Genomic DNA, 57,671 nt, shown 5'->3' on the forward strand with positions numbered 1-57,671 from the left:
ATTCATATACATCGGAAGGAACCGATGGTGAGAGGTCGTTGAGTAGGTATGCCGGCTCTGCCATACTCTACCCATCGGCAAATTTCCTAATCTTTATAACAAATTGTGCGGTTTCTACCAGAATGTTTTGCCTGATATAGGGCTTTGTCGGCCCTTTCAATTAGATCTTTATTGTTTCTATCGGTGGTTCGAAAGCTGGATACTCCCACAGACAAAGTCACCTTAAGGTCAGTTCCATCATTGGGATTTTTGACAACCATGGATTCGACAGCCTTTCGGATCTCTTCCCCTTTCACCATTGCCTCTTCTTCCGTAGCTCCCGGCATCACAAGGCAAAACTCTTCTCCACCGTATCTTGCAGGAATGTGATGGCGCTGGGCCGCATTGATCACTTGTTTTGCGACTTCAATCAGAACCACGTCCCCTGCTTGGTGGCCATAGGTATCATTAAAACTTTTGAAATGATCCACGTCAGTAAAAAGCAAACAAAGTTTGGTTCCTTTTTTACGACAACGATCCATTTCTTCTTTGAGTTTGGTTTGGAAGTAGTGATGGATCTTAAGCCCTGTCATCATATCCACTGTGGCCAACTCATACAAACGAGCGTTATCCACAGCAATCCCTGCAAGGTTCGCAAGGGTGGTCATAAATTCTTTTTCATCTTCCAAAAACTCTTCGGAAGTCATTTTGTCACCGAGGACAAGGAGACCATTCACTTTACCTTTAGCATTCAGTGGGACAAGGATCTCTGCCCCCATCTTACGAAGATAAGTAATATCAGAAATAGACTTCAAAGAATCCATCTGCAGGATTTGATCCATGGTGATGGCTTTGGGTTTTTCTTCAAAATAATGAATGAGGGGACTATCGATTTTGATTTCGTAGTTCTGTTCCTCCGAACTTAACTCAAATCCTTTGATGGACTGGGGTTCTAATTTGAACAACCCTAAGTCGATCTCTGGTTCTAAGTACATAGCTGCGTGGAGAGTCTGCAACTGCGCCAAACAAATATTTAGAATGGCATCAATTAAATATTTATAGTCTAGCGTGGAATTCAGGGCACGAGAGATTTCCAGTAGTTGTTTTTGGTCGTAAATTTTTTTTTCGTAATGCTCAAAAACGATATCAGTGTTTTCTTTAAAAGACAAAACGCACCGCCAGAATTCTGTATAAGATAGGAATCATTCGTCTTTTTTGACTACTGTAAAGTAAGATTTTGGCGGAAATCGATAAATTTCCATTCAGGAGAAAATAGAGAAGTTTTCATAATGTTTACGTTGACAATTTACCAATCTTTAAAACAATGGTTTTATACCGCGCGGTGGAGCAGCTGGTAGCTCGTTGGGCTCATAACCCAAAGGCCACAGGTTCGAATCCTGTCCGCGCAACCGTTATTATCCTTTCCCTAATTCCTTACTTCTCTCCGTCGCTCTTTTGATTGCATCTCTGACGGCGGTTGAGAATCCTCCCCTTTCCAAAGCATCCAGTCCATGAATGGTAGTTCCTCCAGGAGAAGTTACCCAATTTCTCACTTCCATAGGATGCAGGTTATTATCTTCCTTTCTTAGCGTTTTAAAATACACTAAAGTTCCTTCGATGGTCTCCATTGCTAAGGATAAAGATTCTTCATAACTCAAACCTTCTTGCAGTCCCCCTTCCGCCAGTGCCTGTAAAAAAGTTAAAACATAAGCCGGCCCGGACCCGGAAAGCCCAGTCACTGCATCCATTAACGATTCTTTTGCCACTCGAATGGTGGTGCCCATTCCATAAAACAATCGTTCTACGCTCAGTGCTGCCCCATCTTCACAAAAGTACGCGAGGGCCCCTCGTTCAGAAACCAGTGGTAGGTTTGGCATCACTCGAACAACTTGAGATCCCTGGGGAACGGCTACCGAAATTTGCGAAAAAGAAATTCCGGCCGCAATCGAAACAAAGGTAGATGGTTTTGAAAATTCTTTTAGAACGGAAACAACAAGATTTGGTTTTACCGCAATCACGATCACTTCCGCTTCTTTACTAAGGACCTCGAGTGTATTCACAATTGTAACCCCACCAACAGGAGACTCCTTTAGGTTCGGATCAAATCCCACCACCTTGGTTCCTTTTTTTACAAGAGCTGCCGCAATCGCCGCTCCCATCTTTCCCAGTCCCACAATTCCTACAGTTTCAAATGGATTCCTTTGCATAATTCCTTTCTCCAAAAATCTTTGATCCGATCCGCAAATAGTCGGATCCTAACTCGGCTGCGAGTTCATAATCACCACTCATTCCCATAGAAAGTTTTTTATCGGGAAAGTAAGTATCTCGTAATTCTGCGAGGAGTGAAAACACTTCTCTTGTTTGGGCCCAATCGCCCGTAGAGGGACCCATACCCATAAACCCTTCCCAAATACAAAATTCATTTTGGTAACTTTGCAAAGTTTCTTTCATGGAACGTAGGGTTTCAAATCCCATCCCATGTTTTGTGTTTTCTTCAGTGAGATTGGTTTGAATCAAATAACGAATGATTGTTTTTTCTTTTTCGGCACGTTTGAGAAGTTCCTTTAAGGTAGAGATACTACCCACGCCATGTGTATGAGAAAAAATGCCGAATAACTTCCGCAAGGTTCCTGATTGGACAGGACCAATATGGTGAACATGGACCGTACTTGCCGATTCGGGAAACTCTTCCTTTAGTTTTGTGAATTTAGTGATAGCTTCGGGGATATAATTTTCACCGAACTCACGGATACCTTGTAAATAGGCCTCCCGCACCACTTCATAGGGTTTGGTTTTGGAAACAGCAATGACTTGGGGAGATCTCTTCGGATACAAATCCTTTAGAGAGTTTTGGATGGAGAAATACAAAGAACCGTAATCGGACACGATTACTTGGCTAACGCTTTTTCTAAAGACTCAATGCGACGTTCGATCTCAACAAATCGTTTTTCATTTCGATCGTTTTGCGTAGAAAGTTTTTGTTCCACGGTGCGCATCCGAACTTCCATGGTGGAAGATCCTGTTTCCTCATAATGGTTCTTTTGCGACTTTTGGGAATAAGATGATTTTTTTGATTTGGTTCCTTGTCTCTTTTCGGTTGCAGAACTGTATTTTTTTGTACGATTTTGTTGTGATAAAGCCTTAGAAGGTTTAGAAACTTTAGAGTCTACTTTTTTAGAAAGTTTTACAGAATCTTGTGTATCGACTTTTGGTTGTTTGGTGGAAGAAGTGGATTCCGTTCCTTCAGGAATCTGTTCTTCTTTTGGAGAAGATTTCTTTGTTTTTTTAGTTTCTTCTGTGGGAGAAAATGACTCTTCCACTTGGTCTAACTTTTCCTGCAAACGTGAGGATGGATCTGTTTTGTCTTTTGATTTGGTAGATGCTGCTACGGAAACAGAACGAGGACGTTCCGTTTCCGGTTCCATATCATCTAAACTAGGCAATTCGGGAAGTTTAGAACGATCCCCGACTGAATCTTTGCCATCATTTTTGACTAAGTCTTCTTTAGGTGCAGGGATTCCTGTTGGTTCTCTTTCAATTTCCCGATCCACCATCTCCGCATCTCTGTTTTTTCCGATGGTTTGGAGCTTTTGGTAAATTTCGTTTCTATAGATAAATGCAAAAATGAACGATGAAAGAAGTAGGACCACTAGAATGGCAGTTGTGAGTATTTTCAAATTGTCGCGGCGGCCCATGACGTGCGGATTCCTTTCCTTTGATAAGAATAGAGTACACGTTTTTGGTCTTTCGAAAAGTGAGAAATCATGAAAACTACAAAAAAAATCACATTCTCTTTGGGTTTCCTCCTCATGATTTCCGGTCTTTTGTCTCTTCCGAGGCCCCATGACCCGGATGAAGCCGGCCGAGTCCAAATTTTAAAATCTGCACTTACCATTGATTCGAGTTACCTTCTCTTCCTTGTGGAAGACTTTGAAGGAGAAAGGCCCTGGGATTTTTACCGAGTGGATTCTTTTTTGGCCGTCACTCAATTTGCCGCCTCCGTCCCTAAATCCGAAGCATTTTTACAAGAGGCAACGATTCTCAAAGAAGCGGGTTATACAAACCTGCAAAACCAGACGAGTTTTCTTTTGCAAAGTTACGTGGAAAATCCAAGACTTGACCATTGGGAAGTGAGACCCAAAGAACCCATCCTTCTCCCACTGGGAATGCCCATCCAGGGAATCCTTTGGGTGTATTCAGAAGGCCACCACATCAATTTGAGTATGGGGCTTTCTCAAAAAAAATCCAAGGATTTGTATTTTGATTTGGGAACTTTGAATTTTGTGGGATGGAGGCGACTGGAATTTAAAATCAACTTACCAAAAGAAAACACAAGGCTCATCCAATCCATGTCTTTCCCGATTTCTTTTGCTTGCTTTCGATTGAAAAGCCTAACTTCACAAAAGAAAGGAGAGTTCCATTTATACTTTGACAATTTGAGTTTTGTCATAGATAAAAGATCTTTCATCTACCCTGGATCGGAAGTAAACGACACATGGGGTAACAAACGCTAAATGGTATATTTTTTTTACAACATCCTAGTCCATACTCTTTATTTAGTTTTAAAACTTCTTTCCTTATTCTTAAAACCAGTCCGCATAGAATTAGAAAAAAGAGACCATTCTCTTAACCAAATTTTTTCGAAAACGCCTGCGGATAAATTTGTAGTTTGGCTTCATGCAGCAAGTGTCGGAGAACTGGACCAAGCACGCGCGCTAACGGAAACCATTCGCAAAAAACATAAAAATGTTTATATCATCCAATCTGTTTTTTCCTCTTCCGTAAAAGAGACTTCCTTTAGCGATCCGCTGGCAGATTTATATTTTTATCTTCCTCTTGATCGCTCCCATGTTTACGACCGAATCTTTACTCATTTTAAGCCCCAAGTTCTCCTAGTGATGGCTTGGGATACTTGGCCCAATCTCCTCAAAACGGCCTCTCAGATGGGAACCAAGTCTTATCTTTGTTGTGCGAGTTTGTCCTCTCAGTCTTCTAGAAAAAATCCACTTGTCAGATCTTTAACCAAGGCATCCTTTCGTTTCCTTTCAGGAATTTATCCGAGCCACGAACTGATGGCAAAGGAATTCGAAGGTCTTATCGCAGAAAACACCGACTTTCAAGTATTAGGAGATACTAGGTTTGAATCCGTTCTTGGAAAGTTAGAAACAAAATCCCCAAACCCAGTGTTTACTCAGTTTGTTTCTGACCAACAAGAATTCTTAAACAAAAACAAACCCATCATCCTCGGTTCGACTTATGGGGTTTGTGAAGAACGATTTACTGGATATTTGAAAACAAATACCGATGATGCTTATTATTGGATTTTCCCGCATAAATGGGATACAAATCGTATGGGGGCCTGGATTCCTACTTTAAAACAATATGGAACCGTGGGAGTATTTTCCAAACTAACCAAAGGGGAAGTTTTGCCCAAATTCTTACTGTTTGATCTGATGGGAATCCTTGCCTTTGCTTACCAATATGGGAGTTTTGCTTATGTGGGAGGGGCATTTACGCACCGTGTCCACAATACCATTGAACCGGCTGCCTTAGGCCTTCCTGTAATCACCGGACCTAAAATTTCGAATGCACCGGAAGCCATCGTTATGCAAGAATTAGGTGGACTGTTGGAAGCAGATACAGAGGCAGATTTTATCCAAAAATTTAAGCTTTTAGTCAATGACAAAATACTTAGAGAAAAGATGGGAAAAGGAAATCGAAACTTTGTTGTAGAAAACAGAGGTGCGTCGGATAAGATTTATAACCGAGTTTTCTCTAATGCCAAAAATTAAAATTGCCGCCGTTACACTGAATACAACTCCCCTAGACTTTCTTGGGAACTATGAATCAATCTCTAAGGCAATTGGCAGCCCAGAAGCAAAAAATGCTGACTGTATCGTCTTTCCTGAACTTTCTATTTCTGGGTATGGATGTGAAGACAGCTTTTACAATCCCTTCGTTTGGACTCGTTCCGAAGAAATCATCGAACAACTAAAAACACGCGCACCCAACCAGATTGTTATGGTTGGCCTCCCTGTTTTTGTAGATTCGTTTTTATACAATTGTATGGCGGTGCTTTACGGTGGTAAGGTGGTTGCCCTTGTTCCTAAATTAAACTTAGCAAACACAGGCGTACACTATGAACGACGATGGTTTCATTCTGAGTCAGAATTCCTAAACAAAACCATAACTTTTGGTGGCAAACAAGTTCCCTTTGGACACTTTATTTTCCAAACTCAAAATTGGAATTTTGGAGTGGAAATTTGTGAAGACAGTTGGTCTGTAAATAAGCCAGCCACCTCTTATAGCCTTTATGGAATCGATGTTTTATTTTCTCCAGGGGCATCTCATTTTGCGATGGGAAAACAAAAGACCCGAAAGCAGATTTTTACAGAATCGAGCAGAAACCAGTGCAACCTACAAGTCTTTACTAATCTTACGGGAAATGAATCAGGTAGAGTTATCTTTGAGGGAGGAGCCATTTTTGCCTCCCTTGGTAACTTAGTCAAAGAAGGGCCACGACTTGCCTTCTCCCCCTTCCAAGTGACCACCTACTCTTTCGATCCCATGGAGATTCGTGCAGCGAAAGCTCGCTCGTTTCGAGATCCGAAACCAAAAATTTCCATGGAGGAAATTGCAAAAATCCAGATCGATACTGTTATAAATACAAATGGAAAAGAAACCTTCGGATTTTCTGTCCTAGACAAACGAACAGAAAAAGAAGAGAGTTCCGAGTCTCTCCCCCTTTCACTCTATGAAGAATTTACAAGGGCCGTATGCCTCGGACTCTTTGATTATTTACGGAAATCCAAAACAAAAGGATTTACCCTCTCCCTTTCAGGAGGTGCGGATAGTGCCACTTGTGCCCTTCTAGTCACGGCCATGAAAGAAATTGCCAAAAGAGAAAATGGGGATTCCATTTTTTCTTCGCTAGGAATTGAGGAAAAAAACCTACTCGTTACCATTTACCAAAAAACAAAGAACAATTCCTCTTTAACGGAAGAGATTGCGAAGGCCTTGGCCGACGAACTGGGTTGTCAATTTTATTCTATTGCCATCGACCGTGCTGTGGAAACCTCTGTGGAACTAATCGAATCGGTTCTAGGTAAAACACTGAACTGGAAAGAACACGATTTGCCTTTACAAAATATCCAAGCAAGAGTTCGTTCTCCCCTCGTTTGGTTACTGGCCAATCTAAATGAACATTTACTTTTATCTACGGGGAACCGGAGTGAGGCCGCTGTGGGTTATACGACCATGGACGGAGATTCGTCAGGATCGATTGCTCCACTAGCAGGCGTTAGCAAGGAATTTTTACTGGACTGGCTGGATGATATCCAAAATGGAAATAACCTTTTCATTACACCAAAAGATTCCATTCGGACTTTACGAAATACCAAACCCACAGCGGAATTAAAACCTTTGTCCGAACACCAAGAAGATGAAAAAGACCTTATGCCTTATCCGATCTTACAAGCCATCGAGAGGAAACTTGTGTTTTTAGCACAAACTGAGGAAGATTGTTTGGAAAGTTTAAAACAAGAATTTCCTTGGGAAACCGGGGACAGTCTTTTCAGATACATAAAGAAATTTAAGAAATTATTTATGACCGCGCAATGGAAACGAGAGAGGCTTCCCCCCTCGTTCCATTTGGACGAGTATGGCCTGGATCCAAAATCCAGTTACCGATATCCCATCCTATCCAAAGAAACTTAATTGGGTGGAGGTAGCCCCGCTTTTGTAAAGGCATTAGCAGCTTCCTTTTCCACTTGTTCGTTTTGGTATTGGATATTTTTTAAAATCTCTTGGAACTTTTTATCCATCTCCGGATCGTCTCCCCCTTGGGATTCAATCAAGTAGTTGATAATCTCCAATCGGTCTTTTCCTTGTTTACGCACATGGTTATAGTACAAGGAAATATCTGTTGCATTAGGCGATCCACCAAACACAGAGTTTGTGGCTCTAGATAATTTTTGGTTGAACTCCGATTGTTTCTTTTTGTCTTCGGGAGTCAAACGCTTCGGAATCAAATCGTTATCTGGAAATTGTTCCCTAAGTTCATCAAAGGCCTGCATGGCTTCCGGAGGATAGGGTTTTCCTGTTTGTGGATTGATAGGCATCTCACCTGCCTCGGAACCGGCGAGATTGCCATCTTCTTCATAACGCATCCCACCCGCGTTGTAATAGTCGGAATCGAAGATGGAGCCTGCATCTTCGCCGCGGACTCCTAACCGATTGGTTCCTTTGGGATTGTTCGATCCTCCCCCAAATAGGGCAAGAGCCTGCGAACTTCTTTCTTTTTTGCGACGAGCTTCTTCCTCATCTTCCCCACCCATAACGAGTAAGATCAGAAAAAAAAGCCCAATGAGTGAAATGGAGACAAAGAGTAATTTTTTTTGGATTCCCATAGATTGAATTCCTGAAAACTTGGAAGGGAAACGAGAAATAGAATGCGTTTTCCCTCTTTACATCCACTTTACTTTGTCTGCATATCTTTTCTCTCTTTTTTTAGGTGCGGAATCAATACAGATACGCCTGTAGCTCCTTTTGTGTTTCTGGTTCCCCCGAGTGTGCCTCAGATCCTTTCGGTCGTGGCTGTGAATAGCAATATCACGAACGATTTTCAAACGGATGTTTTCAATTACAATCTAGACCCAAGGCCTGAGTTTATCCTTCGGTATTTTGTCACCAACAGAGAACCGCAATTTTTGGGTTATAATCTTTATGTGACCACCGCCTTTCCTGGAATCATCCAAACCATCCAAGGGGAATGGCTGGAAGATGGGGTCCAACCGAGTTTTCCTCATCTTCCTTACGAGGCCTCCACTTCTTCTTCCCAGGTGGTGACAAAAAGGATTCGTTTTGCCGTTCCTCCTCCAGGGGCCGAATTCTTTCAAAAATGCCAAATCTATAATTTTACCTTGCGCTCGATGCTGACGGGAGGACTGATATCCAACCCATCCACACCCACGAGCACCTGCGCCATTCCCAATAAAGTAAACGATATTCAAACTCTCTGTGCGAGCGGGGTAGGCTGTAATACTACTTTTTGCGCGAATGCCGCGTGTGGAACGCCCAGCTCCTGTGCCCTAGGCACGGCTTGTAATCCTTGCACCAAAGGAAATAATGACCTGGGCTGTACTTGTCCTGCAGGCCAATCTCCCCCAGGATGCCAATACGTTGGCCCATAGACGCGAACCTGGCTCCCTTTATGTTGTGGCCACTCCCATTGGAAATTTGGGAGACATCACCCTCCGCGCACTCGAAATCTTTAAGGAAGTGGATTTAATTCTATGTGAGTCCGCCAAAGAAACTCGTTCTCTTTTATCTCGATTAGAAATCGTAACCCCCGTTCTTGCACTTTACAAAGACAGTTCGGAATCTCCTTACTCCAATGTCCTCGAACAGCTCTTCAATGGAAAATCGATGGCCTTAGTTTCCGATGCCGGGACGCCGGGTGTTTCCGATCCAGGAAGCCAGATGGTTCGCCACGCACGAGAAAAAGGAATTCGAATTGTTCCGGTTCCCGGTGCTTCAGCCCTAACTGCCCTCCTCTCTGTTTCTGGTTTTCAGGTCAATCCCACGTATTTTTTGGGGTTCCTCTCTGAAAAACCGAGTAAAAAACGCCGAGAATTAGAAAGGGCCTCCGAAATTGATGGGCTCGTGGTTTTCTACGAATCAGTCCACAAACTCCCAAGGCTTTATCCTATGCTTGTCGAGCTCTTTCCAGAAACGGAAGTGCTTGTGGGAAGGGAGTTGACAAAGTCCTTTGAAGAGGTAGTTTACTACGCAAATCCTAGGGATCTGCTAGCAAAACCGCCCAACGCCAAAGGCGAGTTTGTTTTTCTCTTAAATCATCGAAAAAAAACACTTAAGGGAAATTCAGATTCCACCGATATGTGATGTAGGAAGAGGACTAAATATATGAACGTCGACAAAGTAGGACGAGTTGGTGGTTACGGATACGAGCCGAAAAAACCACAAGGGCCAAGGGAAACGGAAGCACAAGCTCCGGTAGATACTATTTCCATCTCTGATGCTGCCAAAAAAATTGCATCGGAAGCGAAGCTTCAAGCGGAAGTAAAACAAATCGCAAAACAAATTGTACAAGCTCCTCCAGAAGAAGATCGTACAGAAAAAATCAAAGCGATCAAAGAAAGATTGAAAAACGGCGACTATGACAACCTCTCCACAGAGATGTTGGATAAAATCTCCGACCAAATCGCGTCAACTTTCCTCGGACAACAGTAAAAAGGACGGGTGGTGAGGGATCCTTTTTTATTGTCCTCTCCGAGGATTTCTCTTACTCCGTTTATTCATAATTAGGGGATCGTATGCCAGTCCTCCCCGAATGGATTAATTTTCAATTTCCTCCTAAAATTCACTTCGAAATCGATTGTGGATACAAACTCGGATCTTTTGTAAAAAACATTGGGTCTAGAGTGGTTCTTATCACCACACAGAAAGAACTAGAAAACGCAGAAGAACTTTCCATCATCAAAACCAGTCTCGAAAAACACGCTGAAGGTGTGATCATCTATGATGATATTGTAGACCGAGTTCACTTTAAAGATTTAGATTCCTGTGCCCACTTCCTTAGAATTTCCAATGCCGATTGTGTTGTAGCTTATGGTTCCTTTGAATCAGTAAATGCAGGTAAGGCGGCTTCCTTACTCGCAACCAATGATTTGTTTGCAGAGGAATTACTCATTGGGAAAAAACAACCCAAAAGAAAAGGCCTTCCTTTAATTGTTGTTCCCACAAAACCCTTACTCGGTAACGAATGTTCTCCTTTCTTTTCGATTGTGGATGATAAAGATAAAAACAGAAAGTATTTTGCACATGAATGGGCATTCCCTGAACTCATTGTTTCTGATCCCAAAATTGGAGCAGGTATGTCTAGCTCCGAAACAGCAAAAACGGGAATTTCGATTTTATCTGCAGCTGTTGACAGCATCCTTTCCAAATATGCTAATGAAATCACATCTTCCACAGCACTTCGAGCCATTGAACTCATTTCCAAAAACATTGTACCTGCCATTCGGGAACCAAGAAACTTAGGACCGAAAAACTCCATTTATGCGGCAAGTTTACTTGCAGGAATTGCCCAATCCACAAGTAGCCTTGGACTTTGTTATGCTTTGTCACTAGCAGTAACGACTGTTACAAATCTTGATATCTTTCAAAGTATGTCGATCCTACTTCCCCACGTAATGGAATACAATCTCACCTCCTCTGCTGGTAAGTATGTAATGATTGCAAGAGCCCTAGATGAAGATGTAACCAATATTTCCGTCATTGAAGCTGCGATCAAAGCGGTGGAAGGAATTCGTAAAATCTATTTAGAACTAAGAATTCCACAAAGGTTGTCCGAATACGAAGTGAAAAAAATCGACCTCCCTGGGATCGCAACACTTGCGGCAACCTACTCGTTTCTTGATTGTCTTCCTAGAGAACTTCCCAAAAATGAAATCGAAACCATCCTTGTGGCTGCGTTTTAGGTTCCCTTGATCCAACTGACGGAATTCGAAAAAAAACTATTAGAAACATTCACTTTAAGTGACCGCGATGCCAGACGATTACAAAGAGTGATCCAAGACCTATCGATTGTTGTGGGGATGGAACACGAAGAGATCTATGACTTCATGCGATTTGGTGTCGAAAATGAGTTGGAAATTTTAAAATCTGATTATAATTGGGAACACTTTAGAATCAGAATTCAGAAAAAACTGAAAAAATCTCCCCCCCTTTGATATACAGACAAGGAAACAATTATCATTTTTTCTTAAGCACTGCGGACTCCGTTGCCAGATTCCAAACCTCCATTCAACCCTTTTATCCGATTGCAAAAAGTAGAATCCTTGAACTTCCTTCAGTCACCACAGACCCCATCCTCATTCCTCAGTTTCTTTATTCTTTACAGTACAATAGACAATCGTTTGAAACAAAACCTGCCATAACGCCAACTTACCTAGGTAGTACGAAGTCTCCAAAAGATTCGGAAACGAGACCAAAGCCGGGATTTGGAACCTTCACCACTGAAATTGGTGGAATGAAAAATTTCCCCTCTCCACTTTTTCGTTCCAAACGAGACAAGTTTCAATCGGCAAAATACCTTTCCCTTAGAGACATTATCAATCCTGATCTTTCAGAAATCTTAGTTCGTGAAAAAATTGAAAGTCTATACTTCGATGCCAAAAGTAAGACCTATCTCTTTCGATTGGTATCCATTCTTTTTTCTGGAACTCCTCGGGAAGAAGAAACCATTGTTTCTAATTTATTTCGTTATGAACCAGAATTTGCTAAATTCTTAAACAAACAGATGTTTACTGTGGAAATGATTCCTTTAATTCACGGCCCTTTTTTACAAGAAATCTTACGAAACCACGACGAAAGGTACATCAAATCTATTTTACCAAAACTTTCCAAACCAGTAATGAATGTGATTCGGTCTTCTATCTCCAAAAACAAAATGAAACATATTTTAGAAGGCCCCTCAAAAAAACCACCGGAAGGTGAGGATTTGGTTACAGTGATTGAAACGGAAACGTTTAAGCGGTTTGCAAGAAATATTTACTATGAAGAGGGTTCGATCTTTACCTATAGAGAAAAAGGGGAATTGGAATTTAAAGAAGAGATCCCTTTTACGAACTCAGAGAAAATCAATTTTTTTGCTTATGGTAGTTCACTTAGTTTTTACGGGAAAACAGCTACGAAGTTATTTTTTAAAACCAATGATTGGATCGATGTCCTACGATTTGATTTCTTTTTATCCAGAAAAGAAATCGAAACTTCTGAGTTTCATAGACTTCCTCCCGATTTACTCATTGAGATCCCTTATTATGCAACCGGGATCTTCCTTGTTGGTGCTGGAATCACAAAAGAAAGGAAGCCTTTAGAATTTTCCCTTCTTTGGTTTGATTACTAAAGATGGTTTCAAAAAAATCCTTTTTTCACTAGACTTAGCTTTCATTTTCCTTAATCTATAAACATGGAAAAAACAAAAAGTAAGAACTCTCTTGGAAAGGGATTTCCGTTTTTAATCTCTAGTTTGTTATTTGCCACTTACTTTGTGCTTTTGTATTTAGTTTCATCTCCCCCAAATGACACTGCTCATTTACATACTTGGATTACAGAATGGAAAACTTATATACAAATTGCTGATGAGATTTTAATTTTTGCCACTCTCTCTTTACTTCCCTCTATTTATACTTTGGCAAATGTGAATCAAAAAAACGAATCTCCCGCTACTTTATTTGCCTCTGGTTTATTTTTTTTACTCGTTATTCCGATGTTTGTTCTTGTGGATTTGCTTTGGGGTCGACTCGTTTATCCTGTGAATGTTTATCCTCTCGCAGTCGATACGGTTGTATTTATCTTAAGTTTGATCGCAGGAACCATGCATATGATCTCTCTTGTTTTGGCCTTAGCGATTCTATTATTTAGTATCTCTTTTAGGAAAAAAACTTGGGGAGGTTTGATTTTAGTATCTGGAATCCTAGGGTTTGGATTCCAGATCATCGCAAGTTATCCCTGGCTACTTACGCCAGGGATCCTACTTTTTTGCCAATTGAGTTTTCCGATTTGGTTACTCTTTTGGGGATTTTATCATATAAAAATCGAAAACATAATTCCCAAAAAGAACCAAACCGAACTCAGCTAACAGTCACTAAACTAATTTGTTTGTTTAGTTTCCTGTTTTGACTCGAGTGATGGCCCAGTTCCATTTATCAATTTCTTCTTTTCTCTCACTTTCTTTCATCTTAGGAACAAACTGAGTGGTTTTCGTTTCTTCTTTTCTAAGACTTGCTACCGATTTAAAAAATCCTCGCTCAAGACCTGCAAGGTAAGCCGCACCAAGAACCGTAGTGTCTACATTTTGTGGACGGATCACTTTTGTCCCGAGAATGTCTGCTTGGAATTGCATAAGCCAAGCATTGGAAGTGGCTCCTCCATCGACTCGTAAGAATTTTAAAGGTTTTCCGGTTTCCTTTTCCATCGCATTGGCAAGTTCATAAGATTGTAAAGCGATGGCTTTGAGAGCCGCTCTTGTGATTTGGGCAGCTGTTGTGTCACGAGAAAGTCCAAAGATAGCACCTCGCGCTTCTTGGTCCCAATGAGGGGCTCCAAGGCCCGCAAAAGCAGGAACAAAAACCAAATCATCTTTTGTTTTGATGGCTTTGACTAATTTTTCAGAATCTTTAGAGTATTTAAAAAATTCTAAATTATCCCGGAGGAACTGAACGACTGCTCCCCCAATAAAAACGGATCCTTCTAAACAATAGACTGTTTTGCCTTCGGGACCGAGGGCTAGTGTTGTGATGAGTCCTTGGTTTGAAATTCTGAATTCATCTCCCACATTAAAAAGTAAAAAACAACCTGTTCCATAGGTGTTTTTTGCTTCGCCGGGTTCTGTACAAAGTTGACCAAAAAGAGCTCCTTGTTGGTCTCCCACAAGAGAGGAAATCGGAATTCCATCGGGAAGTGATTTTACACTAGAAGTAAATCCAAAGAGATTTTTGGAATTGTATGCCTTGGGTAACATTGACATAGGCACTCGTAAAATATCACAAAGTTCTTCATCCCATTCTTTGGTTTGGATATTAAATAGAAGAGTTCTTGAAGCATTGGTATGGTCTGTTTTGTGTTCTTTGTGACCGGTGAGTTTGTACAAAAGCCAAGTGTCTATGGTCCCAAATAACAATTCGCCCTTCTCCGCTTTGGCCCTTGCCCCTTTGACGTTGTCCAAAATCCATTGGATTTTGGTTCCTGAAAAATAGGCATCCAAAACAAGGCCTGTTTTGTTTCGGAAATTAGAATCTAAGCTTTGTTTTTTTAATTCCTTACAAATATCAGAAGTTCTTCGGCATTGCCATACAATAGCGTTGTACACTGGTTTGCCGGTCTTTTTATCCCAAACAACGGAGGTTTCCCTTTGGTTTGTAATCCCAATTGCAACCGCATCTTTAGGATTTAGTTTTCCATTTTTTATAGCGGCGACAATTAGTTTCTGTGTTTTTTCCCAAATCTCTTCTGGGTCATGTTCTACCCAACCAGGTTTGGGATAGTATTGTTTGAATTCTTGGTAAGCAGAAGAAATTACTTTTCCTTTGTCATTAAAACAAAAGGTTCGAATTCCTGTAGTACCTGCATCAATCCCAATGATATAACCTTTTTTTGCCATCTTAAACCTCTATTTCCAAACCTTCATAAGCCATAATAATTTCTAATTTTCCATGGGGATCAAACATCTCTTTGTATTTAAGAGCACGTAAATATACCAAATCCAACTTTTCATCATCGTAGGATGGGTCGTGATGAAACATCACAAGTTTTTTTACTTTAGCACGAAGTGCAATGTCTGTGGCAATGGATGCAGAACTATGACCCCAATCAATTTTTTGCAAAGAATCTTCGAACGTGTATTGTGTATCAAAAACAAGTACATCGGCTTCCCGGAAATAATCGATATAGGTATCAATATTTTCCATCTCTTCTAAATTGAATTCCGCATCAGATGCAAAGATGATAGCCTTACCTTCTTCCATAAACCGATAAGAAAAACTTCCTCCCGGATGACGCACCGATTTACTAAAAGCCTGGATATGAGGTCCGAGTGAGATGGTCTCCCCTTCTTCTAAGTACTGGAAGGTTTTTTTTGCAGCATAATGATCAAAGGAAACCGGAAAATGTGTGAATACAAATTGGTGTTCCAATCTTTTTTCTGCATCGTTCATACAAGAAATAAATTCGAAATGATTGCCTGGCAAAAAAAGAGGAACAAAAAACGGAATTCCTTGGATATGATCCCAATGTGTATGAGTCAAAATCCAATAAGCATGGCCAGCTCCCTTTCCAAAATCGGAGGCCATCATTTGGTTGCCGAGTTCTCGAAGGCCTGTTCCACCATCGATAATGATTAGGTTTTCGTCTTTGTCACGAATTTCCACACAGGTCGTATTACCACCGTAAGTTGATGAAGAGGAAAAACTCAAAGAATCTAGAAAACTATGAATACTCTGCTCGTTTTGAATGTCTGTAGGACTTGCCAAAGAAAGAATTTTTTCGATTTTATGTTTAACACTTTCAGGCCGAATGGGTGAACCTATGGAACCGCGGACACCCCAAAACTTGATTTTCATTGCTCTTTTTCTAGAGTCCTTTTTTGAAAAATCAAACGTTTTTTGATTGTATTTGACTCTTTCAGATGTTGTCTTAACTGAAGTTATGTTTCAGTATGAAATTAAACGAGAAAATGAAAAGGCCATTGTCCTTTTGAATGGATCCTTGTCCCTTCGGGACAGTCCCCAATTTCGCACGGACTTAAAGGCACTGATAGAAACTCCAGAAATCCAAGAACTGGTCTTAGACTTTAAAAATTTAAGTTATTTAGATTCTTCTGGAATCGGAATCTTACTGCATTCGTATAGTTGGACAAAGGAAAAAAAGAAAGAGGTTCGCATCATCCATCTCTCTGCAGAAGTACGAACCATATTTACCGTAGCTAATTTACTGGATATTTTCCAATTGAAAAAAGAAACCTAAACTCTATAGTCCTGAATGGTTTGTATGAGAAAGGAAACAATCCCAGAAAAAACATAAAAACCCACAGCACCATACATTACATAAGGCCAACGATAAAATCCAATCGCAAGTAACAAAAGACCAAGACCTACAATACTAATCCCTAATTTTTTCCAAGAGAAAAGTCCTCGGATGGCTACTTGGGGTTTGCTGTATCTTAAAGTAGAAACCATAAGAAGGGCAGTGATCACAAAAAACAAAACTGCCGTCCAAACTGGAACCTGAGATACAGAAAATACCAAAGGAAAAATTCCAATCACAACTCCAGCCACAGGCGAAGGAAGTCCGTTAAAGGACTTTGGGTCATGGGCTACATTAAACCGAGCAAGCCTATAAGCGGCACAGATCGGATACAAAGCGGCAATAAACATCCCTAAGGGAAAGTAGTCCGGCTTGTCAAAGATATCTAATTTGATATCGTAAAAGAACATTTTGTAGGACAAAAATCCAGGGGCAATTCCAAAGGTTGTCAGGTCGGCTAAACTGTCTAAGTCAGCCCCTAGTTCGCTTGTACAGTTGAGTGCCCGAGCCGCCATTCCATCGAATCCATCGAATAACGCAGCTAAGATGATGAATACACCTGCTAGTGTATAAAGTTCATGCGAATTTGTATGGGATGGGTTCGTTTCTGCCACAAGGAGCATGGAGACAAACCCTAAGGTTAAGTTTCCCAGTGTGAGGGTGTTTGGAATCCAGGTAAGTTTTAGTTTCATAATGTTTGTTCAAAGTTTCGCTTGGGGCTAACCTTAAAGTCGAGCCCCACAAAAGATTTTTGTTTCCAAAGTTGGTATCCAAGACATGCCACCATCGCTCCGTTATCTGTGCAGTAAATTTTTTTTTGCGGATAAAATAGGTTAAACTTAGACCTTTGTTTTTCGGTTTCCAAACTCTCCCTAAGGGTCTCGTTGGCGAGCACCCCACCCGCAGCGACCACTGTGCGAATTCCGGTTTTGGTGATGGCTTTGCGGATATTGCGAGTGACGAGTTCAAAAGCAGTCTTTTGAAAGAAGTAGGAAATTTTTTCCACTGGAGGGGTCTCGGAGTTTGCCCTCAAGTAGTAAAGAACTGCCGTCTTAAGCCCACTATAAGAAAATCGAATTTTCTCTTCCCCGTCTTCTTTTAAAAGTTTCGGGAAAGGGTTCCCTTCCCCCTTTTTCATTTGGTAAGCCTTGGCCTTTGCTTCCAAGTAGGGGCCACCGGGATAAGGAAGATTTAGAACTGCACTCACTTTATCGAAAGCTTCCCCAAGCGAATCGTCCTGTGTGTCTGCAAGGATTTCCAAATCACCGAATCCTTTGTACATATAGATGGAAGAATTTCCACCAGAAAGTAGGACTCCAAGCCAAGGAAATGCTGGAAATTCCCTTTCCAAACCAATCACAGCTAAATGAGCTTCTAGATGGTTCACCGCTACAATCGGGATTCCATACACAAGAGAAATACAACGAGCCAATTGTGCCCCAATCATAAGAGAACCAACTAACCCGGGATAACTGGTAACTGCCACATAATCTAAATCAGAATAGTTGATTCCTGCCTCTTCCATGGAAACGGCAAGAAGAGAGTTGATTTTTTCTAAATGGGCACGGGAGGCAATCTCAGGCACCACACCACGATAGGGGGAATGGGAATCAATTTGGCTATAGACTTTTAGGGAAAGTAGATCCTTGCCATCGCGAACAATGGCAACGGATGTTTCATCGCAACTGGATTCGATTCCTAACCCGTAGGCCATCACTTCAAAACACGAATAGCTTCAGTGAGTTGGGTATCTAAATCCAAACGAGGTTTTGCACTGGAAGAACCGGCTCTCATTTCGTTAAATAAAAAGATACGGGTCACTGATTCCGAAATCGTTAGATTTTCTTTTTTGAGTAGAGCTGAAAAATCTGCTAGAGCCAGGTCGTTGTATTCTGCGTGAGTTTCTAAAAAGGGACGGATCAAATTCTTTTTAAAGAGTTTTTCTAAGGCATACTTTTCATCTTCACTGGCAGCAATCGGGTTTACTATAAAATCAGGTGTGATTCCTTTTCCATGAATGGAAACGCCAGACGGTGTGTAGTATTTTTGAATGGTGATGGCAACACCAGTTCCTCCCGAAAGAGGAAAAATAGACTGCACACTACCCTTTCCAAAACTTTGGGTACCGACCACGACAGCACGTTTGTTATCTTTTAAAGCACCAGCCAAAATCTCAGATGCACTCGCAGATCCCCCGTTCACTAAAATGGCAATAGGAATGTCTAAAAACTTTTTCTCTTTTTTATCCGCTTTATAACTTTTCACAAGAACCCCACCCCGTCCTTTTACTGAAACAATCTCTGCCTCTGGTGGTAAAAATAAATCGGCAAGGTCAATGGCTAAATCCAAAAGTCCACCAGGATTCATCCGTAAATCAATCACTAGTTTTTTGGCACCCGCTACTTTCATGGCAGCCACAGCGCTCGCAAATTCTTTGGTAGTGGTTTCTTTTCCCATAAACTGAACTAGTTTGATATAACCTGTTTCTGTTTCTGGAAGGTAATGCGATCTTACATAACGAATTTGAATGAGTTCCCGAACTAAATTAACCACAAAAGGATCTTTGATTCCTTTTCTTTCTATCTTCATAGAAATGGAAGATCCCACATCACCACGCATCATTCCAATGGATTCAGATAACGAAACTGATTTTGTACTTTTGCCGTTGATTTCAGTGATTTTGTCTTGGGGTTGCAGACCCGCCTTCCAAGCAGGAGTTCCTTCAATAGGAGCCACAATGATAAAGGCATTTTCTTGGAAGCTGATCTCGACTCCGATCCCACCAAAACTTCCTTTGGTTTCATTTTGTAATTCACCAAATTCATCCGTGTCTAAAAATCGAGTATGCGGGTCACCTAAGCTCTGCAATGCTCCAAGAATGGCACCAGTATAGATTTTTTTTTCCTCTTGTGGGTCTACATAATCGTTTTCAATATAAGAAACCACTTCGTGTAGAATCTGTAGATACTTTTCCCCGTCAGCGGAGATTGCCTTCACTTTCTCCGTGTTACCAATAAAAACAACTAACACCAAACAGAAGGTAATGCTTCCCCAAATCAGACGTTCCGATATTTTGATTTTATTCATTTCCATAAATTGACTCGTATAGGGCTTTGTTTTCTTTTTTTAACATTTCTTTGGCTTCAGGGATGGACAACCTGTAGACTTCACATGCTTCTTCAAAAAGAGCAATGTCAGTTGGTGTGGGTCTTTTGGTATCTGCCATAAGACCAGTTTGTATCCGATTTTGTGCGAACCGTTCCAAAACACGTTTTAAGTCATAGGCGTCGATTTCTTGTTTTTTAGGAGCGCAAGAGAGGAGAAGGGAAAGGATAAGAAATGTTGGGAAAGAGAAGAGATGTTTCGACATCCCTTCTAAACTCAACCCCAACCAAGGTTTGGTCAATCAGTAAATGCGATATAACCCGATTAGTTTCCCAATTATCGTAGCCTTTTTGGTACGAATGGGTTTTAGTTTCACGTTTCTTGGTTCTAAACGAATCATGTCCGGTTCTTTATAAAAGACTTTTAAGGTAGCTTCGTTTTCGATCATAGCGACAACAATTTCCCCATTCCTTGCTGTGTCTTTTTTTTGGATGATCGCAATGTCACCGTCACTAATCCCAGCATCCACCATGGAATCTCCCTTCACTCGTAAGGCGAAGGTTCCAGGTTTTGTAGCCAAGTCTTCTGGGACAGCAATGTACTCTTCGATGTTTTCTTCGGCAAGGATGGGGGAACCCGCTGCCACTTGGCCAAGGAGAGGAATCCCAGACGCTCGAACGAGAAGTGCCTCGTCCCCATTTCCTTTCAAAAGCTCGATGGCCCGGCTTTGGTTTTTGGAAGTCCGAATATAACCTTTTTTTTCAATCGCCTTTAAGTGGTCGTAAGCCCCTTTGGCGGTGATTCCGAACTGGTCCCCAATCTCACGGATAGTGGGGGGAAAACCTTTCTCGCGGACCGTGTCCGAAATGTATTGTAGGACAAATTCTTGTTTTTCCGTGAGGTCTTTCATACTAAACAGATAACTAGGAAATGGGCGTTATGTCAACAAAAAACTAGGAGTTATAACTTTAAATACTCACTTTTCAAAACAAAACTTCCTTCTTCTACAATGGCTTCCCCTGATTCCACACCACTTGTGATCTCTACCCAATTGTCATAGATTTTGCCCACTCCAATTTTTTTAGCAGAAAAAGATCCGTCGGTGTTTCGAACAAAGATATAATTTTCCCCTTCAATTTTATGAATACAATCGGACGGGATCACCTTTGCTTTGTTTACCGAAGATTCTACCATAGCACCGACAACTGTTGCGGTGACACTTTGTCCTGGACGAAGTCTTCCTTTCGAATTTCTCACTTCCAAACGAATCTCCGCCGTTTTTTTGATTGGATCAATCACATCCCCCACATGGGACACCACGGCTTTTAAGGATTCATCTTTCGAGCCAATGGGAATGACTTTCGCTTCGTTACCCATACGGATGGAGGCCAAATCTTTTTCATATACTTCTAAATTAATCCAAAGTACACTCAAATCGGCAACGGTAAATAAATTATCACGAGCATTCACCGCCTGACCAATGATAGCTTCCCTTACCGTTACAGTTCCAGAAATGGGAGTTCGGATGTATAAGTTTTTAGAATTATATTTTCCACCTTCCAGATTTGTAATTTCTGCATCATTTAGGCCTAAATTTTCCAAAGCATTCCTGGATGTTTCCATTTCTGCTTTTACCGATTTGTAATCCATTAAAGACATTTCATATTCTTTGGCAGAGGTCACTTTCCTTTCATACAAATCTTTGGCTCTGTCGGCTTGGACTTTTAAGGCCTCAAGTCTTGCTCTCGCTTTTAAATAATTGGCTTCGGTTGTCCCAAGTTCTACTGATTGGATGGAAGCAAGAGCTGTACTTTTTTTTACATGTTCCCCTTCCTTTACAAATACCTGTACAATTCGTCCGCTGACACGCGAACCGACTTTGGCCACACTATTCATATCATAAGAAACAGTTCCCGGAAGTTGGAGTTCCTCTTCAAGAGCTTTTTCTGCCAAATAAACCACCGAAAACGGATGGTTTTTTTGGATTTCTTGAGAGATCATGAACTTCGATTTGTCATCAGTCAGTGCTTCTGTTTTTTTACCTGCACCAAAAAACTTGGTATATCCGAAGTATGCTAAACTTCCTACAAGCACTAGTATACTCAAAGACCTAATATTCTTAAAATTGAATTCTGTTTTCATATAAATTTAAAACTCCGAGCTATCCATCTTTCCGATAGAAGCTTTGTATCCTTCCAAAGCATTGTAATAGAGGTAAATAATCTCATAATAACTCCTTAGGACACTGAGATAGTTTTTCTCAGCCTCCAAAAAGGTTACTAAGTTAGATGCACCTCGAATGTAAGCAAGTCTTGACTTTTCCTGCACTTCTTTGTTTTTTTCGAGAAGTCCCATCTTTTGGTAATCGAGTAATTGAGATTCCCTTGCTTGTAATTCTTTGATCGCGGCAGAAATTTCCGAAACGATTTCATTTCGTTTGGCATCGACATCGAATCCTAGTTTTTTATAAGACTCTTCTGACTTTAAAATTTCCCCTTGTTTTCGATCAAACAAAGGTAGAGGAGTTGCTGCATACACACCAGTCACATTTTCGTTTCCTTTGTTTAAAAACTCGATACCAAGAGTGAGCGGAGGAATGATTTCTCGTTTTTTTAGTTCGATATTCATTCGCTCCTTTTGTTGGCGAATTTTTAAGGCAACTAAGTCCGGCCTTTCCTCAATATCAAAATCATTTAAATCGATACCGAATTCACGCGTGGAGATAAATTCAAGCCTTCCTTTGATACTCAAAGGAGAATTCATATCCGAAATTCCAATAAGGATTCTCAAGTTTTTAACCACTTGTGCCCTCAAAATCCGTGCGTTCCGGTATTCCCGTTCAATTTGTACGCGCTCCAATGCCAAACGATCATATTCCAAAAAGGAAATATCGCCCTTCTCTGCCCTAAGTTTCGTTAAATCCAAAAGGTCTTGGTAGTTTTCCAAAAATTCTTTTTGGTAATTGATCTGCTCAGTTACATAAAGATAAGTCCAAAAATTTTGTCTCAGACGTAAACGAAACAAACGATCAAAGTCACGAAAACTAGCAATAGTTCCCAAAAACTCTTGTTTGGCGACTTTTTCCCTTTGAGGAATCACCCCACTCATATCAAAGGGTTGGTTATAAATAAAGGAAGTTTCTGGTCTTCCTGTTGCTGCGTTTGCCGAGGCTCCCATAAACTGCTGTTGCATGTTCATTATAGGGTTATAATACAAACTAGCGGTAATGATATCCCCCCGAGCCATACCAATGTTTTGTTTTTCGCGAAGGTAGAGAGGATTACTTGTCACAGCAAAATTCTCTAATTCATCTAAGTTCCATTTTTCTTTTGAATCTTGGGCTCTAGAATCTTCACCAAGGAAAAACAATTCATCTTTAGAGTGGAGTTCATACACTGCTTTTTCTTTTGGGAAAACAGCAATGGAATGAATTCCCAGAAGGGATAGGATCAAAAACTTCCTGATTTGTTTCATACAGTTACAAATTTCTTTATATAATCTTCGATTCCAAACTGGATGACTTTGATTGCTTCTTGCCTATCATAAACTTCAGTAATTTCTACAGTACCGGTAGAAGGAGAATTAGGATCCAATTTATAAGTTAAAAAGTAATGGTGGAGTTTGTTGATTAATGCTTTCGGAACCTCAGAAATATCCTTGATTTGACCGAACACTTCGTCCCCTTTGAGTACAGCCACAATTTTGTCGTCGGCCTCTCCTTTATCAATCATTCTTAGCCCGCCAATAGGAATCACAGTTAGGATCATGTTACCATGAGTGATTGGATTCACACTAAGGACACATATGTCGATAGGATCTCCATCCCCAATGATGTCTGGTCTTCCCACTACATCCGAACAATGTTTTCCAGAAGCCTCTCCTGAAAATGTTCTTGGAATAAAACCATAGAGAGTCGGAGAACGATTACTATACTTTTGAGGTCTGTCCACACGAATGAAGCCGGATGCTTTATCAATCTCATATTTTACTGTGTCTTGTGGTGTGAGTTCGATAAATACATCTAATTCATCAGGGGCTTTTGGCCCAAGTTCCAATCCATGCCAAGGGTGTGCTACGTAATAATTCGGTTTCATTTAAGTCCTCTTTCTTTTAGATTTCTGATTTTGTTTGTTTGTTTTGGAATCATCTTCGTTTTGCGACGAATATTCCTCCACTTCCCTGTAATGATGAGAATGTCCGTGTGTTTCGTGGAGTTCTGTTGCTTTGTATTTTTTCATCTCTTCTACAAAGTAATCATTCATCTTTCGTTCCCTTTCCATTTGCCTGATTTCTTGTCTTTGTGCTAGTTTCACTAAAAACTCAAAAGCAATCGGAAGAAGGAAACGAGATAGGATGGTCGCCACAAGTACCCCACCCATGACCACCGTTGCTAGTGGTCTTTGCACCTCGGCACCGGCACTGGAAGCGATGGCCATTGGTAAAAATCCAATGATGGCCACAAGTTCTGTGGTGGCAACTGCTCGTAATGTATACACCGCAGCTTCCACTACTGCAATGGAAGGATCTCTTGTGACTTTGAGTTGGTCTTTTAAAGCGGAGGCATAGACAACCCCATTTAACACCGATATACCGGCTGCAGCGATAAACCCAACCCCAGCTGGGATCGAAAATGGTAGACCCCGAAGGACTAACGATAAAATTCCCCCCGAAAGGGACAAGGGCACTAGGATAAAAACTCCCAAGGCATAATAAACACTTCCAAAAGCAATAAAGAGCATCGCAAAAATAATGGCTCCGGCAATGGGGATTACAATGGCCAATCGGTTTTTTGCACGTGTAAAGTTCTCAAACTGTCCACCCCAATCCACATAATACCCCTGGGGAAGTCCGGATTCGATGGATTGTGTGGCAGCTTGCACATCATTTACAAATCCAATCATATCTCGGCCTCGAACGTTTACCTCAACAAGAATCCTACGTTTGAGACCTTCGTGATAAAGAGCAGCCGGCCCTTCTGTCATCATAATGTCCGTTACTTGTCCAAGTGGGACTGTCCCACCTAATTCTGTCATGACGGGAACGTTTTCAATGACTTCAATATCGGTGACATCGGCATCCAAACGAACGATTAGATCAAATCGTTTGTATCCTTCGTAAACTTTTCCTGCATTAGCACCTACACGAAGTGTTTCAATAGTAGTAAGTACTTCTTCCGCACGAACCCCATACCGAGCCATATTTCCACGGTTCATTTTAATTTCCAACAAAGGAAGACCAAGAAGTTTTTGAACCCGTAAATCGGCAGCCCCTTGAATCTTTTTGATTTTGGAAGCATAATTGTCTGCAATGGACTTTAACGTTTTTAAATCATCGCCATAAATCTTAATAACAATATCTGCCTTCGAACCAGATAACAAGGCATTGACTCGGTTTTCAATAGGTTGCGACAAACTGATGTAAGACGAAGGAACATTTTTGTTCACAGAGTTTTTCATAAGCTCCATAAGCTCTTCTCGGTCGTGTGCAGAAACCCATTCTTTGCGGGGTTTGAGTTTGACCATCATCTCACCTTCTTCCGAACCAATCGGTTCTGCGGCAGACTCACCACGTCCTTGCCTCGACACAACGCTGACAGCCTCAGGAAACTTTAGGATGACCTTCTCCATTTCCAAGTTCAAATCACGTGAATGATTGATGGCAGTAGAAGGAAGGCGTTTGATATCAATCGCGATCTCCCCTTCATCAATTCTTGGTAAAAATTCTGATCCCAGAGTGGACGCCAAAGCAAAAGACAAAAATACAACCCCAATTCCGGCATAAGTAAACTGGCGTTTGAACTTCATCCCATAAGTGAGGACTTCTGCATATTTCAACTGGAACTTATGCCAAAACGCTGACTCATGTAAGATCGGTTTTTTATAAATATACGACATGAGTGCCGGAAATGTGGTAATCGAATACAAAAGTGCAGCACCTAACGCAAATGCGACGGTAATTGCCATCGGTCGGAACATCCGCCCTTCCACACCTTCCAGAGTCATCAGGGGTAAATACACGAGTAAAATAATTCCCACGCTAAAAGCAGAAGCCCGCACCACTTTGATACAAGACTCCATGATCACTTCTTCCATCCCATCTTCCATGTCCTGGGCGGATGTCTTCGATAGGAGAAAACTTTTACGAAGTAAAAATCCATGGAGTGTAGACTCTAACATCACAATGGAACCATCCACAAGAAGACCGAAGTCAAGAGCTCCGAGTGACATCAAGTTTCCCACAATACCAAAAGCATTCATAAGAATGGTGGCAATCATCATGGAAACCGGAATTGCGAGTGCCACCGCAAAGGCTCCTTTCACTGTTCCTAATGTTAAAATAAGGCAAACGAGTACAATGATTGCCGCTTCGACCAAATTTGTAAATACGGTAGTAAGAGTTCGGCCAATGAATTCAGATCGATCGTAATACACTTGAATTTTCATCCCTTGCGGAAGACGGGATTCAATTTCTTTCATTTTTTCTTTTACTCGGCTTACGACTTGGAGTGAATTACTACCGAGTAACATCATCGCAGTACCACCCACGACTTCTCGTTTGCCGTTCATAGTGCTAAGGCCAAAACGAAGGGCAGGGCCTGTTTCTACACGTGCAATTTGTCCAAGAGTAAGTGGAATTCCATCTCTTGACGTTCGCACAGAAAGTCTTGAGATATCATCGATGGATTTAAATTGGCTTTCACCCCGAATGACAAACTGCTCTTCCCCTTTTTGAATGTATCCACCACCCAGATTGACGTTGGCCCCTTCCAGTGCTTCCGTGATATGAGAGAGTGTTAAGTTATGAGATAACAAACGTTTGGGGTCAATTTTGATTTGAAACTGTTTGGCATCTCCCCCTACTACGTTTACATCAATGATTCCTTTGACGGAACGAAGTTGTCTTGCGACTTCCCATTCCATTACGGTTCGGAGTTCTTCAGGAGTATGGCTTTCGGAAACTAAAGCAAATTCATAAATATCACCAAGGCCAGTCGCAATCGGAGAAAGTTCCGGCCTTCCGTAAGATTTTGGAATAAAGTTCTCTGCTTGTTTTAACCTTTCGTTTACAAGTTGCCTTGCAAAATAGATATCGGTTCCATCTTCAAAGATAACGGTAACAGAACTCACACCCGTTCTTGAGATCGAACGAATTTCCGTAACTTTAGGCATCCCGTTAAACTCAAGTTCTATGGGATATGTAATAAATTGTTCCACTTCAAGTGGAGAAAGACCGGGAACAGAAGTGACGGCTGACACCTGGACGTTGGTTACATCGGGAATGGCATCAATGGAAAGATTGAGTGCATTATAAAAGCCAACGATGGTGAGTGTGGCTGTCAAAACGAGAACTGTGGCTCGTTTGTGAATGGAAAACTGAATGATTTTTTCTAACATAATTCCTATTTGAAATTGAATACATTGCAGAGGCCAAACTTGGACTCTACTACTAGACTAATCTACATGCAACGATTAAGCCAAAAATGGCGGGGGAAGGTAAAGAAAGTGAAATAAGATGGGAATTTGAGTAAAAAAGACAGGTTCTGTGGAAATAGTGGACCAACGAAGGACAGAAACCTTCACGGGAGACTCTTCCCTACGAGAAGGGACCAATTTCAAAACTTGGTTGGATTCTTTCGATGAGGTAAGAACACGAGTCGTTTCTTCCAACTCGTAGGATTGGTATTGAAAATCCAAATCTTCGAGAGGAGAAACAAACCGGTCATCGACCAGATTCAGATTGATGAAAACCGCTAAAAGTAGGATGAACCCTGACTTCCAGAAGCGCCTAATTTTCACTATTTTTTCAACTCTTGAGACCCAGGTTCAAGAATTGAAGTGGAGACACAAGAGAAAACCCTTGAAATATGAACTTTTTTCCATTTCCTTTTGGTTACAAATGCGATAGTGTTGCCAAAACTTCAGGATCACCGAAGACTATCCCTACCGATGAAAGACGAATCTATAGACACCATCATTAGCGACGACATCACGTTTCGCGGAACCCTTTCCTTCAACCAAACATTAAAAATCAAAGGACAATTCAAAGGCACCATCACTTCCCAAGGAAAACTCATCATTGATGAAACTGGGGATGTAGAAGCCGATGTCGAAGTGGGAAGCCTTGTGGTTCACGGAAACCTAAAAGGAAACGTGGACGCAAAAGAAAAAGTGGAACTTAAAAAAAATGGTAAGGTCGTGGGTGATATCAAAACACCGGGACTCGAAGTAGAATTCGGTTCCAAAATTATTGGCAATTGCATCATGTAACCAAGGTTCACTTCGGACCACTGCTGTCTGAAGTTCGAACCAAAGTTGATTCCAAAAGGCCCCTTTTACGTTACTTAGTCGATAAAAGAGAGGGCCTTCGTAACATCCATCCCAAGGAACTTCTGAGTTCCGACTTTTCTTGTTTGCACTCTCCATTTTCACTTCCCGATCTTTTAGATGCCGTCGAACTCTTGGTTCGTTTTGCCAAAGAGGGGAAAAAAATCCTTTTGTATGGAGATCGTGATTCGGATGGAGTGAGCTCCACTTGTCTTCTTGCCTTCTTTTTAAAATCCCATCCAGAGTTTTCTGGCATCAACCTAGAAGTGATGGTATCTTCTGAAAGTGATCCCTATGGCCTTTGTAAAGAAGCCCTGGTCAAAATCAAAAAAGTAAAACCAGATCTCCTTGTCACACTCGACTTTGGTTCCAGCCAAGCGGATGAAATTGAAGAACTTACAAAAACAGGGATTCAAGTCATTGTTCTCGACCATCACGAAGTTCCTGTGCGAATTCCCACACACTGTGCTTTGGTGAATCCAAGAAGGACCGACTCTGAGTATCCAGAAAAAAAAATCTGCACAGCAGTATTATCCTTTAAACTTGTATCTGCAATTCTATTTCGATTGAGTGATGAATTTGGTAAAATCTATGTAAAAACGGAAGAGATCACAAGTTCTGATAAGAAAGAATTTTTCTACTTCCAAAATGGAGTCAAACTGAAAGAAAACATCCTTTCTACTTTAAATTTAAGTGAGTCAAACACCTGGCCTTACCCAGAAGATTTTTCCACTTCGGTTCCAGTGGATGAAGAAAGAAAATTATTCTTTTACCAGTGTTCTCGTATTCCTGATTTTTTTTCAGGACTCGAAGAAGAAACGGATCTGGCAGGAATTGGAACCATCACAGATATGATGCCTCTGACGGGTGAAAACAGGCATTTTGTTAAGTTAGCCCTCGATTCTCTCACCAAACTCTATGTAGGTGATAAAAAAAGAAAAGGCCTGTCTGAACTTCTAAAGGAACTAAAACTCAATCCCCACGGAATCACCACTAAAGATTTAGGTTGGTCGATTGGCCCTGTTCTCAATTCCGCAGGACGGATGGGAAAAACAGAAGAAGCAGTATCCCTTCTTTTATCCGAAACTACCTCAGACGCTAAAACAAAAGCCAAACAATTATTATCCATCAATGAGGAACGAAAAGAAAGAACCAAACGGAATATGGATCGTGTGGAAAGGTATTTTGCACGCAAACCAGAAAGGACAAGTAATGAAATTGTTTTTTGTTACGAACCGGATATGGAACCCGGTGTCAGTGGGATCGTGGCCACTAGAATGGTGGATACCTATAAAAAACCTGCAATCTTTTTGGCACCTGACAATGGTGATGCGAGAGGAAGCATTCGTTCCTATGGACAAGAAAATGTTCTGGAACTTTTAGAATCTCTATCCAGTCATTTTTTGCATTTTGGGGGTCATCCAGAAGCAGGTGGATTTTCCATCCAACTAGACAAAATCCCCGCTTTTGAATCTGCTTTGTATACCACTGCCAAAGATTGGTTATCTAAAGATAAAGAAAGGTCCACCGTTCACTCGATTGAAACTGACTTTACCGTTCTCACAGAAGAGATGGGAGAAAGACTTATTAAAGAATGGAAGGACCTAGAACCCTTTGGACAAGGGAATCCCGATATCAAACTGGCCATCCGGAATGCCAAAGCCATTCACCTAACACCTCTCAGTGCCGGAAAACACGTTCGATTTCATTTGATCGGTAGTGGATCTTTAAAGTATATGATTTGGAATAAGGGGGAAGAGTTCCAAAAATTTATGTCGGAACATGGAAGTTTTGATCTTGTAGGAAGTTTGGAAGAAAACTTCTACCAGGGAAGAACCACCCTCCAATTCATTGTAGAGTGGTTTGGAATTGCGGCGGACTAAGCGTTAATCAACACTTTCGATTCATCCACATACACAGGAGTCCATCCAGAATTGTCTTTGAAGTATCGAACTGCTTTGATTCTTAAATTTTTGTCGAGGGTAAACCAGTGGTTGGTATTGGCTGGGATGGAAAGGAAATCTCCCTTACTGACATGGACTTCAAATCTTTCTCCATCAATGATGAATCCAAAGATACCACTTCCGTCGATGATATAACGGACTTCTTCATCCGTATGGATATGAAGTTTATCAAATTTAGCTAACATATCTTGGATTCCAGGAACTTCATCATGAAGGACCACAAGATCGTTCGCCTTATAACCATGCTCTTTTTTTAGTTGGTCAAACCGGTATTCCAATCCAGAAAGAACTTCTGCTTTTTCAGCATCAGTTAAGCCCTTTTGGTCAAGGATCAAATCCAGAGATTCTGGTGTTTTAAAGAATTCATATACAAGTCCCTTGGAAACAAGGAACGCCTTGATCGCATCTGCATCTTGGAGAGTTGCTGTCTTTCTTTGAATGGTTGCCATACGGAATTACCTACTTATGGACTACCCTCTAGATCCCAGGTTAGGGATCAATTCGTTTTTCGCTATCCTGGAACTATTTCTGCTATAACAGATTCAGAGTAAAGCCCCTGGTTGGAAAAAGAGCCATCCCGCTGTAAAAAACAAACTGAGTAAAAATACGAGAAACCCCAAAGTCGGCATCGCAGGAAGGTCTCGAACTCCTGCCACCGCACCCGTTTCTTGTTTCATATAGGATTGGATAGTGATCTTCATGTAGTAGTAAAATGCCACACAGGAGTTTGCCACCGCACCAAAAAGAAGGATTCTGTTGAATAACAAATCCGATTCTGCAATCTTTTGCAAAAGAAAAAGTTTAGTCCAAAATCCAATGAGAGGTGGGAAACCAGCAAAGGATAAAAAGATAATAGAAAGTGAAAGTGCCGTTAACGGGTGTTCTCCGCTTAAATGAGAAATCCCATTGACAGTGACTTCATGTTTTCCTTGTTCTAAATAGGAGATGATAGCAAAAGCTGCTAAATTCAAAAGGGAATAGGAAAAAAGATAATACAAAGCCTCGAGTCCTGCCCCGCAAACAATTCCAGCAACAATATATCCTGCATGAGAAATTGACGAATAGGCTAACATTCGTTTGAGATTCTCTTGTTTGAGAGCTACAATGTTCCCCCAAGTCATGGAAACAAGAGCAACCACTCCCATCAGGTATTTCCAAGAATTCCCAATCTCACCCACAGGGATATGATTGAATAATACGATAAAAAGTCCAAGTGCCGATGCTTTTCCTGCGCTAGCCATAAAACCAGTGATCGGTGTTTGAGCCCCTTCATAAACATCTGGTGTCCAGGAGTGAAAAGGAACAAGAGCAGCCTTAAAAGAAACTCCCACTAAAAAGAGTCCAAATCCTAATTTAGAAAAATTGGATTCATACCCTTTTAAAAAAAGACCCCTTAAGGCACCGTCTAAGTTAGTCGTTCCAGATCCACCATACAAAAAGGCAATACCAAGTAACATAAACCCCGAACTAAAGGTTCCGAGTAAAAAATACTTCATCGCACTTTCTAAGGATGAAACAGAAGTTCTAGCCATCCCAATCATCACATAAAGAGAAAGAGATAAGATTTCTAAACCGACAAAGATCACAATAAAATCATAACCTGAGGTTAAAAACATCATTCCTGACAAACAAAAAAGTATCAGAGGAAAAAACTCAGGGAACAAAGTTTTGTGCTCAGATAAAAAAGGAGGGGCGATGAGGAGAGTGATAAGCCCCGCAATCAAATAAATTGCACTGAGCCAAACAGTTAAAGGACTAATGGAAATTTGAGATCCAAAGAATTTGCCATAACCCGGAGAACTAGTGGTATGATACAAAGCATACATGGCTCCAAGAATTCCCAAAATAGAAAGAACCCACAAAGGTTTGGAGTCTTCTTCTTTAGGGATGAGAAACTGAACGACTAGCGAAAGTAAGGCCACCCCACAAAGAATGAGCATGGGTGAGATAGCGATTAGGTCATTGGAAGAAGGAGTATATGACATGGGTTAGTTTCCTATTCTCTCTTTCGGTGTTGGTTCCAATTCAAAATCAGACTCAATGGATTTTTCCAAATTGTCTAAGTTTTCATTCAAATTTGGTGGGTTTGTTTTTAAGGAAACAAATGTAGGAAGTGCATACTTCGATTGAAAAGATCCCAACCTTTCTTCAAACGAAAGTGGTTCTTTTCCCAAACTGGAATAATCAGGAAATTGCCGGCTTGCCGTTCCACCAAGAAAATCTTTTTGGATGTCTTTTCTTTCTGCAATGGACTGAATCGAGGCCGAATTCAAATAGACATTTGATGAAGATTGTAAAATTTCTAAAAAAGGTTTTGGGTAGATTCCAATCCAAAAAATAAAGACTACGAGTGGAGAAAGAATTCCCACCTCCCGAAAACTAAGGTCTTTATATGGTTTTGCTTGAATGGTTTTACTCACGCCGAAAAGGAATCGTTTCACAAACCAAAGAAGATAAAGGGCACCAAGCACCACACCTGTAGCGGCAATCCCACCGAGCCAAACATTAGATTTGATGGCTCCCATAAGAATGAGAAACTCACCCACAAATCCATTCGTTCCCGGAAGACCCACAGAAGATAAAACTGCGATCAGAAAGAAAGTGGAAAACACCGGCATTTGTTTGGCAAGTCCACCAAACTCAGCAATGTTTCTGGTATGAGCTCTTTCATAGACCATACCAATCATAAGAAAGATCATCCCCGTGGAAACACCGTGGGATACCATCTGCAACATTCCACCCACAACCCCTTCGTTTGTGAAAGAGAAGAGTCCCAAAATACAAAAACCTAAATGTGATAAAGAACTATAAGCAATGATTCGTTTGATATCGGTTTGGACTAGGGCTGCCATAGAACCATAAACAATACCAATCACGGCAAGGATCTGAATCCAATTTTGTGATAACAAACTTGGTTCTGGGAAAAAAGGAATACAAAAGCGAATGAAACCGTAAGCCCCAATCTTTAGTAATACTCCCGCCAAGTCCACCGAACCCACAGTAGGTGCTTGGGTGTGGACATCTGGCATCCAAGTGTGAAATGGAAAAAGTGGAATTTTGATCGCAAAAGCCAGAAAAAAGCTAAAAAACAAAAACCATTGCAGAGGTTCCGAATACATTCCAAGGCTTGCTGTCGCCAAAGATTCAATAGATGTTTTTCCTGTTTTGAAGTAAAGGGTAAGAATTCCACCTAACATAAACAAGGATCCGGCCATAGAGAATAAAAAGTATTTGAGAGCGGCTTTGGTTCTCTCTTCCCCACCCCAAATTCCAATCATAAGAACCATTGGTAAAACCATAAGTTCCCAAAATACATAGTAGAGGACAAGGTTGCCGGAAGCAAAAACACCAAGGACTGCTGTTTCTAAAACGAGTAGGCAAATATGGAACTCTTTGATTTTTTTAGGAATATTGGACCAAGAGGCAAGGCTCGAAAGAAAAAACATAAAAGCAGTGAGTGCAAAAAGTAAAAGAGAAATACCATCGAGACCTACATGGTAATCTACACTGAGTTTCCCAGATAAGATCCAATCCGGAATCCAATGGACAAATTGTAACCCCGACAAAGAAGGATCAAAAAAGAAAAACAGTCCCACGGAAAGAATGGTTGTGAATGCAGAAGAGAGAGCAGAAATCAAAACCACATTCCCTACTCGTTTTTGAAATACAATGAGTAAAGAAGAAACGATTGGTAAAAAGATTATGATGGAAAGAATTTGTTCCGGCACCTTACACCCCCCTCGTTAATAAATACACTAAAATACAAAATGTACCAATGACTACATACAAAGCATAATCTCCAATAAAACCCGATTGGAGCCGACGAAGGCCATTGGCAATGATACCGAAACTTCCTCCGATACCTAAAAAGAAACGATCGAGAATCTTGATATCCACAAAAAAAGCCACTCCCCGAGAAAGGAAAAGAAAGGGACGAACAAAAACAAAGTCATAGACTTCATCGATATAGTATTTATGAAATAAAATCTTTCGAAATCCTGTATGTTCTTCTGAAACTTGTGTTCCTTTTTTTTGGTAAAGAAAGTAAGCAAGGATGAGTCCCACAGTTCCAATCGCCACTGAAAAACCAGCAAGAGAAAGTTCTACCTCGTGGACGAGTGATTTGTGATCGGCAAGGCTACCTTGCAGCGATGCCAACTCATATCCTTTGTTTAAGACAGGTGCAAAGAATCTTTCCAAAGTATCAATATGTAAAAAGAAATGTGGAGTTTGTAAAAACCCTGCAAACACCGCACCAATTGCTAAAACAACCAGAGGTAAGGTCATAGTCCAAGGAGATTCGTGTGGTTTATGATGCGGGTCTGTATTATCTTTACCAAAGAAAACAACGAAAACCAGGCGGAACATATAAAATGAAGTAAAAAAGGCCGCAACAATTCCCATAGTCCAGAGGATAGAACCGTAAGCTCCATAAGTGTAAGCTTTTTCTAAGATCAAATCTTTGGAGAAAAATCCAGAGAAGGGAAAAAACCCGGCAATGGCCAAGGTTCCCAATAAAAAGGTAAAGGAAGTGATTTTAATTTTACCAAAGAGCCCTCCCATATGTTTGATATTTTGTTCATGATGGAGAGCGTGAATCACAGAACCAGCACCAAGAAATAACAAAGCTTTAAAGAAGGCATGTGTCATTAAATGAAATAAACCCGCTACATAACTCATACTTCCCATAGCAAGAAACATAAAACCAAGTTGGGAAACTGTAGAGTATGCGAGGATTTTTTTGATATCATTTTGTAAGGTACCAATCGTTGCCGCAAAAAGAGCAGTGACGGCACCAATACAAGCAATAAAGAGTGAAGTTTCTGGTGCGAGTAAAAATACAAAATTGAGTCTTGCAATAAGGAAAATTCCCGCAGTCACCATGGTTGCCGCATGGATGAGAGCTGATACAGGAGTCGGACCTGCCATGGCATCAGGAAGCCATACATAAAGTGGAATCTGAGCCGATTTTCCCATAGCAGCAATAAAGAAAAACAAAGCTATGATATTGGCATAATTTGCAAACTCACTCATCTCACTTAAGTTAGTTTGTAGTTGTAAGTATTGTAAACTGCCCCCAATCCAAAAGAGAAATCCAGTTCCTAAAATAAAACCCACATCCCCAATTCGGTTCAGAATGAAAGCTTTCATCCCAGCCTCTGCCGCCGAACTTTTGTCATAGTCAAAGCCGATCAGCAAATAGGAAGAAAGACCCACTCCTTCCCAACCAAGAAAGGTAAGCACTAAGTTGTCACTGAGTACTAGGTTTAACATACAAAAAATAAATAAATTCAAATAAGCAAAGAATCGGTTGTATCCCAAATTCCCTTTCATATATCCCATTGAATACAAGTGGATGAGAGACCCAATTCCTGTAATGATGAGAGTCATATAAAGGGAAAGTTGATCGATTTGGTATCCAAAGGAAGATTTGAAATTTCCAACCACAATCCAATCAAATACAGGAACCAAATGAGGGGCAGTTCGTTCCATCGGTCGAAACTCGTTAAACGCCCCTAAGGTGATGAGAAATGGAATGAATACTGCTAAGGTCCCAATCGCACCGGCAAACCGATGAGGAATTCGATCTTTTAATAGACCATTATGTAAAAAACCAAGGAGAGGAAGAAGAACAACTAACGGAAATAAATCTAACATAGGATTACCATCTCATCGATTGGAGTTCATCCACATTGGTGGATTTTTTATGCCGGAAAATGGCAATGACAAGTGCAAGTCCCACCGCAGCTTCTGCCGCAGCGATAGCCATCACAAAGAAAACAATGGTTTCACCAGAAATATGGGAAAGAGCTTTTGAAAATGTAACAAAAACTAAATTCACGGAATTTAGAATTAGCTCCACAGACATAAAAATGATCACAATGTTTCTGCGAATGAGGACACCGAGAACTCCAATGGAAAACAAAATTCCAGCAAGTCCGAGAATGTAGGAAATGGGGATGCCGTTTACAAATTGGTTCATAGGACTGTATCCTTGGTTTGTTCTACTTCCGTTAATCTTTTTTTGGCGAGGATGACTGCACCAAGCACTGCCACAAGTAGAAGGATTGATATCATTTCAAAAGGGAGTATATAATCTAAATAAGTGGAAGCACCGACGGTTGCCACATTCCCTTTCACATTGACTGTACCCGTTCCTTGGATGGGATAAGAATATTCAGTGAGGGCATACCCTTTTCCCATTTGGTCTGAATGAGGGACACCCGTAGTAAGAGCAGAATATAATAAAAAGAAAAAACCAAAGGCAAATATAGAAAGTAAAACCAATCGGATTGGGTGTTTTCTATAACGAGACAAGGTTTCTGCTCTTTGCGAAAGTAACATCAAAACAAAAACGATGAGCACCATAATGGCACCAGCATACACTAACACCTGCATGGTGGCAATAAAAAGGGCTCCCATAATCCCATAAATCCCAGCGAGGGCAAAAAAGGTAAAAACAAGGGATACTGCGGATACCACTGGATTTTTTTGAAAGATAACACTAAGAGCTGTAATCACAGTGATCGTTCCAAAAAAGATAAATAGTAAAAAGGAAGGAGAAGATTCAAAGTTCATATAAATAATTTCATCCATCCTTCTTTCCAATATACTGTGTAAATTGCTGCAAACATAACAGCAAATAAACCCCAAGGAATCATCTTCTTCCAACCAAGTTTCATAAGTTGGTCATAACGAAAACGAGGAAGAGTCCAACGAACCCAAATAAACAAAAAGGCAAAAAAGAGAACTTTCAAAATAAAAAACCCAAGCCCAATGAATGCTTGGTAAGGAGACCCTGCACCCAACTGGAACGGAACATTGTATCCACCAAAAAAAAGTAAGGTGGTAAGACATGACATAGTAATCATATTCATATACTCAGCCAAAAAGAAGAGAGCAAATTTAAAGGCACCATATTCGGTATGAAAACCTACGACAAGTTCCGACTCGGCTTCCGCTAAATCAAAAGGAAGGCGATTGGTTTCGGCAAACATAGCAGTCACATAAATAAAAAAAGCTACAAAACCGGGTGGAGACAAAATGTTCCACATATCTTTTTGAGAATCACTAATGTCCGTTAACTTTAAAGATCCAGTCATAATGACAATTACAACAATGGAAAGTCCCATAGGAAGTTCGTAACTAATCATCTGGGCCGTAGACCGAACACCACCTAACAGGGAATATTTGTTATTACTAGACCAACCAGCAATCATAATCCCATACACGGCCAATGAGGAAATGGCCAATAGATACAAAACCCCAGAATCAGGATTGGCAATTTGTAAGTCGATTGTAGTCACACCAGTGAGTGTCGCCAACCATTCTGGTGCGGGAATTGTTCCCCCAAAAGGAATCACGGCCCAAGCCATAATGGCACAAGTCATGGAGATTGTGGGAGCCAAAAGATACATTCCTTTGGATACATTTTTGGGGAAAATTTCTTCTTTGGCGATGAATTTGATTCCATCGGCCAGCGGTTGGAAAAGACCAAAAATCCCGGCCCGGTTTGGACCAGGTCGATCCTGAATGAATCCAGCAAACTTCCGTTCGGCGAGTGTATAATAAGCTACACCGGTTAGGATTATAAAAAATAATGAGAGGATTTTAATTCCCCAAGCAAGTAGTAGTGCCCAGTCCATAATGTTTCGGTGACCTTTAGTGAGAGACGCTCACTTCCTTTTTCAATCGAGCCGAGAACTCTCCTTTAAACTTTGTCATGGTAGGACGAACTGCCATTACACATGCATCCGCTAACGGACAGATGGTGGTTCCACCCTCCATATTTCTGGACAAAGAAAAAATGAGTTCTACATCTTTTTCTGTTCCCTCTCCTATCTTTATTTTATGGAGAAGGTCTTTTACCCAATGGGTTCCTTCACGGCAAGGTGTACATTGCCCGCAAGATTCATGCGAATAAAATTCTGCCAATCGGTAGGTTGTTTCCACAAGGTCAGCAACCTCAGAAAGAATGATGACAGCTCCGGAACCTAACATCGATTTAAGAGAGGCAATCGACTCATAATCCATAGTAGCAGTCATTGCTTCTTCGGCAGTGAGAATGGGAGAAGAACTTCCCCCAGGAATCACCGCTTTTAGAGTTTTATCGTTTTTGATTCCACCACAAATATCGTAAATGAGTTCCTTCATAGGAGTTCCCATTTCTACTTCATAAATTCCTGGTTTTTTCACATGACCACTGACGGCAAATAACCTGGTTCCAGGAGATTTTTCTGTTCCGATTTTTTTGTATTCTTCGCCCGTCATACGGATGATATGTGGAACGTTACAAAATGTTTCTACGTTGTTTACAACCGTAGGGCAAGCATAAAGACCAGAGACTGCCGGGAATGGGGGTTTGAGTCGAGGGTGGCCCCTCCTTCCCTCAAGGGAATTAATCAGTGCTGATTCTTCTCCGCAAATGTAGGCACCGGCACCGGAGTACACCGCCAAATCAAAGTCATACCCAAGGCCCATTATATTTTTACCAAGAAGGCCTGCTTTGTAGGCTTCTTCTACGGCTTCTTCCACCACACGAATCCCTTTATGAAATTCACCACGAATATAAATATAACCTTGGTGGGAATCAATGGCTTTGGCGGCAATGACCATTCCTTCGATGAGCATATGAGGAAGTTTTTCGATGAGAAGTCGGTCTTTGAAGGTTCCCGGTTCTCCTTCATCCCCATTACAAATTAAATACTTTGGTTTGTCTGTTTTGGGAATAAATCCCCATTTGTTTCCCGTGGGAAAACCAGCACCACCACGGCCTCGAAGCCCTGAATTCTTAACATCGTTTACGATTTGTTCTGCGGTCATCTCAGCGAGAGCTTTTTTTTGACTTTCATACCCTCCAACCGACTGGTAATGGTTTAAGGTATGGGAATCTGCGGCACCAATATGAGTTGTGAGTAGGTTCTTTAGTCCCATTTTATACCTGCTTATCCAATTCAGAGAGGATGTTTTCTATGATTTCTGGGGTTAGGTTTTCGTAATATTTATCATTGATTTGAGCGACTGGACCAAATCCACAGGCACCAAGACACTGCACTTCATCTACCGTGAATTTTTTGTCAGTTGTGGTTTCTCCGGATTCAATTCCTAATTTAGAACATACATGTTCTGTGATGGAATCCGATCCCGCAAGGTAACAAGAGATATTTCCACAAATTTGGATATGGAACTTCCCTACTGGTTTTTTATTGTACATTGTGTAAAAGGTAGCCACCCCATGCACTTGTGCGAGAGAAACGGGAGCCCCAATTCGTTCTGCAATGTAGGACATTCCTTCCTGATCCACAAAACCTTTGTCAGCTTGTAATAAAAAAAGACATGGCAAAATTAACGAACGTTTACTCGGGAACTGCGGGATCAACCTTTGGAATCTTTTTTCGGAATCTTGTGAAAATTGATAAGCCATTAACAATCTAACTCCCCTGCAATGACGTTGAGTGAAGACATGGTGGCAATTGTATCTGCAAGCAGTCCACCTTTGACAAGTTCAGGAAACGCTTGGTAATACCAAAAACAAGGACGTCTTACATGCACTCGCCAAGGAGATTTTTCTCCTTCCGATACCACATAAAATCCAAGTTCTCCATTGGCGGCTTCCGTCGACATATAGTATTCCCCTGGAGGAACCTTAACACCATGCATAATGATTTTAAAATGATAAATGAGTTCTTCCATATTATTGTAGACCTTGTCTTTAGGAGGAAGAAAGGTATGCGGAACATCGGCGTGGTATGGACCTTCTGGAATTCCGTCTATCAGTTGTTCAATGATTCGCATGGATTGGCGCATCTCTTCCATACGAACAAGAGTTCTATCTAAAGCAGATCCGTCCCCACCTACAGGAATATCAAAATCCACTTTGTCATAGAACATATAAGGATCATCTTTTCGAACGTCCCAAGGAACTCCTGCCGCCCGAAGGTTCGGACCTGAAAATCCGTAGGCAATGGCTCTTTCCGCGGAGATTCCACCGATCCCTGCGGTTCTTTCGTTAAAAATTTTATTGCGAATGAGAAGTTGTTCAAACTCATCCAAGGCAGGTTTTAGTCCTTTGATGATGGTTTTGATTTCCGATTGGAATTCAGGATAAATATCCCTTTCCATTCCACCCACTCGGCAAAAAGTTGTGGTCAACCGAGCGCCTGTTAGTTTCTCCAGAATTTGATAAATGTTTTCTCTATGATGGAATAAATGCAAAAGACCAGAAAAGGCACCCAGATCCACACCCATAATCCCGTTACAAATGATATGGTCCATGATCCTAGAGAGTTCGGAAATGATCATACGAACGTATGTCACTCGATCAGGAACTTGGATTTGCATCATTTTTTCTACGGTAAGGATCCAACCAATGTTGTTGAGTGGAGTGGATACATAGTTCATACGATCCGTACAAACTAAGAACTGGTTGTAATCGTATCGTTCGCCTAATTTTTCAAAACAACGATGGACATAACCGATGACAGATTCTGTGTCGACTACACGTTCCCCATCAATTTGAATTACGTTTTGTAAAATTCCGTGGGTGGCAGGATGGCTTGGCCCGAGATTGACAAGAAGATGGCCTTCGGGTAGGTCTTTGAATTTTTTGCCAAAGTGTTCGGCTGTTTTTTCGTACATTACCATAATGATTCCCTACCGCCTAACCGGTAATATCCTCGCTCACATGAATGGTGAGTAAGTCTTCAATGAGATAATCTTGGCCCGGACCCTCTAATGGATAGTCCTTACGAAGAGGATGACCCACAAAGTTATCAGGCATAATGAGACGTTCCATCTGCGGATGACTAGAGAAAGGAATTCCCATTAAGTCGTATACTTCCCTCTCAGGCCAATTGGCAGCAGGAAAAATACCAGCAAGACTCGGAACCTCTTCTCCTTCGCCCACAGGAACTCGAAGTTGCAAACGGAAGTGTTTGTTTTTGGGAGAACGAAGTAGATAAACTACTTCGAATCTTGGTTCTCTTTTTCCGAGCCAATCGATCGAGGTGAGATCATTCAAATAGGTGAAAGCAAACTCAGGATGATCCTTTAACGTTTGTACAACGGTAGGAAGGGCTTCCTTTTGTATGCTAAAGTAGAGTAAATTGGTGTTTATGTCCCTTTGCGGGAGTAATACATCAGAAAACTTTGAGTTTATGTATTCAGTAATTATTTCTTTCATGCGACTACGAGAGGTTTGTTGCGTTCGTTGATTTCTTCGATTTTTCTCATCACTTCTTGTCGTCTCGCTTCGAGTCCCTGGCCTTGTACTTTCTTTTGGAGTTTGACAAGGGCATCGAGAAGTGCTTCTGGTCTTGGTGGGCAACCAGGAACATAAACATCCACAGGAAGGATTCGGTCTACACCCTGCAACACACCGTAGGTGTGAAACATTCCGCCGGATGAGGCACAAGCCCCCACAGAGATAACAAATTTTGGTTCCGCGAGTTGATCGTATATCTGGCGTAATACGGGAGCCATTTTATAACTAATGGTTCCGAGCACCAAAATCATATCTGCTTGGCGTGGAGAAAAAGAAGGACGTTCTGCTCCGAAACGAGCGATATCATAATCAGCACAAGCAGTGCTCATGTATTCGATTCCGCAACATGCTGTTGCAAAAGGATACGGCCATAAAGAAAAACTTTGTCCCCATTGGACTACGTTGTCGAGTGTGGCGACTTGGAACATATCGCCAAACATCTCACCCGGTTTGGATAGTGTTTCAGTTAATCCCATTCCAGTGCTCCCTTTTTCCATATATAGTATAGACCGACAACGAGTATGAGTAAAAAGAAAAACATCTCTACAAGGAAGAAGGTGCCAAGACCTGCTTCTTTGAAGCTGATTAAATTCACTGCCCAAGGATACAAAAAGACTGCTTCAATATCGAAGAGAATGAAAAGGACTGCAACAAGATAGAACTTGATGTTGAAGAGCCCTCTGGCATCACCATAATACGTCACCCCACATTCAAATGTATCTTGAGGTTTCGATTTTTTCTTCGGATTGAGAAGGAAGGCAAGAGATAAGATCAGAGCGGAAAAACCGACTCCGAGCAAAAGTTGTAAGAGGATTGGCGCAAAACTATCTGGTGCAGAACCCATTCCTTGAATGATCTCATCCTTATTTTGAATTGTCAAGGCGAGATTCTTTTCGGATCATTTTTCTCATTCAATCGTGTGAAAACAATTGATTTGAGAATGACTCTCAGTGATAAACCAGTTACCTAGGTGGCTTTCACCTCCACTTCCTTCCCCAAGATAAGTCCACAAGAAAGGAAGAGTTTGAGGAAATGGGAACTGGGAAAAAGGGAAACCAGTGGAATCGAGTCACTTGCCCTCGATTCGTATTACAGATATTTCCCACCCCCGCCCTTTGTTTTTCATTAGAACCTTCGCCATTTACTCAGCCAAATATATGCTAAAGCGAATCATCCATCTGTAATAACGAAATCAATTTTGCCTCCGAAACCGCCAACTACTTCCGATTCAAAAAGGAGGGAGGCTTTGTTTACGGAAAGGAAACCGAGGGACAAACCATCAACTGTTAGGAATGACCTTAGGTTTTATTTTTTATCGCCCCAAAGTTTTCGCAATTGGTCTTTTAGATTCTTTTCCATTCCTTGGTTTGTTGGCTCATAAAACTCTGGGGTATTTGGATAGAAGGAATCAGGGAAGTATTTTTCCCGAATGAAATGATCAGGAAAATCATGGGGATACTGGTAGTCTTTGCCAGCACCTTCTTTTTTATGAGTGGCGGTAGGTGCATTACGCAAATGGTTTGGAATTTGGAATTCCCTTTTTCTTTCCCGAACAAGTTGTAAAGCCTTGTCAATAGCCAAATAACTAGCATTAGACTTTGGAGCCGAAGCAAGGAAGGTTGTACATTGCCCCAAAGGAATCCGTCCTTCCGGCATCCCTACTCGCTCCACAGCCTGCCAAGTGGCAATCGCAAGTGGAAGGGCATGGACACTGGCGTTACCCACATCTTCACTCGCAAAAATCACAAGTCTTCTTGCAATAAATAGGGGGTCTTCACCACCTTCGATCATTAGTGCCAAATAAAAAAGTGCAGCATCGGGATCACTGCCCCTAAGGGATTTGATAAAAGCAGAGATAATATCATAATGGCTTTCGCTATTTTTATCATAAAAAATAACGTTCTCACCCAAAATTTCAGCTAACTTAGATTCGGTGATTTTGTCAGTTTCCTCTGTGGCATTTAGGATTCTCTCCAAATAACCGAGAAGTTTTCTTGCATCTCCAGAACTTCTTCGAAAGAGTTCTTTTTTTAAATCTTCTGGGAAAGTTCGCTTGTGATTTAATTTGCTTAGACAAGATTCAAAAATAAAGTTTTCATCTGCTTCAGATAAAGAGGTGAGTCGGTAAACAAGCATTCTAGAAAGGAGAGCTTTATTCACACGGAAACTCGGATTTTCTGTGGTGGCAGCAATCAAAATAATTTCCCCTTCTTCCACAGCAGAAAGAAGAGCATCTTGTTGTGAGGAAGAAAAACGATGGATCTCATCTAAAAACAAAACAATGGTTCCGCGCCTTTTTGCTTCGTCCAAAACCTCTCTCACTTCTTTTAGGCCACTGGTAACACAACTCAAATAACGTTTTTCCAAACTCCAAGTTTGTGTGAGAAGGTGTGCCAAAGTGGTTTTGCCGGAACCCGGGGGACCGTAGAACAGAATGGAGGTGGGTTTAGGAATGGATTTGAGAGATTGGACTACTTGGGTTTGGCCCACAAACTCAGACCAATTTTTGGGTCGCACTGCATGAGCCAAGGGAACCTGTTTATTTTGAGAAAAGAGGGAATCCAATTTAGCTATTTTCCAATTCTTTTTTTACTGCCATATAACAATTGTATATGGTTTCATTACAAACATCGCAACCGGAATTACAACAAATAAGAGACCTTTCCGATACCTTGCCATCTACCAAATTTTTCACGAAAGCAGCCGTACGATCGGGTAAAAAGAAAAATCTTACCTTCTCTAAGATGACTTCATCGACAGATTTGGGAAACAAACGTTCTTCTGACATCTAGCCCCCCGTAATCCATCCTAGATACATAGCATAAAAATAAACAGTAACACGAACAAACCGAAACAGGGAACCAAGTAGAAAAAGCGAATAACGCATCTTAAATGTTCCCACCGTATAAGCCATCCATGAATAGGGAATGGGTGTGAGAGCACTGAGCACCACGGCACCAAAACCGTATTTGCGTAGATAAGGAAGGAGTTTGTCTTCGTAGTGTAAAACCATCTGCCTTCCCAAATGAAATTTTGGAATGAGATACAATCCGATAAAATAAGCAATTGATCCACCAAGGATACTTCCAAAAGACATAGAAAGGATGGTCAAAAGTGGATCCATCTCACCCGTAATAGCTAACATCAGAAAAGCATCAGGTGGAACAAAGGCAGGAAGGCTATCAGAAAGGATCATACCAAAAAATAGTCCCCAATAACCAAAAATTCGGACAAAGTGTTCGCTAAAACCAAGAAGTTCTTTGCGAAAAAAAAATGCCAATCCAAAGACAATTACAAGAACAAGGACAATAGAAAGAATGGTTTGGAAGATAAGATTACGAAGATTGATGGTAGTTTCTTTTTCTTTTGCCATAAAATGTGATTCTAATGTCCGTTAGCTTTTTCGGACTGAAAAATAATAAACCCTAAACCCCATTCTCTTTTCGAATAAGATTACGGTTGGTTCGGATCCAATCTTCCGTTTTGGCAATGGATTCTTTGATGAGTGTATCTAAACTACTACGTTCTTCTGAATTAAAATTCTGTAATACAAAGTCAGCCACTTCCATTCCCCCTTTTTCCGGTTTTCCCACCCCAAATCGCAACCGATGAAAATCCTGTGATCCCAATTTAGCGACTATATCCTTTAGTCCATTATGGCCGGCAGTTCCGCCCCCAATTTTATTTTTTATTTTTCCAAAAGGTAGATCTACTTCGTCTTGGATCACAAGAATTTGGGAAGGTGGGATTTTATATAAGTTGGCAAGGGTTTGTGTGGATTTTCCAGAAAGATTCATAAACTCTAAAGGTTTCAGAAGATGTATTTTGTCCCCTTCCCAGGTAAAAGTCGTTTCCATATACTTTTTAGAATCTTTAAACGAAACACCAAAACTCGAGGCCAGTGCATCTAAGATCATAAAACCAATGTTATGGCGAGTATTTTTGTATTTGTCCCCTGGATTTCCAAGGCCTACAATGAGAAAATGAATCATACGTTTCCGAGTAAAATATGTAACAATCGTTCTGTGGCTTTTACGGCCGCCACTTGTTGGTCAGAATCAATTCCAATCGTGCGGATGGGATGTGTTTCTCCCTCCCCTTTCCAAGTAATCACAGTTTCCACAAGGGCATTCGTATTCCCACCAGGAGGAATCCTTACCTCATAGTCATAGAGCTTTGGAATTTGGATATTTAATTCTTTTAGAATTTTTCCAAGAGCATTCATAAATGCGTCATAACCGCCGTCACCTTCCCCATTCGCTTCAAAATACTTTCCCTGGTAATTGACTTTTACTTCCGCTTTGGGTTTCACACCAATCCCACTAGTCACAGTACAAGTTTCGATTCGAAAACTAGCTTCTAAATTTTCGCCAGTGATATCGGAGATAATATAAGGAAGATCTTCTTTCGTGACAGTTTTGTTTTGGTCCCCGAGCTCAATCACTCGCTCTAAAACCTTTTTTTCGATTTCAGGAGAAAGAACCATTCCCAACTGTTTTAAGTTTTCGGTAATGCTTGCTTTACCAGCTAACTTACCTAAGGCGTAGACTCTGGTTCGCCCAAACCTTTCTGGTAAAATAGGATTGGCATACAAATTTCCTTTTTTATCGCCATCGGCGTGCACCCCAGCCGTTTGTGTGAAAACATCTTCTCCCACAATCGGACGATTATCAGAAATTCGTTTCCCTGAAAATATTTCCACAAGCCTAGATGCATTTGTGATTTCTCTTTCCACAACCGAAGTTCTGAATTTTGTTTTGTCATGTATGGCAGTAACCACAGCTTCCAGAGGTGAATTACCCGCCCTTTCTCCCAATCCATTCACAGCCACATGAAGTCCTCGAACCCCGGCCTCTACTGCTTCCAAACAGTTCGCAACAGCCAAATCATAATCATTGTGACCATGAAACTCAAACCATAATTTCGGAAATTCTTTCACAAGATCTGTAATGGCAGTTCGCACTTCCATTGGCGACAATACACCAAGTGTATCCGCTAAGTAAAACTTACTTACAGGGAAATTGGAAACCACACTTAAATATTCTAAAACATAATCACGAGAATGTAAATATCCATTGGACCAATCTTCCAAATAAACATTGACGGTAATGCCAGAAGCACTTGCATTCTCTACTGTCTTTTGGATGTCTAAAAAATGTTCGGCTGGAGTCTTTCGTAGTTGATTTGTTAGGTGGTTAAGTGAACCTTTCGTCAAAAGGTTAAGGACTCGAACTCCCGTTCCTTTCATCCATTCCACCGTTTTATCAATATCTACAAATCCTAAAATCTCAATGCGGTCTTGAAGGCCTTCCGATTTAGACCATTCCACTATTTTTTTAACTGCTTCAAATTCGCCTGGGGAAACACGAGCACTGGCAATTTCCACTCTGTCAGCCTTCAGGTCTTTTAACAGATGTTTGGTAATATTTAATTTTTGCTGCCAAGAAAAAGAGACACCATTGGTTTGTTCCCCGTCACGTAACGTGACGTCTAGGATTTCGATTCTCGAGTTAGATTCAGTCATGATTTCAATCGGTTGATGTATTCTTTGGACGGAGCGAGAATTTCCACAATCGTTGCGCCCGGATTGGACCGAAACATCGGGTCGGTCTCCACTAATTTCAGGAAATCGCAAGTGGCTACGTAGTCAATCGCCATTCGCCGAAGAATTCCTTCACCGATCCCATGTAAAATCTCCACATAGGTTTCTCCATCCATGTAAGCATCATGGATTTCTCGTTCTAGTTTGATGCGAGCTTCCTCGAATCGGAGTTTGCGGATGTAGATGGTACGCACCTTACGTCCAGAAAATGGGACTTAGGTCAAATTGCAACAGAAACGAACAGCATCTAGAAGTTCTCTGGTATTCCAAGGTTTGGAAAAAATGGCGTAGGTTTTTGCTTCTTCCTTCACACGGTTGATAGCCTCACGATCCGCATGACCAGAAATGAGAATGGATTTAATATGAGGGTATTTTTGGTGGACTTGGATGAGAAATTCATCTCCTCTCATTCCAGGCATCAGCCAGTCGGAAAGGATGAGAATGACTTCCACTCCCGATTGGCAAAGATCATCGATGACTTCCATGGCTTCTTCTGGATTTTGAGCCGTTTCGTAGGTAAAACTACCGCCAATCTCCCGTTTCAGTTCTTGTACGAGGGAAAGAAGAAGGATCGGTTCATCATCCACACATAGGATTGCATTTTTTTCCTGTTGTACTTGCGTAATGTTCAATCTCTTTCCCCTTCTACTACTTTTGGCAAATACACTCTAAATTCGGTCCCATGATCATCTGACGAAAATTCGATTGTACCTTTCATTTTTTCCACGATTTGTTTACAAATGTCAAGCCCAAGCCCGATCCCTTCGCCATGTTTTTTTGTAGTAAAAAAAGGTAAAAAAATCTTATCCCGAATCTCTGGTGCAATTCCTTTTCCTGTATCTTGAATGGCTGTGATGACTGTATCTACGTTCGAAGTGATAGAGATTTTTATTTTTCCACGGTAATCCATTGCTTGCAAAGCATTGTTAATGAGATTGATCCATACTTGGTTGAGTTTGTCCCGCTCCGCCAAACAATAATCAGATGTAGAATACAATTTCACGATTTCAACATCGTTTTTTATTTTCGACTTGTACAATGTGAGAATGGAATCCATTTCGGTAGGGATATGAACGTTTTCAAATTTTGTTTCTGTTTCTAATCGATCCGTATGCAAATAATGTTTTAAAGCATTCACTACATGGGATGCTTTTTCCGTTGCCGTTTGCACTACATAAACCAAACGATACAAACTGCCAAGGATCAAAACGTTTTGTAAAATAATTCCAGACTTTGGTTTTTTTAGAATCAATAGTAGCGGTTCATCCAATTGTAGAATTCCTAATGAAGTTAAATCTTCGATGATCTCTTCCGGGTTTTCAATTTTATGTGAATTCAAAATTCCCAATCGTTCTTTTTTTTCTGCACGATTGAGCAGGCCCGAATTACGAGAACCAAACGATAAACCTAAATGTAACAAATACCGAAAGTCTTCCCTTTCCGAAACACTCAAAGATTCTAAAAACGTAGGTAAGTCCGTGATATCATTTTTTAGGATTTCAGACATAGCGCGAACACTGGAAGTAATAGCACCAAGCGGTGTATTGAGTTCATGGGTGATCCCTGCCGCAAATTGACCTAGGGCAGCCAATTTTTCACTCATCAAAAGTTGCGTTTGTGTTTTGTGCAAATCGATAAGGATTTTTTCCTTTGTCTCGATCATCTCCACAAGACTGCGATTACTTTCAATTAAAGCTTCCGTCCTTTGTCCAATTTTTTCTTCTAAATTTGAATTGGTCTCCATCACCAAACGTTGGCTTTCTTCCACACGTTCAAAACTTTGTTTGAGCTCCGAAGACATAAAACGGAAGGCTTCAGATAGATCTTTCAGCTCGGCAATCATACTTTCATTGACTGGGATGTCCCAATCGCCTTTGGCAAGAGATTTGGATGCTTTGGCAAAGGATAGAACGGGTCTTGTCACAAACTCAGCGAGAACGGCAGCTAAGATCAAACTGAGTAGGATGGCCCAAGCAAAAACCATCGCAGATTCACTATTACCCGTAATGACTCCACTCAAATAAAAAGAATAGGGAAACAAAGTGATGAGATAGGTTTTTTCTTTTAAGTTAGGATGAGTGTAGATGGTAACCATCGCATTCCAGTTTTCACGGGAGAGTGGTTTTTTTGTCACAATGGCGAAACTAAATCTTTTTTCTGACGTATTAATTTCGTTACCTAATTTTTTTAGTTCCACTCGAACTGTTTCAATTAACCTCGATTTTCCAAGTTCACTAGAAAGGGAGGCCAGTGGATTTAAACCTTCATCGAGTAAAAACACTTTGCCCTGGTCATTCACTTTAGAAAGATCTAGAACTTTCCCCATACCAATTGTTCCATCATTTGCATTGTTAGTTGCAGGACCCGAAGTTAAATACCGATCTAAACTTAGGCTGATGTTTTTTGACCATTGCCTGTGCAAAACTTCCACCATTTGAAAAGCTGAGTTTTCTGCATTTTTAAGAGTTACATAAGCGGTGATTCCCACAAGAAACAAAACCAAACAAACAAAAGGTGTTACTATAAATAATTGTAAGGAAATACCGGTCCTTGGCTCTAACTCGGAATCAGAGTTTTCCCGTTCTTTTAAACCAGACTTCCAGATGGTTTGAGGGTCCGATAAAGTGACTTCTTTGACTTGGCCCGGAACCTCCGCCCAAAACAATCCAAACCTTCTCACCAGGGGAAAGGTAAGAAACATAGCAAACGGTGCTAAAATCCAAGTAATTCCGGTAGTGAATACAAGCGCGGAGCTCACAGTATGATAGGAAATTTCAGCACCAAATTGTTCCGAACATAAATAACCCCATAAAAATGGTTCGAGAAGTAAAAAGAGTAGAACAAATAAAAAGTAATACACCCAAATCCGCAACTTACGAAAGTCAGGTGACTTACCTATCATTTGGTAAGAAAGCCAAAATAAACTGGGATTGATAAAATAACCGGGCAACCAGTCCCACAAAAATTCTGGTGGCACACCCTCAATCAAATCAGAAAGTCCATAGGCAAAAGGGACTGCAAGTAAAGCAGGGTATCCAAAAAAATTCAAACAGAGAAATACAGAAAGATCCTTTAGACTTTCTAAAGTTTGTGCACCAGGAATGAGGACGATAGAACTTCCTAAATATCCAGTGAGAAAGATGGCAACGAAGGTAATAAGAAACCAATAGAAACTAGTGAGATTCCAATTCCATACTTCTCTTGAGATTCGAAAAGATTTTCCATTCCTAAATGTAAATCCAGTAAAAGCGAATATAGAAATAATAGAACCGAGTAAAAAAGAGAACCGTCCCCAGACCTCTAAGATAGGCAATGGGATGTTGGAAATCACAAGTTCAATCCAAACAATGATTTCGGCCATAGGCCGTGAATGATAGCGGACTAGGATTCGAAGTAAAGCAAAATCTTTTTTACCTTAGAAGCAAGAGAGGATGGAAATTCTGTATCTAAACTATCAAGACTCACCCACTTACTCTCTACACCAAATTTCTTTGCTAATGTTTCCACTTCCTTTTCCTCATCAAGCCTCTGAGTGAAAACAGAAAAACTCATCTTATGATGGGTGATCGTATGTTTGAATTGGCCAATAGATTTGAGATCCTGGTTCGTGAATCTTTCCTTTAAGGATAAAAAGAAAGCTGTGGTTTCGTAAGCTTTTTCAGGAATGTCCCCAACAAACCCATAGGGCAAATGAAACATCGATTTCAAAAATCTCATTTTTGGTTCTTGAACTAGTAGGAGGGAGTCCTTGTAAAAAAGAACCAGAATCTCTGCGGTGAGTTGGATTTGTTTTTTAGCCTTTTCTCTAAGGGGGATCTCTCCGGTCTTCCTATGGATCCTTGCAAAACAAGAATCCATAAGAGGGCATAACAGGCATTTCGGTGACTCTGGAAGGCAAATGGTAGCCCCAAGCTCCATCATGGCCTGGTTGTGGTCTCCAGGCTGGTCTAAGTTCAGAAATCCATCGGCTTTCGTTTGTAAGTTGCTATCTGCTTTTGCACTTAGAATATTTTCTGTATACCCATAATAACGAGACAATACTCGTTTTACATTTCCATCCAAAACAGCGAGGGGTAGGTCATAAGCAATGGAGAGGACAGCCCTTGCTGTGTAGTTTCCAATGCCTGGAAGTTTCAAAACGGACTCTAAATCTTTCGGAAAGGATCCGTTAAAATTTTGAACTAAAAAAATAGCTGCCTTTCTTAGATTGCGAGCTCGACTGTAGTATCCAAGCCCTTTCCAATGGGCAAGAACCTCTTCCTCTTCTGCGGAAGCTAAAGACCCTGGAGTAGGAAATCGTTTGATAAAGGCTTCATACAAAGGAAGCATCGCATTAACTCGCGTTTGCTGAAGCATCACTTCAGAAACCCAGATTGGATATGCTTGTTTTTTCTTTCGAAAGGGGAGATCCCTTTTATGGACCAAATACCATTCGTGTAGTTTTTTTTGCGGGCTCAAGTTTCCGAGTCTTGAATGCTGTAACGAAGGAAGGTATTACAACTCCCCTCTTCTGTATAACGAACCAGGTCGTAGTCTAAACGTGTGGAACGGAAGAATTTGGAATGTGCTAATCTTTCGCGAATCTCTTGGCGGATATGATCCCTAGCTTCCTGGCGTTTGTCATAATGGGCTGGAGAGAGGATTTCGCTCTTATAAGATAAACTTCCCTCGCGGTAAATCGCCACCGTGACTTGTACCCGGTATTTTCGCTGTAATCCTTGTTTTACTTCCGTATTCATCGTATCAAAAACTCGAGGTATTCTTCCTAAATAGATTTTCGGTCCCTGGGGGATGGAAATTGAAACCAACGGATTTTTTTCATACTGCTTGCCCAAAATTTCGAATTTAATTTTCTAGATAATGAGAACATAAGATTCAAATGAGCACCAAATATAACGAATCGCCATTTTACTATAAAAGACGCCCAACACGCGAAGTGATGGTGGGTGGTGTCGGAATTGGAGGAAAAAACCCAATTCGTATCCAGTCTATGATCACATCTAACACAAGAGATACGGATGCGAGTATCCAACAAATTTCCGATTTAGAAAAAGCGGGTTCCGAAATTGTTCGCCTAACAGTACCAAGCCAAGCGGATGCAGACAATTTACCAAACATTCGCAAACGAATGAAAGAACTGGGACTTACCGTCCCTTTAGTCGCAGACATTCATTTCACTCCGCAAGTAGCACTGAAGTGCGTAGAATGGGTGGAAAAGGTGCGAATCAATCCAGGCAATTTTGCAGACAAAAAGAAATTTGAAATCATCGAATATACAGATAAAGATTATAACGAAGAATTAGAAAGAATCGAAGAAGTATTTACCCCATTAGTTTTACGCTCCAAAGAACTGGGTGTTGCCATGCGGATTGGAACCAACCACGGAAGCCTATCTGATCGCATTATGAACCGGTTTGGTGACACACCACTCGGGATGGTAGAATCGGCTTTAGAATTCATTCGTATTGCGGAAAGAAATTCCTACAAAGACATTGTTGTTTCTATGAAGGCATCCAACCCTCAAGTAATGATCCAAGCCTATCGTATGTTAGTTTCCAGATTTTATGATTTGGGAATGGACTATCCTTTGCATTTAGGAGTCACCGAGGCTGGGGATGGAAAAGATGGAAGGATCAAATCTGCCATTGGAATAGGAAGTTTACTCGAAGATGGACTCGGGGATACCATCCGAGTCTCCCTTACAGAAGATGCCGTCTATGAAATCCCAGTAGCAAAGGAACTCGTTCGTAAATACAACGAGAGTTTTTTAAAGCAACTGGAAACTTCACCAGATGCGTTTACCACCGCTCCGCAAACAAATCCTGCACAAAATCAAGAAACCATCTATACAGAATTTCGTGATCCTTTCCAATACTCTAGATTTTATTCTAAAGAACTAAACCTGGGTGATACAAAACTCGGAGACACATCTCCCGTTCGTATCGAAATCTGTTTTCCTTTTTTTGGATCTGAATCTGCAGAGGAAGTTTTAAATCTCATCCAAAGAGAAACCAAATCAGGTCGTATTCCAGAAATGTTGCACTTTGCGATTAGTTCCGAAATGGATTTGTTATCTCTTGGCACCATGGTTCGGCGTGGTTCTTTCCCACTCCCAGTCTCGGTAGAATTATCCAAAGAACTAACTTACCAATATGATAGTTTGGCAGAAGACCTATACCGAGTGCATAAGTGGGTCATAAATCCCAATCTGTTTTTCCAAGAATCAGAAGAATCCTGGGATGACCTTTTGGATTTTGTGACTCGTTATGCCAAAGACAAACGTTGTGTGGAATGGAGTATCGATGCAAAAGATATCCACCTAACAGAAAAAATTGTTAAGGAATCCAGAAAACGAAAGATAGAAAACCTACTCTTTTCAGTTAAAAATGGAGATCTACTTACAGTTCGAAAACTTGCCTATCACTTAAGGGAATCAGACTATCCCATCGCCCTTGTCACTCACTCATACGATAAAGAACAACTCCTTTACGAATCTTCCATCAAAGTGGGAGGAAGTCTCTTGGATGGAATCGGCGATCTGATTCGTTTGTCTTACGGGGATGGGGAACCAGAAGAATCTCTTGTTTTGAGCTTTGATATTTTACAAGCAACGAGACTTCGCCTAACAAAAACAGAATATATATCCTGTCCCTCTTGTGGTCGAACCATGTTTGATTTACAATCCACCACCGCCATGATCAAAAAAAGGACAGGGCATCTAAAAGGTGTAAAGATTGCGGTTATGGGTTGTATTGTGAATGGTCCTGGTGAGATGGCAGATGCCGATTTTGGGTATGTCGGTGCGGGAATTGGTAAGGTTCACCTCTACAAAGGGAAAGAAATTGTAAAAAAAGGTGTTTCAGAAGAGGAAGCTGCAGACCAACTCATTGATCTCATTCGTGAAAATGGAATGTGGAACGATCCAGAATAAAAAGTAGTTCCCCTCTGTCCACGGATGTGAACCATTTCCACCGTGGAAGAAAAAGAAACTAAAGAAATCCTCTCAAGGATTCAATCGATGGAGAGGGAACTCTCTTTTTTAAAAGAAAGAGTTTTGTCTCTCGTAAGTCCCGAAACTCCGAAACAGCCAACTCCCTCTGTTTCCAAACCACTCCCTACAGAAATCCACCAAACAGAAGTTCTATTAAATGATGGACCCAATTGGTTTGTACAATGGATCGGTGAAAACTTATTTGTAAAACTCGGAGTGTTTTCCCTTCTACTTGCATCCATTTGGTTTTTCTATTTAGCCATTGAAGAGTATTGGATCAATGAATCTGTTCGCATTTGGATTGGACTTGTTTCGGCGATTCCCATTCTACTCTATGGATACCGTGTCAGAAATACAAGGCCTTACCTTTCCCCAAGTCTTATGGGACTCGGGATAGCTGTCCTTTTTTCTGCCTATTATTCTGGGTATTTGTGGTATGATTTGTATTCTACAGAAACCTGTTTTGTTGGCCTACTCATCCTTAGTTTGACTGCTGTGGCCATTGCCCATGCAGAGAAAAGTGAAGTGTTATTTGGATTTGCCGCCCTTGGTGCCTTTTCTGTCCCGCTCCTACTTTCTACTGGTCAGAACTCATATCCATTTCTCTTCACATATTTACTTTTATGGAATGTTCTGTTCTTTTGGGTAAGAAAGGACACTGGTTGGAAAGTAATCCCGCTACTCCTCCTTGCGGCAAACCACCTAATATTTGTTGGTTGGGCCAATGATAATTTAGTAGATGCAAAACCTTTTTTCCCAATTGTTTTTCAAATGGGCGTTTTTGTTTTATTTTTGCTGAGAGAGTTTCAGACCTTAGAAACAACTAAATCTAAGGAACCAATTTTAACTCTAATAACCATTGGTTTTACCTTGGGTCTCGGATTTGTTCAATCCTTTTGGTCCTTCTCTGTATTTTACCCGATCGCAAAACCATTTTTACTCACGATGTTACTCATTCTTTTTTATGGATTGTATGAACGTTCTCTCAGACGAACCAAACTAAGTTTAGAGAAAAAAAGAATCTATGATTTGATTGGTTTATTCGGCCTTCCCTTTATCGTCAGTTTGATTGTGATTGGAACCACAGGAAAACTTTTGGCCTTTAGCCTTATCAGTTTTGCCTTCCTTGTCACCATTGCCTCCACCTATTCCAAACAACTTTATATGTACTGGGCGGCCTTCCCTGTTTGGTTTTTTGCCCTGTTTTATATCTTTGCATTTACCTATCGTTCTCAAAACGAAATCCCATTTCTCAATGGAAGGTTTTTAGTGTTTGCGACAGGGTCCGTGTATTTGGTTCTTTCTTATCTCTATAGCAGAAAGTTCTCTGAGTTCTCAAAAATCTTTTTGTATGCAGCTTATCCGTATTGGTTACTCGGAACCTTTGTAGAAATTTATCTTGGATTTCCGGAAGAGAAGAAGTTATTCCTCTACACACTCAGTTTGATTCTATATGGACTTGTGGCTCTCTCCGTCGGATTTGGAAAAAAGATCCAATCTTTACGCTATGTAGGGTTCGGATCTCTTGCTCTTGTCATCATCAAATTCTATCTTTATGATTTTTGGAATTTGAGTTTAGGATATCGAATTTTGGCAGGTTTATTCTTAGGTGTGACTCTTATCGTCACAGGAACATTATACAATCATTTCAAAAAGGAAACAAAATGAAGCTTAAATACTTACTCCCCATACTATTTTTTATTTCGATCACAACACAAGTATCAAGTCGTCCCCTTGCCGTTCAAAACTTTAAATACAAAAAAGATTTGAAGATTACAGGCAATCTTTCTCCGAACGGAGTTGTAAAGCTCATGTTAGATGAAGATATTTACAAACATTCTTTTTATGGAGACCTCCGCATCACACACAATGGAGAGATTGTTCCGTACCATATCCAGAATGCTGAAGAGATTTCCAAAAACACAGAAAAAGTAAAACCAGAACTTCTGTTTTCTAAAAAAGACGATTTAGAAATCTATGTATTGGAACTTCCGAAACTGCCGGAAGGAATGAACTACACAAAACTTTCGGTCTCCAGTGCCTATGACTATGAAACCTCCATCACTCTAAAGTTAGGTGACAACCCTGATAATTTTATCGATTCAAAAACAGTTTTTCTTTATAAATACGGAAGCCAATCATCGGGAGAAATTGATCTGGGAGGAACTAAACACCGGTTTCTTCGCTTGGAAGCAGAGCCAGGTTCTGATTTAAAATTCCCTACTGCACTTCGTGCTAAACAAAACAAAAACCTATACTATGAAAAATCTCATACTGTAACAAATCCCGTCCTTGCTGAAGACCATTGTCAATTTTTGTTTTCCAATGAATCACAATCAGCATTCCAAATTCTAAAACTACAATTCGAAGAAGGAAATTGGGAACGAAGGGTCACTGTGCGCGGAAAAATTGACAAAAAGGAATGGGATACTGTATTTGAAGGAACAGTCAGCCATAACAAATCGGAAGGTGTTTATACAGAAGTTCCTCTCTCAAGAACCATTAGTTCGGAATTCGAAATCCAAATTTACGATGGGGAAAATGAAACACTTCACCTAACTAACGTAATCACAGTGCAGCCACTAGAAGAACTCTACTTTTTTGCAAACGCGGACGGGGAAAAAGACGGATATTCACTCTATTATGGAAACCCTTACCAATGGCCCGCAAGTTTTGATTCTTACTCTTATCCTTCTGGTGATGAACTCAAAAATAGTGAGGTAAAATTAGGAACTCTACTTCCCGAATCAGAAAATCCCGATTTTAGTTTTAGTATCCTTTACCCACCCATTTCTGGTTATCTGGCGTCTGGATTCTTTTACTTAGGTGTTGCCGCTTTGTTATTTCTACTTTTTTCGATTCTAAGAACTAAACGTTCTGTTCTTTTAGAATCAGAATCTAAATAAACACACTTCCTACAGCTCACGAAGAATGTATTTCTTCGTGAGACTAAAAGAGGCGTTAGATTAGATACCCTCGTTTTTAAAGATACTAACTACCGAACGGATAATCACTTTGTGGATTGTTTCTTTTCCCAAGATTCCAAAATGGGATTCATCATCGAAAACCATAGAGGAGGAAAAAGGGCGATGAGAATCATCACTTCATAACCAAAGGGCAATTGAGGCGCTTCATCAAAATGACGAAGGGCTTGGTAACGTCTCCCTGCATTGGCGTGATGGTCGGAATGCCTTTGTAATTGAAACAGAAGAGCATTGGATACAAAGTAATTTTGATTCCAAGAATGGATGGGTAATACCTTTTCAAACTTACCACTTGAAACTTCGTTTCGTTTCAAACCATAGTGTTCGATATAATTTGTTAGTTCCAAAAGGGAAAAGGCAACAAAGGATTGTAAAAGTAAAAATCCGAGAATATCCAAACGAATTCCTCGCGAACCACTAAAATAACTTCCGAGTAGAACAAGGCTCGTTAGAAAAACAATCGTAACGACCGTATACCAAATCATTTCATTGCGATAATGCCAAGGTTTTAGTTCCAGTTTAGACAAACGTTTTTTTTCCAATTCCCAAGCAGATTTGTAAGCACCAAACACCGTCTGAGGATAAAATCGATAAAAAGATTGGTTCTTTTGGGAGGAGGCAGGATCGTTCGGTGTCGAAACATTTGTATGGTGGCCCCGGTTATGTTCTATATAAAAATGCATATAACAAACAGTCATATAAATCACTTTCGAAAGGAATTGTTCATAACGAGTATTTTTATGCCCCAGTTCATGGCCAACAGTGATTCCAATCCCACCTGTTACGATTCCCACAGCGAATGCAAATAATAGAAACTCTGTAGTGGTGTGAGGGAATAAAGCGATTCGATATAC

General features: G+C 40.8%; 58 protein-coding genes and 1 tRNA gene (2 of these 59 cut by a window edge). 17 read left to right on the plus strand and 42 right to left on the minus strand.

What is annotated here, in order from left to right:
* Together JWG40_RS06955 and JWG40_RS06960 are read right to left on the minus strand one after the other, a co-directional pair.
* A protein-coding gene (locus JWG40_RS06955; RefSeq protein WP_205285117.1) for a hypothetical protein crosses the window boundary here: on the minus strand, positions 1 to 64 show its 5' portion. Its footprint begins 164 nt before the window's first position; the window shows 64 of its 228 coding nt (coding positions 1-64); the start codon lies at positions 62 to 64; its stop codon lies off the left edge, out of view.
* Between the two features lie 22 nt (positions 65 to 86).
* On the minus strand, positions 87 to 1,148 hold the full coding sequence (locus JWG40_RS06960) for a sensor domain-containing diguanylate cyclase (RefSeq protein WP_205285118.1): 1,062 nt from the start codon (positions 1,146 to 1,148) through the stop codon (positions 87 to 89).
* 167 nt (positions 1,149 to 1,315) lie between these two features.
* On the opposite strand from JWG40_RS06960, the gene JWG40_RS06965 reads away from it, so the two are divergent.
* A tRNA-Met gene (locus JWG40_RS06965) sits at positions 1,316 to 1,388 on the plus strand.
* A 6-nt stretch (positions 1,389 to 1,394) separates the two neighbouring features.
* Here JWG40_RS06965 and proC read toward each other — a convergent pair.
* The 3 genes from proC to JWG40_RS06980 are packed head-to-tail and all read right to left on the minus strand — an operon-like array spanning position 1,395 to position 3,674.
* The gene (proC, locus tag JWG40_RS06970; RefSeq protein ID WP_205285119.1) at positions 1,395 to 2,186 is read right to left on the minus strand and encodes a pyrroline-5-carboxylate reductase; all 792 of its coding nucleotides are present in this window, start codon (positions 2,184 to 2,186) and stop codon (positions 1,395 to 1,397) included.
* On the minus strand, positions 2,167 to 2,865 hold the full coding sequence (locus tag JWG40_RS06975; RefSeq protein WP_205285120.1) for a YggS family pyridoxal phosphate-dependent enzyme: 699 nt from the start codon (positions 2,863 to 2,865) through the stop codon (positions 2,167 to 2,169). Before JWG40_RS06975 ends, proC begins: the two co-directional genes overlap by 20 nt.
* 2 nt (positions 2,866 to 2,867) lie before the next feature.
* The gene (locus tag JWG40_RS06980) at positions 2,868 to 3,674 is read right to left on the minus strand and encodes a hypothetical protein (RefSeq protein WP_205285121.1); all 807 of its coding nucleotides are present in this window, start codon (positions 3,672 to 3,674) and stop codon (positions 2,868 to 2,870) included.
* Between the two features lie 69 nt (positions 3,675 to 3,743).
* Here JWG40_RS06980 and JWG40_RS06985 point away from each other — a divergent pair, with 69 nt between their 5' ends.
* The 3 genes from JWG40_RS06985 to nadE are packed head-to-tail and all read left to right on the plus strand — an operon-like array spanning position 3,744 to position 7,695.
* The gene (locus JWG40_RS06985) at positions 3,744 to 4,493 is read left to right on the plus strand and encodes a flagellar filament outer layer protein FlaA (RefSeq protein ID WP_205285122.1); all 750 of its coding nucleotides are present in this window, start codon (positions 3,744 to 3,746) and stop codon (positions 4,491 to 4,493) included.
* A complete protein-coding gene (locus JWG40_RS06990; protein ID WP_205285123.1) occupies positions 4,494 to 5,771 on the plus strand; it encodes a 3-deoxy-D-manno-octulosonic acid transferase in 1,278 nt (425 codons plus the stop codon).
* Positions 5,758 to 7,695 (plus strand): NAD(+) synthase, encoded by a 1,938-nt coding sequence (gene nadE / locus JWG40_RS06995; RefSeq protein WP_205285124.1) that lies wholly within the window; start codon positions 5,758 to 5,760, stop codon positions 7,693 to 7,695. The genes JWG40_RS06990 and nadE overlap by 14 nt, the downstream gene beginning before the upstream one ends.
* Here the strand turns inward: nadE and JWG40_RS07000 are convergent.
* On the minus strand, positions 7,692 to 8,387 hold the full coding sequence (locus JWG40_RS07000) for an LIC_20245 family lipoprotein (protein ID WP_205285125.1): 696 nt from the start codon (positions 8,385 to 8,387) through the stop codon (positions 7,692 to 7,694). The genes nadE and JWG40_RS07000 overlap by 4 nt on opposite strands.
* Positions 8,388 to 8,429: 42 nt before the next feature.
* Between JWG40_RS07000 and JWG40_RS07005 the strand changes: the two genes are divergently transcribed.
* From JWG40_RS07005 to JWG40_RS07035, 7 genes are all read left to right on the plus strand, one after another.
* Entirely contained in the window at positions 8,430 to 9,170 is a 741-nt protein-coding gene (locus JWG40_RS07005; RefSeq protein ID WP_205285126.1) for an LIC11073 family putative lipoprotein, read from the plus strand.
* Complete coding sequence (gene rsmI, locus JWG40_RS07010; RefSeq protein ID WP_205285232.1) at positions 9,160 to 9,882, plus strand: 16S rRNA (cytidine(1402)-2'-O)-methyltransferase; 723 nt, start codon at positions 9,160 to 9,162, stop codon at positions 9,880 to 9,882. The genes JWG40_RS07005 and rsmI overlap by 11 nt, the downstream gene beginning before the upstream one ends.
* Positions 9,883 to 9,903: 21 nt before the next feature.
* Positions 9,904 to 10,230, plus strand: a complete 327-nt coding sequence (locus tag JWG40_RS07015; protein WP_002973649.1) for a flagellar biosynthesis anti-sigma factor FlgM — start codon at positions 9,904 to 9,906, stop codon at positions 10,228 to 10,230.
* 83 nt (positions 10,231 to 10,313) lie between these two features.
* Entirely contained in the window at positions 10,314 to 11,480 is a 1,167-nt protein-coding gene (locus tag JWG40_RS07020) for an iron-containing alcohol dehydrogenase (RefSeq protein ID WP_002981346.1), read from the plus strand.
* Between the two features lie 6 nt (positions 11,481 to 11,486).
* A complete protein-coding gene (locus JWG40_RS07025; protein WP_002981511.1) occupies positions 11,487 to 11,732 on the plus strand; it encodes a hypothetical protein in 246 nt (81 codons plus the stop codon).
* The gene (locus JWG40_RS07030; protein ID WP_205285127.1) at positions 11,729 to 12,907 is read left to right on the plus strand and encodes a flagellar motor switch protein FliG; all 1,179 of its coding nucleotides are present in this window, start codon (positions 11,729 to 11,731) and stop codon (positions 12,905 to 12,907) included. The genes JWG40_RS07025 and JWG40_RS07030 overlap by 4 nt, the downstream gene beginning before the upstream one ends.
* Positions 12,908 to 12,970: 63 nt before the next feature.
* Positions 12,971 to 13,642 carry a hypothetical protein gene (locus JWG40_RS07035; protein WP_205285128.1) on the plus strand — a complete coding sequence of 224 codons (672 nt, stop codon included), beginning with the start codon at positions 12,971 to 12,973 and terminating at the stop codon, positions 13,640 to 13,642.
* A gap of 24 nt (positions 13,643 to 13,666) precedes the next feature.
* Here the strand turns inward: JWG40_RS07035 and glpK are convergent, their stop codons facing one another.
* Together glpK and JWG40_RS07045 are read right to left on the minus strand one after the other, a co-directional pair.
* The gene (gene glpK / locus JWG40_RS07040; RefSeq protein WP_205285129.1) at positions 13,667 to 15,163 is read right to left on the minus strand and encodes a glycerol kinase GlpK; all 1,497 of its coding nucleotides are present in this window, start codon (positions 15,161 to 15,163) and stop codon (positions 13,667 to 13,669) included.
* Between the two features lies 1 nt (position 15,164).
* Entirely contained in the window at positions 15,165 to 16,121 is a 957-nt protein-coding gene (locus JWG40_RS07045; protein WP_205285130.1) for an MBL fold metallo-hydrolase, read from the minus strand.
* Between the two features lie 85 nt (positions 16,122 to 16,206).
* Here JWG40_RS07045 and JWG40_RS07050 point away from each other — a divergent pair, with 85 nt between their 5' ends.
* Positions 16,207 to 16,524, plus strand: a complete 318-nt coding sequence (locus tag JWG40_RS07050) for an STAS domain-containing protein (protein ID WP_205285131.1) — start codon at positions 16,207 to 16,209, stop codon at positions 16,522 to 16,524.
* Here the strand turns inward: JWG40_RS07050 and JWG40_RS07055 are convergent.
* The 10 genes from JWG40_RS07055 to JWG40_RS07100 form a co-directional block, all read right to left on the minus strand.
* Positions 16,521 to 17,276, minus strand: coding sequence for a CDP-alcohol phosphatidyltransferase family protein (locus JWG40_RS07055; RefSeq protein ID WP_015680610.1), 756 nt, complete (start codon positions 17,274 to 17,276; stop codon positions 16,521 to 16,523). The genes JWG40_RS07050 and JWG40_RS07055 overlap by 4 nt on opposite strands.
* Positions 17,273 to 18,298 (minus strand): tRNA (adenosine(37)-N6)-threonylcarbamoyltransferase complex transferase subunit TsaD, encoded by a 1,026-nt coding sequence (gene tsaD, locus JWG40_RS07060; RefSeq protein WP_205285132.1) that lies wholly within the window; start codon positions 18,296 to 18,298, stop codon positions 17,273 to 17,275. The genes JWG40_RS07055 and tsaD overlap by 4 nt, the downstream gene beginning before the upstream one ends.
* Positions 18,298 to 19,662 (minus strand): S41 family peptidase, encoded by a 1,365-nt coding sequence (locus tag JWG40_RS07065; RefSeq protein ID WP_205285233.1) that lies wholly within the window; start codon positions 19,660 to 19,662, stop codon positions 18,298 to 18,300. Before JWG40_RS07065 ends, tsaD begins: the two co-directional genes overlap by 1 nt.
* A gap of 1 nt (position 19,663) precedes the next feature.
* The gene (locus tag JWG40_RS07070; protein ID WP_051122379.1) at positions 19,664 to 19,954 is read right to left on the minus strand and encodes an LA_1448 family UV-C exposure upregulated protein; all 291 of its coding nucleotides are present in this window, start codon (positions 19,952 to 19,954) and stop codon (positions 19,664 to 19,666) included.
* 36 nt (positions 19,955 to 19,990) lie between these two features.
* Positions 19,991 to 20,599 (minus strand): transcriptional repressor LexA, encoded by a 609-nt coding sequence (gene lexA, locus JWG40_RS07075; protein ID WP_205285133.1) that lies wholly within the window; start codon positions 20,597 to 20,599, stop codon positions 19,991 to 19,993.
* Between the two features lie 50 nt (positions 20,600 to 20,649).
* Entirely contained in the window at positions 20,650 to 21,831 is a 1,182-nt protein-coding gene (locus tag JWG40_RS07080; protein WP_205285134.1) for an efflux RND transporter periplasmic adaptor subunit, read from the minus strand.
* Positions 21,832 to 21,837: 6 nt separating this feature from the next.
* On the minus strand, positions 21,838 to 23,163 hold the full coding sequence (locus JWG40_RS07085) for a TolC family protein (protein ID WP_205285135.1): 1,326 nt from the start codon (positions 23,161 to 23,163) through the stop codon (positions 21,838 to 21,840).
* On the minus strand, positions 23,160 to 23,783 hold the full coding sequence (locus JWG40_RS07090; protein WP_205285136.1) for an inorganic pyrophosphatase: 624 nt from the start codon (positions 23,781 to 23,783) through the stop codon (positions 23,160 to 23,162). Before JWG40_RS07090 ends, JWG40_RS07085 begins: the two co-directional genes overlap by 4 nt.
* Positions 23,784 to 27,083, minus strand: a complete 3,300-nt coding sequence (locus JWG40_RS07095) for an efflux RND transporter permease subunit (RefSeq protein WP_205285137.1) — start codon at positions 27,081 to 27,083, stop codon at positions 23,784 to 23,786. It abuts the gene before it with no gap.
* 75 nt (positions 27,084 to 27,158) lie between these two features.
* Positions 27,159 to 27,485, minus strand: coding sequence for a hypothetical protein (locus JWG40_RS07100; protein WP_205285138.1), 327 nt, complete (start codon positions 27,483 to 27,485; stop codon positions 27,159 to 27,161).
* Positions 27,486 to 27,635: 150 nt separating this feature from the next.
* Between JWG40_RS07100 and JWG40_RS07105 the strand changes: the two genes are divergently transcribed.
* The gene (locus JWG40_RS07105; RefSeq protein ID WP_002973855.1) at positions 27,636 to 27,956 is read left to right on the plus strand and encodes a bactofilin family protein; all 321 of its coding nucleotides are present in this window, start codon (positions 27,636 to 27,638) and stop codon (positions 27,954 to 27,956) included.
* Entirely contained in the window at positions 27,944 to 29,896 is a 1,953-nt protein-coding gene (gene recJ, locus JWG40_RS07110) for a single-stranded-DNA-specific exonuclease RecJ (protein WP_205285139.1), read from the plus strand. The genes JWG40_RS07105 and recJ overlap by 13 nt, the downstream gene beginning before the upstream one ends.
* On the opposite strand, the gene JWG40_RS07115 is transcribed toward recJ, so the two are convergent.
* From JWG40_RS07115 to JWG40_RS07225, 23 genes are all read right to left on the minus strand, one after another.
* A complete protein-coding gene (locus JWG40_RS07115; protein ID WP_205285140.1) occupies positions 29,893 to 30,426 on the minus strand; it encodes a cupin domain-containing protein in 534 nt (177 codons plus the stop codon). The genes recJ and JWG40_RS07115 overlap by 4 nt on opposite strands.
* A gap of 93 nt (positions 30,427 to 30,519) precedes the next feature.
* A complete protein-coding gene (locus tag JWG40_RS07120) occupies positions 30,520 to 31,962 on the minus strand; it encodes an NADH-quinone oxidoreductase subunit N (RefSeq protein WP_205285141.1) in 1,443 nt (480 codons plus the stop codon).
* A gap of 3 nt (positions 31,963 to 31,965) precedes the next feature.
* The gene (locus JWG40_RS07125) at positions 31,966 to 33,705 is read right to left on the minus strand and encodes a complex I subunit 4 family protein (RefSeq protein ID WP_205285142.1); all 1,740 of its coding nucleotides are present in this window, start codon (positions 33,703 to 33,705) and stop codon (positions 31,966 to 31,968) included.
* A gap of 1 nt (position 33,706) precedes the next feature.
* Entirely contained in the window at positions 33,707 to 35,635 is a 1,929-nt protein-coding gene (gene nuoL, locus JWG40_RS07130; RefSeq protein WP_205285143.1) for an NADH-quinone oxidoreductase subunit L, read from the minus strand.
* A gap of 4 nt (positions 35,636 to 35,639) precedes the next feature.
* Positions 35,640 to 35,960, minus strand: a complete 321-nt coding sequence (nuoK, locus tag JWG40_RS07135) for an NADH-quinone oxidoreductase subunit NuoK (protein ID WP_002974388.1) — start codon at positions 35,958 to 35,960, stop codon at positions 35,640 to 35,642.
* Entirely contained in the window at positions 35,957 to 36,574 is a 618-nt protein-coding gene (locus JWG40_RS07140) for an NADH-quinone oxidoreductase subunit J family protein (RefSeq protein ID WP_205285144.1), read from the minus strand. The genes nuoK and JWG40_RS07140 overlap by 4 nt, the downstream gene beginning before the upstream one ends.
* Positions 36,553 to 37,623: an NADH-quinone oxidoreductase subunit NuoH gene (nuoH, locus tag JWG40_RS07145; RefSeq protein WP_205285145.1), complete on the minus strand. Its 1,071-nt coding sequence runs from the start codon at positions 37,621 to 37,623 to the stop codon at positions 36,553 to 36,555. The genes JWG40_RS07140 and nuoH overlap by 22 nt, the downstream gene beginning before the upstream one ends.
* A gap of 16 nt (positions 37,624 to 37,639) precedes the next feature.
* Positions 37,640 to 38,911, minus strand: coding sequence for an NADH-quinone oxidoreductase subunit NuoF (nuoF, locus tag JWG40_RS07150; RefSeq protein WP_205285146.1), 1,272 nt, complete (start codon positions 38,909 to 38,911; stop codon positions 37,640 to 37,642).
* Between the two features lies 1 nt (position 38,912).
* Positions 38,913 to 39,401, minus strand: coding sequence for an NADH-quinone oxidoreductase subunit NuoE family protein (locus tag JWG40_RS07155; RefSeq protein WP_205285147.1), 489 nt, complete (start codon positions 39,399 to 39,401; stop codon positions 38,913 to 38,915).
* Positions 39,401 to 40,621, minus strand: coding sequence for an NADH-quinone oxidoreductase subunit D (locus JWG40_RS07160; protein WP_205285148.1), 1,221 nt, complete (start codon positions 40,619 to 40,621; stop codon positions 39,401 to 39,403). Before JWG40_RS07160 ends, JWG40_RS07155 begins: the two co-directional genes overlap by 1 nt.
* A gap of 16 nt (positions 40,622 to 40,637) precedes the next feature.
* Positions 40,638 to 41,159 carry an NADH-quinone oxidoreductase subunit C gene (locus JWG40_RS07165; protein ID WP_205285149.1) on the minus strand — a complete coding sequence of 174 codons (522 nt, stop codon included), beginning with the start codon at positions 41,157 to 41,159 and terminating at the stop codon, positions 40,638 to 40,640.
* Positions 41,156 to 41,716, minus strand: a complete 561-nt coding sequence (locus JWG40_RS07170) for an NADH-quinone oxidoreductase subunit B (RefSeq protein WP_205285150.1) — start codon at positions 41,714 to 41,716, stop codon at positions 41,156 to 41,158. Before JWG40_RS07170 ends, JWG40_RS07165 begins: the two co-directional genes overlap by 4 nt.
* The gene (locus JWG40_RS07175; protein ID WP_205285234.1) at positions 41,707 to 42,084 is read right to left on the minus strand and encodes an NADH-quinone oxidoreductase subunit A; all 378 of its coding nucleotides are present in this window, start codon (positions 42,082 to 42,084) and stop codon (positions 41,707 to 41,709) included. The genes JWG40_RS07170 and JWG40_RS07175 overlap by 10 nt, the downstream gene beginning before the upstream one ends.
* A gap of 461 nt (positions 42,085 to 42,545) precedes the next feature.
* Positions 42,546 to 43,805, minus strand: a complete 1,260-nt coding sequence (locus JWG40_RS07180) for a replication-associated recombination protein A (protein WP_205285151.1) — start codon at positions 43,803 to 43,805, stop codon at positions 42,546 to 42,548.
* Position 43,806: 1 nt separating this feature from the next.
* Positions 43,807 to 44,028, minus strand: coding sequence for a hypothetical protein (locus JWG40_RS07185; protein ID WP_135658172.1), 222 nt, complete (start codon positions 44,026 to 44,028; stop codon positions 43,807 to 43,809).
* Entirely contained in the window at positions 44,029 to 44,613 is a 585-nt protein-coding gene (locus JWG40_RS07190) for a YqaA family protein (RefSeq protein ID WP_205285152.1), read from the minus strand.
* A 52-nt stretch (positions 44,614 to 44,665) separates the two neighbouring features.
* Complete coding sequence (pth, locus tag JWG40_RS07195) at positions 44,666 to 45,232, minus strand: aminoacyl-tRNA hydrolase (protein ID WP_205285153.1); 567 nt, start codon at positions 45,230 to 45,232, stop codon at positions 44,666 to 44,668.
* Entirely contained in the window at positions 45,229 to 46,764 is a 1,536-nt protein-coding gene (gene cimA, locus JWG40_RS07200; RefSeq protein ID WP_205285154.1) for a (R)-citramalate synthase CimA, read from the minus strand. Before cimA ends, pth begins: the two co-directional genes overlap by 4 nt.
* Positions 46,761 to 47,036, minus strand: a complete 276-nt coding sequence (locus JWG40_RS07205; protein WP_002981228.1) for a Smr/MutS family protein — start codon at positions 47,034 to 47,036, stop codon at positions 46,761 to 46,763. Before JWG40_RS07205 ends, cimA begins: the two co-directional genes overlap by 4 nt.
* Positions 47,037 to 47,057: 21 nt before the next feature.
* Positions 47,058 to 47,474 carry a response regulator gene (locus JWG40_RS07210; RefSeq protein WP_205285155.1) on the minus strand — a complete coding sequence of 139 codons (417 nt, stop codon included), beginning with the start codon at positions 47,472 to 47,474 and terminating at the stop codon, positions 47,058 to 47,060.
* Positions 47,471 to 50,203 carry a sensor histidine kinase gene (locus JWG40_RS07215; RefSeq protein WP_205285156.1) on the minus strand — a complete coding sequence of 911 codons (2,733 nt, stop codon included), beginning with the start codon at positions 50,201 to 50,203 and terminating at the stop codon, positions 47,471 to 47,473. Before JWG40_RS07215 ends, JWG40_RS07210 begins: the two co-directional genes overlap by 4 nt.
* A gap of 20 nt (positions 50,204 to 50,223) precedes the next feature.
* A complete protein-coding gene (gene mutY / locus JWG40_RS07220) occupies positions 50,224 to 51,300 on the minus strand; it encodes an A/G-specific adenine glycosylase (protein ID WP_205285157.1) in 1,077 nt (358 codons plus the stop codon).
* The gene (locus JWG40_RS07225; RefSeq protein WP_039937836.1) at positions 51,297 to 51,581 is read right to left on the minus strand and encodes a hypothetical protein; all 285 of its coding nucleotides are present in this window, start codon (positions 51,579 to 51,581) and stop codon (positions 51,297 to 51,299) included. The genes mutY and JWG40_RS07225 overlap by 4 nt, the downstream gene beginning before the upstream one ends.
* Positions 51,582 to 51,721: 140 nt before the next feature.
* Here JWG40_RS07225 and ispG point away from each other — a divergent pair, with 140 nt between their 5' ends.
* Genes ispG through JWG40_RS07240 form a run of 3 tightly spaced genes read left to right on the plus strand, consistent with a single transcriptional unit; the run spans position 51,722 to position 56,739 of the window.
* The gene (gene ispG / locus JWG40_RS07230; protein ID WP_205285158.1) at positions 51,722 to 53,773 is read left to right on the plus strand and encodes a (E)-4-hydroxy-3-methylbut-2-enyl-diphosphate synthase; all 2,052 of its coding nucleotides are present in this window, start codon (positions 51,722 to 51,724) and stop codon (positions 53,771 to 53,773) included.
* A gap of 42 nt (positions 53,774 to 53,815) precedes the next feature.
* The gene (locus tag JWG40_RS07235; protein ID WP_205285159.1) at positions 53,816 to 55,501 is read left to right on the plus strand and encodes a DUF2339 domain-containing protein; all 1,686 of its coding nucleotides are present in this window, start codon (positions 53,816 to 53,818) and stop codon (positions 55,499 to 55,501) included.
* The gene (locus JWG40_RS07240; protein ID WP_205285160.1) at positions 55,498 to 56,739 is read left to right on the plus strand and encodes a hypothetical protein; all 1,242 of its coding nucleotides are present in this window, start codon (positions 55,498 to 55,500) and stop codon (positions 56,737 to 56,739) included. The genes JWG40_RS07235 and JWG40_RS07240 overlap by 4 nt, the downstream gene beginning before the upstream one ends.
* A 104-nt stretch (positions 56,740 to 56,843) precedes the next feature.
* Here the strand turns inward: JWG40_RS07240 and JWG40_RS07245 are convergent, their stop codons facing one another.
* A protein-coding gene (locus JWG40_RS07245) for an alkane 1-monooxygenase (RefSeq protein ID WP_205285161.1) crosses the window boundary here: on the minus strand, positions 56,844 to 57,671 show its 3' portion. Its footprint extends 261 nt past the window's final position; only the last 828 of its 1,089 coding nucleotides appear in the window; its start codon lies off the right edge, out of view — the gene reads right to left on this strand; the stop codon is at positions 56,844 to 56,846.

The sequence above is a fragment of the Leptospira abararensis genome (assembly GCF_016918735.1).
GTDB classification, from domain to species: Bacteria; Spirochaetota; Leptospiria; order Leptospirales; family Leptospiraceae; genus Leptospira_A; species Leptospira_A abararensis.

What these genes read in the sequence shown, in the direction of transcription:
- JWG40_RS07035 (WP_205285128.1), top strand. Translation starts at nt 12,971, where the DNA reads ATGGAAAAAACAAAAAGTAAGAACTCTCTTGGAAAGGGATTTCCGTTT.
- JWG40_RS07090 (WP_205285136.1), bottom strand. Translation starts at nt 23,783, where the DNA reads ATGAAACCGAATTATTACGTAGCACACCCTTGGCATGGATTGGAACTT.
- tsaD (WP_205285132.1), bottom strand. Translation starts at nt 18,298, where the DNA reads ATGGCCTACGGGTTAGGAATCGAATCCAGTTGCGATGAAACATCCGTT.
- JWG40_RS06980 (WP_205285121.1), bottom strand. Translation starts at nt 3,674, where the DNA reads ATGGGCCGCCGCGACAATTTGAAAATACTCACAACTGCCATTCTAGTG.
- JWG40_RS07140 (WP_205285144.1), bottom strand. Translation starts at nt 36,574, where the DNA reads ATGGATGAAATTATTTATATGAACTTTGAATCTTCTCCTTCCTTTTTA.
- JWG40_RS07055 (WP_015680610.1), bottom strand. Translation starts at nt 17,276, where the DNA reads ATGAAACTAAAACTTACCTGGATTCCAAACACCCTCACACTGGGAAAC.
- JWG40_RS06990 (WP_205285123.1), top strand. Translation starts at nt 4,494, where the DNA reads ATGGTATATTTTTTTTACAACATCCTAGTCCATACTCTTTATTTAGTT.
- JWG40_RS07115 (WP_205285140.1), bottom strand. Translation starts at nt 30,426, where the DNA reads ATGGCAACCATTCAAAGAAAGACAGCAACTCTCCAAGATGCAGATGCG.
- JWG40_RS07225 (WP_039937836.1), bottom strand. Translation starts at nt 51,581, where the DNA reads ATGAATACGGAAGTAAAACAAGGATTACAGCGAAAATACCGGGTACAA.
- JWG40_RS07185 (WP_135658172.1), bottom strand. Translation starts at nt 44,028, where the DNA reads ATGTCAGAAGAACGTTTGTTTCCCAAATCTGTCGATGAAGTCATCTTA.
- JWG40_RS07190 (WP_205285152.1), bottom strand. Translation starts at nt 44,613, where the DNA reads ATGGCAAAAGAAAAAGAAACTACCATCAATCTTCGTAATCTTATCTTC.
- JWG40_RS07240 (WP_205285160.1), top strand. Translation starts at nt 55,498, where the DNA reads ATGAAGCTTAAATACTTACTCCCCATACTATTTTTTATTTCGATCACA.
- JWG40_RS07215 (WP_205285156.1), bottom strand. Translation starts at nt 50,203, where the DNA reads ATGGCCGAAATCATTGTTTGGATTGAACTTGTGATTTCCAACATCCCA.
- JWG40_RS07170 (WP_205285150.1), bottom strand. Translation starts at nt 41,716, where the DNA reads ATGGGATTAACTGAAACACTATCCAAACCGGGTGAGATGTTTGGCGAT.
- JWG40_RS07015 (WP_002973649.1), top strand. Translation starts at nt 9,904, where the DNA reads ATGAACGTCGACAAAGTAGGACGAGTTGGTGGTTACGGATACGAGCCG.
- JWG40_RS07160 (WP_205285148.1), bottom strand. Translation starts at nt 40,621, where the DNA reads ATGGTAATGTACGAAAAAACAGCCGAACACTTTGGCAAAAAATTCAAA.
- nuoH (WP_205285145.1), bottom strand. Translation starts at nt 37,623, where the DNA reads ATGGACTGGGCACTACTACTTGCTTGGGGAATTAAAATCCTCTCATTA.
- JWG40_RS07005 (WP_205285126.1), top strand. Translation starts at nt 8,430, where the DNA reads ATGCGTTTTCCCTCTTTACATCCACTTTACTTTGTCTGCATATCTTTT.
- JWG40_RS07105 (WP_002973855.1), top strand. Translation starts at nt 27,636, where the DNA reads ATGAAAGACGAATCTATAGACACCATCATTAGCGACGACATCACGTTT.
- JWG40_RS07085 (WP_205285135.1), bottom strand. Translation starts at nt 23,163, where the DNA reads ATGAAACAAATCAGGAAGTTTTTGATCCTATCCCTTCTGGGAATTCAT.
- glpK (WP_205285129.1), bottom strand. Translation starts at nt 15,163, where the DNA reads ATGGCAAAAAAAGGTTATATCATTGGGATTGATGCAGGTACTACAGGA.
- JWG40_RS06985 (WP_205285122.1), top strand. Translation starts at nt 3,744, where the DNA reads ATGAAAACTACAAAAAAAATCACATTCTCTTTGGGTTTCCTCCTCATG.
- JWG40_RS07050 (WP_205285131.1), top strand. Translation starts at nt 16,207, where the DNA reads ATGTTTCAGTATGAAATTAAACGAGAAAATGAAAAGGCCATTGTCCTT.
- nuoL (WP_205285143.1), bottom strand. Translation starts at nt 35,635, where the DNA reads ATGTTAGATTTATTTCCGTTAGTTGTTCTTCTTCCTCTCCTTGGTTTT.
- lexA (WP_205285133.1), bottom strand. Translation starts at nt 20,599, where the DNA reads ATGAAAGACCTCACGGAAAAACAAGAATTTGTCCTACAATACATTTCG.
- pth (WP_205285153.1), bottom strand. Translation starts at nt 45,232, where the DNA reads ATGATTCATTTTCTCATTGTAGGCCTTGGAAATCCAGGGGACAAATAC.
- nuoF (WP_205285146.1), bottom strand. Translation starts at nt 38,911, where the DNA reads ATGGGACTAAAGAACCTACTCACAACTCATATTGGTGCCGCAGATTCC.
- JWG40_RS07175 (WP_205285234.1), bottom strand. Translation starts at nt 42,084, where the DNA reads ATGGGTTCTGCACCAGATAGTTTTGCGCCAATCCTCTTACAACTTTTG.
- JWG40_RS07080 (WP_205285134.1), bottom strand. Translation starts at nt 21,831, where the DNA reads ATGAAAACAGAATTCAATTTTAAGAATATTAGGTCTTTGAGTATACTA.
- nadE (WP_205285124.1), top strand. Translation starts at nt 5,758, where the DNA reads ATGCCAAAAATTAAAATTGCCGCCGTTACACTGAATACAACTCCCCTA.
- JWG40_RS07095 (WP_205285137.1), bottom strand. Translation starts at nt 27,083, where the DNA reads ATGTTAGAAAAAATCATTCAGTTTTCCATTCACAAACGAGCCACAGTT.
- cimA (WP_205285154.1), bottom strand. Translation starts at nt 46,764, where the DNA reads ATGACTGAATCTAACTCGAGAATCGAAATCCTAGACGTCACGTTACGT.
- proC (WP_205285119.1), bottom strand. Translation starts at nt 2,186, where the DNA reads ATGCAAAGGAATCCATTTGAAACTGTAGGAATTGTGGGACTGGGAAAG.
- JWG40_RS07165 (WP_205285149.1), bottom strand. Translation starts at nt 41,159, where the DNA reads ATGAAAGAAATAATTACTGAATACATAAACTCAAAGTTTTCTGATGTA.
- ispG (WP_205285158.1), top strand. Translation starts at nt 51,722, where the DNA reads ATGAGCACCAAATATAACGAATCGCCATTTTACTATAAAAGACGCCCA.
- JWG40_RS07020 (WP_002981346.1), top strand. Translation starts at nt 10,314, where the DNA reads ATGCCAGTCCTCCCCGAATGGATTAATTTTCAATTTCCTCCTAAAATT.
- JWG40_RS07120 (WP_205285141.1), bottom strand. Translation starts at nt 31,962, where the DNA reads ATGTCATATACTCCTTCTTCCAATGACCTAATCGCTATCTCACCCATG.
- JWG40_RS07070 (WP_051122379.1), bottom strand. Translation starts at nt 19,954, where the DNA reads ATGTCGAAACATCTCTTCTCTTTCCCAACATTTCTTATCCTTTCCCTT.
- JWG40_RS07000 (WP_205285125.1), bottom strand. Translation starts at nt 8,387, where the DNA reads ATGGGAATCCAAAAAAAATTACTCTTTGTCTCCATTTCACTCATTGGG.
- JWG40_RS07045 (WP_205285130.1), bottom strand. Translation starts at nt 16,121, where the DNA reads ATGAAAATCAAGTTTTGGGGTGTCCGCGGTTCCATAGGTTCACCCATT.
- nuoK (WP_002974388.1), bottom strand. Translation starts at nt 35,960, where the DNA reads ATGAACCAATTTGTAAACGGCATCCCCATTTCCTACATTCTCGGACTT.
- JWG40_RS07155 (WP_205285147.1), bottom strand. Translation starts at nt 39,401, where the DNA reads ATGGCTTATCAATTTTCACAAGATTCCGAAAAAAGATTCCAAAGGTTG.